A 55,037-nucleotide genomic window follows, 5' to 3' on the forward strand; every position below is an offset into this window, starting at 1 on the left:
CAGTACGCGGGCTTCCGCCCGGCGCACCGAGAGCACGCACCAGACGCCGCAGGGCCGCCCTCCGGGCGACGACGGGAGTTTGACGACAGGCCCTACCGGCACAGGGCGACGATCGCCGGGTCCACCCGGCCCCGGGCCGCCGCGCACAGGGGCGCCATGTCGAACGTGCGCTGCGGCGCGGGCCGGGGCGCGGGGCGCGCGGGCCGCCGCTTCGGCGCCTTCGGTGTGCGGGGTTTCGCCGCGGGGGCGGTGTCACGCGCACGGTGCGCGGGCCGCGCGGGTTTCGCGGGCCGGGCCGGCCGCGCGGGGGCGGCCCGGCGCGGCGGCCGGTCGTCGGCCCGGGGCGGTGCGGCCCGCTCGGGTGCGGCCCGCTCCGCGGCGGCGGCCACGGGCGCCGGGGGCCCGGGGGCCGGTGGCGTCGGCGTGGCGGCCTCGGGCAGGGGCGTCAACGGCCAGGCGGGGGAGGCGGGTTGCCGGGGGACGGTGCGGGACGCCGCCGGATCCAGCCGCGGCGACCCGGCGGGCCCGGTCGGCCGCACGGTCACACATCCGGTGGCCAGCATCAGCACGGCGAGGATCAGGGGCAGGGCCCGGCGTGACTGCATCCGCCCAGCCTGCCGTACCGCGGCGGCCCGGGACGCCCGCCGTCACACTGATGGGTGAGAAGAGAGGAACGGGCGGTTTCTCAGGAGCCGCAGGTGACGGTGTCGCGCGGGGTGTACCGGGTCTTCATCGTCTCGCGCTTCACCTCCTGACCGCCCTTCACGAAGATCCGGTCGACGGCCACGTCGAAGCCCTCCAGCGGGGACTGCGGCTCGCAGGCGGGGCTCGTACCGGTGCGGGTGGCGGGCGGTTTGACGTTGGTGCGGGGGCCCTTCTCCGCCTTGACCTCGTCGTACTTCTTCGTCCCGAGGAAGGTGACGGTGACGGAGGTGTCGGTGGCCTCGGCCTGGATGTAGAGGGCCCTGCCGGAGTCGTTGGCGAAGCGCAGGTCGAGGCTGCCCCAGGCGACCGTGGCCTCGCGGCCCTCCGGGTAGCGCTCGATGTAGAAGGAATGGGCCCCGTACTCCACGGGTTTGACGCCGGCGAAGAACATCGCGTTGAAGACGGTGGTCGCGACGGCCGAGACACCGCCGCCCGCGGCCTTCTCGTACCGGCCGTTGTTGATCATGATGCCGTCGACGAAGCCGTTCTCCTTCGTGCGTTCGCCGACCCGCTGGTTGAAGCTCCACGTCTCGTCGGGCATGACCACCGAGCCGTTGATCAGCTCGGCGGCCCGGCCTATGTTCGTCGTCCGGTACGGGGCCCGCTCGAACGGCACGGTGAACGAGGACACCTTCTCCTTGATGCCGAGCCGCGCGACGGCCTCGCGGGTGAGCCGGGGCTGGACCTCCTCGGTGGCGACCTCGCCCGTGCGGGCCGCCGCGCCGCTGCGGGTGAGCAGCGGCAGCACGGCCTTGCCCAGGGTCCCGGCGGTGACCTGGCGGCCCGCGCGGCCGTCCTCGGTGACCGAGACCTGGCCGGCGCCGTCGACCCGCAGCTTCGTCTCGACCGGCCCGGCGAGGCCTGCCGCAGCGGCCCGCCGACGGCGGGATCGGCCAGCAGGGCCTTCTCGTCCAGGACGGGCACCAGGCGGCCCTTGCCGTCGTCCTTCATCGACAGGTGCCGTCCCAGCACCGCCGGGGCGACCGGTACGCGCTTGCCCTCTACGGTGAGGGTCACGGGCGCCGATACCGCGGGTTCGCCGAACTCCTTCAGGGCCCGCTCCGTCTCCTGCTGTCCGACGCGGGGCTCCGTGCGCCGCACGGGCAGTTCCACCGGGTCCGCGGAGCCCGCCGGGCGGGGGTAGGCCGCGCGCAGCACGTCGAGCGAGCGGTCGGCGTCGAGGGCGATCCCCGCGGCCGGGGCCGTGGCCTTCGCCTTGCCCTTCTCGAAGGTCACCGAGCCCTCGCGGGCTCCCTGGCCGGTCTTCTTGCCGAGCCCGTCGAGGGCCGCCCGGGCCGCCTTCTCGTCGAAGCGGACCACCGGCCGCACGTCCGGGTCGCCCGCGGCGAAGAGCCGGCCGATCACGGTGAACGGACCCGAACCGGCGCGCGCGGCGCGGTCGACGGTGGCGGCGGTGTCCAGCGACAGGCCGAGGGTGGCCGGGGCCGCCCGCTCGGTGCGCTCGCCGATCCGCAGTCCGAGCGGGGCCGTCGCGGACGGTCCGAGGTCCCGGGCCAGGGCCCGGCGGGCCTCGGCGCGGGTCATCCCGCCTATGTCGACGCCGCGCACCTTCGTGCCCGGCGCGACCTCCTCCCCGGCGAGGAGCAGCCCGGCCGCGTACAGCCCGCCGAAGGCGAGCACCGCGGCGCCGCCCGTGACCCCGGCGGCCTTCGGCGCGGTCCACCGCTTTCCGGTGGCCTCGCGGGTCTCCGTACGGCGTGCGCGTCGCATGGCTGTGCTCTCTCCTCGGGCCGGTGACGTGGTCGGACCGGCGGTTTTCACACCGCCAGCCCGCATGGCGGACCGTATCAAGATCGACATAACCAGGTAATAAGGAGGTATAGGGAGGGTAAAGCGGATCTGGGTGTTCCGGCCCGGTGTCCGCCGTAACCCGCGCACCGCGCCCGCTGTTGCACAGCCGACGGGCCCACCCACGTCGAACGGAGTACCGATGCCGCAGCTGACCGACGACCCCGGACGGGCGGGCACCTGGATGACCCCGCAGGAGTACGGCGCCTCCCGCGCGACGCTCTGGACCGCAGCGGTCGTCCTCGTCACCGACACCGACGGGCGGGTCCTCGTCCAGAGCGTCGACTACCGCGCCGACCGGCTGCTGCCCGGCGGAGCCGTGGACGCGGGGGAGTCGCCCGCCACCGCGGCCGCCCGCGAGATGCGCGAGGAACTCGGCGTCGACGGCCACTACCCGCACGGCCTCGCCGTCGACTGGATCCCCGCGGACACCCCCGGCTTCCCGCCCGAGATGCGCTTCCCCGGCGAGATCCTCCACGTCTACGACGGCGGCACCTGGACCCCCGACCGGATCGAGTCCGTCCGGCTCCCCGCCCAGGAGGTCACCGGCATCGACTTCGCCGAACCCGCCGACCTGCCCGCCCTGATGGACCCCGGCGACGCCCGCCGCGCGCTGTCCGCCCTGCGCGCCCGCATCAACGGCTCCGGCCCCGCCCTGCTGGAGGCCGGCCGCCCCACCGCCCCCACCGCCCTCGACCGGCTCGGCGTCCTGCGCACCCGCCGCACCCCGCAGCACGGCCCCTGGATCCCCGGCCCCGTCCCCGCCCACCTGCCCGTACGGGAACGCTCCGGCTGGCTCTTCGCCCCCGACGGCCGGGTCCTGCTGCTCGTCGCCCGCGCCACCGGCGCCGCACACCTGCCGTCCCCGACGGCGGAACCGGCCGTATCCGCCCTCCCGCTGGGCTACCGGTACGCCGACCGGGGAGCCCTCGCCCGCACCGCGGCCCGCCTCACCGCCGTGTCCCCGGCCGCCGACCCCGCGTACGCCCGGCTGCTGGCCACCCCCGAACAGGTCCGCGAACTCAGCGACTGGGGACCGGCGGGCCACCACGAACTCGCGGCCGTGCACGCCGCCCGCGCCCGCCTCTCCCTGCCCGCGCCGCCCCGCACCCCGCCGACGGAACTCCCCGAACACGGCACCCGCTGGTGACGCCCCCGCCGCGACCGGACCAATCCGGCGCCGGGGGCGGCCGGTCCCGCAGCATGGGGCCATGACCGACAGTGACATCACCTACACCCTGTACGTCCAGGCCGACCCGGCCCGGGTCTGGCAGGCCCTCACCGAACCCGCCCTCACCCGCCGTTACTGGGGCCTGAGCTTCGAGACGGACTGGTCGGTGGGCTCACCGATGGCCTGGGTCGAGCGCGGCGCCCGCACCAGCGACCCCGAACAGGTGGTCCTGGACTGCGTACCGGACCGCAGGCTCTCCTACACCTGGCACACCTTCACCCCGCAGTGGGCCGCCGCCGTCGGGATCGACGAGGAACTGCGCGCCGAACTGGCGGGCCAGCCGCGCACCCGGGTGACCTACGAGATCGAGCCGGTCGGCGACACCCTCGCGCGGCTGACCGTCCACCACGAGGGATTCGTACCGGGCGGCACCCTCATCGGCATGTGCGGCCGGGCCTGGCCCCTGCTCGCCTCCAGCCTCAAGACGCTGCTGGAGACCGGCGCCCCGCTGCCGGAACAGGGACACGACGAGGCCCAGGGCTCCGGCGGATACGAGTCCCACGGCCTCTGAACCCCACCGGGCGGGGCCGCCCGCGCCCCGGCCCCGCCGCGGCGACGGCACGGCACACATGTGATCATGTGCAGCGACCACGAACCAGGGGGAACCACATGACACTCGCACACCACCGCGTCGTCATCACCGCCGCCGGCCGGGACTTCGGGCGGACCCTCGCCCTGCGGTGCGCCGCCGAGGGCGCCGAGATCTACCTCTCCGCCAGGACGCTCGAGGCCGCCGAACGCGTGCGCGGGGAGATCCGCGCGCAGGGCCTCGACGCGGACCGCGTCCACGCCTTCGCCTGCGACCTCACGGACCCCGCCTCCGTACGGGAGTTCGCGGCCGCCGTCGCCGCCCGCACCGACCACGTCGACGTCCTCCTCAACAACGCCTCCCGCTACCAGCACGGGGCGGACCTGCTGTCCGCCTCGGACGAGGACGTCGTCGAAACCCTCGCCTCCGGCGCCACCGGCACCGTCCTGGTGACCAAGGCCTTCCTGCCGCTGCTCCTCGCCTCCGCGAAGCCGGACATCGTGACCATGGTCTCGGGCTGCGGCGAGAAGGGGAACCACCGTTCCGACGCGCACGACTCCTTCTACGCCGCCAAGAGCGCCCAGGCCGGCTTCACCGAGGTCCTCTCCCGCCGCCTGCGGGGCCAGGGCGTCCGGGTGATCTCCCTCTACCCGCCCGACTTCGACAACCACGACCCGCTCTCCCCGGCCTGGGAGGGCGCCCCGCGCACCGCCAAGGACCCGCTCACCGCGCAGTCACTGGTGGACTGCGTCCTCTTCGCCGTTGGCCAGCCCCGGGACTGCTTCATCAAGTCCTTCTACTTCGAGCAGGTCTGACCGCCACACGCCCCAGGGGACCCCTGCGCGCCGCCCGCGCACCCCGGTCGTGTGGAATGGCCGCATGGGGATACGCGAGCACCAGACGATCCGGGAGCCGGGCGGCGACCAGGCGGACCCCGCCGGGCGGACCCTCCGCGAGCCGGCGACGCCGCTCCCGCAGCGGCCCGACGCCGGCCGCCCGGGCTACGCCGGACACCTCGACCGGCTCGCCGCCGCCTCGGGCGCCATCGCGGCCGAGGCCGAGGCGGTGGCCGCCGTCCTGCGCGACCCCGACCCGGTCATGGCCGAGAGCGCCGTCGTCACCCACCTGGACCGCCGGGCCGTACGGCTCCCGGCCGACGGGGAGTTCCCCGACTGGGCCCGCGCCCTGCGCCCCGCCGTCGACGGCCGGGCCTTCCCGGCCCGCCGGCTGCGCGAGTGGAGCCTGCTCAAGGCCCTGGCGGCGGGCCGCGCCTGGTCGGCCGCGGAACTCACCGCCGCCTCCGACTGGTGCCAGCACACGGCCGCCCTCTCCCCGGCCCCGTACGAGGCGCTGGCCCTCCTCGCCGCGTCCGCCCGGACCGGCCGCGTACGCGGCGCCGCCGCCCAGCGGCTGCGCCGGCTGGCCCTTCCCCGCGGGTAGCGGCGACCGAGGCCGCCCGGGGTGTTGCCGGACCCCGGGGGCGGCGCCACACTCACCCCCAGGCGCGTACACCGGGGGGTAGCCGTGTGGTTTCCGTACCTGTTCCTGCCGTCCGCCCTGTTGCTGGTGGCGGCGGATCTCCTGCGGCTGCGGGCCCACCGCCGCATGACCCGGCCCCCGGTGCGCACGCCGCGGCCGCCCCGGGAACCGCTGACGATGTACGAGGTGGCGTACCTGCGCAACGGCAACGCGGCGGTCGTCGAGACCGCGATGGCGGCGCTCCACCTCGCGGGGCGCCTGCCGGTCACCGCGGAGTACGGGCTCGACCTGACGGCCCGGAGCCCGCGCGACCCGGTGCAGGCCGCCGTCCTCGCCCGCAAGGGCGCCGGGGCCACCCGGCCGGCCGCCGCCGTGCGCGCCGAGGCGGCCGGTTCGGCCGCGGTGCTCCGGGTGGCCGCCCGGCTCGTCGAGCAGGGCCTGGCCATGGACGCGGCCCGCGAGAAGGCGGCCGACGACGCCACCGGCTTCGAGGCCGCGGCGGCGCTCCTCGCGGGCGTCCTCGGCGTCGCGGCGGTGATCTGGTCCGCCGTCGCCGACGGCCCCGGGCAGTGGCTCCGGCCGCTCGTGGCCTTCGCCCTGCTCCTGGCCGTCTGGGCGGTGGTGTACGGGCAGCGCGACCCCCGGCCCCGCGCCCGCGGGGCGAGCCCGGCCGGCCGGGCCCTGTACGAGCGGGCCCTGGCTGACGGGTCGTGGGAGCCGCGCCCCGACCGCGGCACCAGCCTGCCCGCCAAGAGCCGCAGGACCGTCGCGGAGGTCAGCCGGCGCGGACTGGACGCCGTCACGCTCCCCGTACTCGCGCTGGCCATGAGCGGCGGCCCCGCACCCGGGCGCCACGAGCCCGGGCGGGCCGGAGACGCTCCCGCGCGCTCCCGCTCTTCCTCCTCCTCCGCCTCCTCCTCCTCCTCTTCCTCGGACGGCGGCCGCATCTCGGAGCCCCCGTCCCTGGGCGCGGGGTGCGCGGGCTGCGGCGGCTGCGGGGGCGGTTTCTGAGCGCACGCGGGGGGCCCGCGGCGGTCCCCGCCGGGTTCCCGCCGCGGTCACCGCCGCCGAAGTGGAAGGAGTCCCTTCCGCGAAGTCTCGTCAGACGCGCGTTCGGGGGATTATGGTCTGCTTACCTGGCCAGGTACCAGAGTTGAACCGCTGCCACTCCGCTGGAGGATGACTCTCCGTGTCGCACGTTTCACAGGCTCCCGTCACCACCCCCGACGCCGAGCCTGCACCGCCCGTTCCCCGTACATTCGGCGAGGTCAAGGGCTGGTTCTCGGCGTATGACCAGGTGCTGTTCGACTGGTTCCTCACCCGTCAGAACGAGGAAGCCGACTCTTCGGGCGACATCCTCGAACTGGGCGCCTTCATGGGCAAGAGCGCGATCTTCCTGGCCGGATACCTGCGCGACGGCGAGGAGTTCACCGTCTGCGACCTCTTCGACTCGCCCGCGCCCGACGACTTCAACCTGGCGGAGATGAAGGACTCCTACCCGACGCTCACCCGGCGCGGGTTCGAGACGAACTACCTGGCGTTCCACGAGGAACTGCCCACGCTCATCCAGGCGCCGACCTCCGTCGTGGCCGACCGGGTGCGTCCCGGCAGCTGCCGCTTCGTCCACGTCGACGCCTCGCACCTGCACGAGCACGTCGTCCAGGACATCGCCTCCTCGCGCCGGGTCGCCACCGAGGACGCCGTCGTCGTCTTCGACGACTACCGGTCCGCGCACTGCCCGGGCGTCGCCGCGGCCGTCTGGGCCGCCGTGGCCACCGGCGGACTCCGGGTGATCGCCGTATCCGCCTCGAAGCTCTACGCGACCTGGGGCGACCCCGCACCCCACCAGGCGGCCCTGCTGGCCTGGCTGGAGGGCCGCAGCGACCTGTGGCACGGCGTGGACATCGTCGACGGCAAGCCGCTGGTGCGCATCGGCGACGAGGGGGTGACGGCGCCGCCCGGGCCGAAGCCGCTGAAGGAGTACGTCGAACCCGTCGTCCCCGCCCCGGTCGTCGCGCCGCCCGCACCCCGGCCGGGGGCCCGCTGGCGCCGGCTGGCCAAGGACCTGCTCCCGCCGCTCGTGACCCGCGCGATCGTGGCCCGGAAGCGGCGCCGCCGCGCCTGACCGCGTACGGCGCCGGTCCCCGCCCCGCGGAGCCCGGCGCCCGCGCCTCAGAGGCCCTTGCGGACCCGGGCGGCGCGGCGGGCCTCCGCGGCCTGCCGCGCCTCGATGGTCCTACGGGACTCCTTGCCCTTGCCCGGGCGGCCGGGGCGGGTGCCGATCCCGCGGAAGCCCAGGTCGGAGCCGCTCGGCCGGCCCTTCGCGTCGGTCGGCGCGGCACCGGCGAGCGGGACGCCCGACGGTGCCTTCGCGCCGGTGATCCGGCTCAGCGCCGCCTCGCCGGAGCGCACCTGGGTGATCGTCGGCCGGATCTTGGCGTCGGCCATCAGGCGGACGATGTCCCGCCGCTGGTTGGGAGTGACCAGGGTGACGACCTTGCCGGACTCGCCCGCGCGGGCGGTCCGGCCGCCCCGGTGCAGGTAGTCCTTGCTGTCGGCCGGCGGGTCCACGTTGACCACGAGGTCGAGGTCGTCGATGTGGATGCCCCGGGCGGCGACGTTCGTCGCGACCAGGACGGTGATCATGCTGTCCTTGAACTGCCCGAGGGTCCGGGTGCGCTGCGGCTGGGACTTGCCGCTGTGCAGGCCCTCGGCCCGGACGCCCATGGCCCGCAGGTGCTTCACGAACTGGTCGACGCCGTGCTTGGTGTCGAGGAACATCAGCACCCGGCCCTCGCGGGCCGCGATCTCGGTGGCCGCCGAGATCTTGTCGGCGGCGTGGATGTGCAGCACGTGGTGGTCCATCGTGCCGACCGACGCCGACTGCGGGTCCACGGAGTGCGAGACCGGGTCCTTCAGGTACCGGCGGACCAGCTGGTCGACGTTGCGGTCGAGGGTCGCCGAGAACAGCATCCGCTGACCGGCGTGGTGGACCTGGTCCAGGATCTCGGTGACCTGCGGCATGAACCCCAGGTCGCACATCTGGTCGGCCTCGTCCAGCACCGTGATCTTCACGCGTTCCAGGTGCACGTCCCGCCGCCCCACCAGGTCGCTGAGGCGCCCGGGCGTGGCCACGACGATCTCCGCGCCGGTGCGCAGCGCGCCCGACTGGCGGCCGATCGACAGCCCGCCGACGACGGTGGCCATCCGCAGCTTCAGGGCCTGCGCGTACGGCGCGAGCGCCTCGGTGACCTGCTGAGCGAGTTCGCGCGTCGGTACGAGGACCAGGGCCAGCGGCCGCTTGGGGTCGGCCTGCTGCCCGGCCGTGCGGGCCAGCAGGGACAGGCCGAACGCGAGGGTCTTGCCCGAGCCGGTGCGGCCGCGGCCGAGGATGTCACGGCCCGCGAGGGAGTTCGGCAGGGTCGCGGCCTGGATGGGGAACGGCTCCCGCACCTGCTGGTCGGCCAGGGTCTTCACCAGCTCAGGGGGCAGGCCGAGCTCCTCGAACGAGGTCACCGGGGGCAGTGCCGGGGTGCCGGTCCGGGGCATGGCGAACTCGCCCTGGGGGCCGAGGGTGCGGGGGGTCTTGCCGCCGCCCTTGGCTCCGGGCCGGGAGCCTGCCTTCGCTCCGGCCTTGATGCCGAAACGCCCATGAGCTGACGGGTTCTTCATGCAGAACCTTCCGTGAGGAGAACGAGCGCGGAGGGCGGCCGGGACGGGAACGGCGACGAGCCGGGGCCCGTACCCCTCGGTACGGGCCCCGGCTCGTCGTACGCGTCCGCGTCGGGTGGAAGCACCCCGCGCCTCAAGTTTCCCGGCCATTTTACCAGTCGGCCACTACGGCGCCGCGGGTCCGATCTCCCCGGACCGCACCTGGGCCAGGTGGGCCCGCATCTCGACCGCGGCCCGCCCGAACCAGTCGGCGATGACGGCGACCTCCTCCGGCGAGTACTCGGCGAACAGCGCCCCGAGCCGGGCGTAGAACGGCTCGTACACCGCGACGACCCGTGCGGCGGCGGCCGGGTCGGCCACCACCCGTACCCGGCGCCGGTCGGCGGGGTCCGGGCGGCGGTGCGCGTACCCGGCCCGCTCCAGCCGGTTGAGGACCCCGGTGACGGCCCCGGTCGTGAGGTGGGTGAGCCCGGCGAGGTCACCGGCGGAGAGGGGGGTGTCCCCGGCGCCCAGGACGTGACCGAGGCAGGTGAGGTCCGTGACGTTCAGCCCGAGCAGCTGCGCCACCTCCTGCTGGCCGATGAGGCCCAGGGCCACGTAGTGGTCCATGCGCGCGATGGCCTCCCCGGCCGTGGCCGGGGGGCGGGACTTGCCGTGCACCCACACACTCCTTAGTATCTAAGTTACTTAGCTCGTGAGATAAAAGATCCTGCTCCGAGCGTACTGGCGCCCGTCCTCACAGGGAGAATCATGAGCGCGCACGGCGATGTCGACCTCGGCCACACCGTGGCCGGATGGACCGGAACCACCCTGGCCCTGCTGGGCTGCACCGGAGCGGGCGCCGCGCTCTGCGCGGCCTGGACGCCGGGCATCTGGCTGGGCCTCGGCCTGGTCGCTGCGGCGGGGGTCGTCACCTGGCTCCTCCACCTGGCCGGGTGGGGCAAGCCGAGCGGTCCCCGGCCGCCCGCCGAACGGGACTGGCGTGTCCGGGACACCGCGGCCCGCGCCGGGCACGCCCACTGCCTCGGCTGCCGGGCCGGCGGCCCCCGGCGGGCCGCCGCCGCCCGCGGCCCCAGGTCCGCCGCACCGCTGCCCGTCGGCGAGGGCGCGGCCTGAACCGCGATGCGGCCATCCGTTCGAAACGCCACGGTTGGCCGCGTCCGAAGTGTGGTGCGAGTGGGGGGTGGGCACTATCGAGACGGCTGCACGTGCGGCCCGCGTGGAACGTTGAGAAGGATCAGTACTGATGGCAACTGGCACCGTGAAGTGGTTCAACTCGGAGAAGGGGTTCGGTTTCATCCAGCAGGACGACGGCGGCCCTGACGTGTTCGTGCACTTCTCCGCGATCCAGACGACCGGCTTCAAGGAGCTGGCCGAGGGCGCGAAGGTCGAGTACGACGTCACGCAGGGCCCCAAGGGACCCCAGGCCGAGCAAGTGGTGCCGATCTAGCGCCGCTTCGCGAGTCCAGCCCGTGACGAGGAGCCCCCGCCGGTCGTCCGGCGGGGGCTCCCGCGCGTCGCGGGCCCGGAGCCGCGGGAGCGTCGGCGCCGCTGCGGCTCAACCGCGCCGGGAGCGGTACAGGTCCCGCAGCAGCGCGATCTCCGCCCCGTGGTGCAGCACCTCCTGGTTGACCCACCACACGATGTCGACGAACGGCTCCTCGGAGTCGCTGCCGTGCGGGTAGGTGGAGTAGCCGACGGTGTCCAGCGCGGCCTCGTCGGCGCCGAGCAGGGCCTCGCGCCAGGCCGCCGCCCCCGCCCCGAAGGCCGCGACCGCCTCCGCGGCGCTCCCGCTGACCGGATGGTCCGCCCGGGTCAGGACGTGTCCGCCGGCCGTGTGCTCGGCGCGGAGCGCGAGCATCTCGCCGAGATGGCTCAGCCGCCAGGCGATGGTCGTGAAGGGCGGCGGCCACGGGTGCGGGTACGCGGCCGCGTCGCGGCCCCAGTCGCCGGCGCCGGCCAGCAGCGTCGCGCGCGGCCCCGGCCCGTCCGTGCGCCGGCGCACCGACCAGCAGTCGGGCACCGGCTCCCAGAAGTACTCCTCGTCCGTCATGGGCCCGACCGGGGTGTCCGACCCGTCGCCGCTGTCCATCAGGGGCCCCGTCAGGCGGCCGGTCAGGCGCTCGCACGCGAAGTCGAACTGATCCAGCAGCGGGGCCAGCCTGGGTGCGGTCACGGGATGCTCCTCGGTCGTGCGGTCGGGGTGAGGCGTGCGGTATCGGTGAGGCGTGCGGCCCCGGGTGAGGGGACGGCCCGTCGGCCTGGCGGACCCGTCAGCCTGGCAGACCCGCCCTCGCCCCGCACCTCCCTTTCCCGGGCGCTCCCGCGGGGTCCTCGCAGGTCACCCGGCAGGGGGCAGGGCCCGGTGCAGGGCCAGCAGCAGGGCCCAGAGCCGGTCGGCGAGCTCGGCCGGACCGGAGGCCGGGACCAGACCGTGCAGCCAGTCCGCGAGGACGCCGGTGAAGGCGGCCGCCACCGCAGAGGCGACGAGGTCCGGGTGCGGGGCGCCGACGGCCGCCCGCTCCGCCCGGGCCCGGGCCCGCAGCTCCCGGTGGAGGCGTTCGCCGAGCGGCCCGCCGCCGCCCGGGAGGAGCAGGGTGCGGTAGAGGGCCGTGTGGCGGGCGGCGTCGGTGAGGTACCCGGCCAGGGCGGCGGGCGGGCGGACCGGGGGGAGCGAGCCCGGACCGGTCTGCCAGGCGTGCAGGGCGTCGACCGCCGCGTGCACCACCTCCGCGCAGGCGTCCACGGCGAGCGCGGGGAGGTCCTCGTAGTGCAGGTAGAAGGTGGCGCGGCCGACGCCGGCCCGGCGCACCACCGCCGAGACGCTCACCTCGGCCAGCTCCCGGCCCGATCCGCACTCGGCGAGCAGGCTCTCGCGCAGCCGCGCCTTGGTCCGGGCGGTCCGGGGATCCTCGGCCCTGGCCCCGTCCGCCCGCGGGTCCGGCGGCGTCATGCGGCGAGCAGCGCCGCGCCCAGGGCGAGCGCGCCGGGCAGGGCCTGGGCGAGGAGGATCCGGCGGTTGGCGGTGGCCGCCCCGTACAGTCCGGCGACGATCACGCAGACCAGGAAGAAGACCTGCGTGGCGAGGGAGCCGGTGACCAGGCCCCAGACCAGCCCCGCCGCGAGGAAGCCGTTGTACAGGCCCTGGTTGGCGGCGAGCGGGGCGGTCAGGCGGGCGGTCTCCGCGTCGAACCCGGACAGAGCCCGGCCGGGCGGCCGCTGCCACAGGAACATCTCCAGGACCAGGAAGTACGCGTGCAGTGCGGCGACGATGCCGACGAGAACCTGAGCGACCGTGTGCACGGCCACCCCCCTTTCGTCCCGGACGGCCCGCCGGTGTCCCCGGCGGGCTCGATTTCCTGGACAACTGTACAGGAAGTCGTGGTCCGCTCCGACGGCTCGTCAGCCGGTGGTGGGCCGGGCGTTCCCGTCCCCGCACAGCGCCTGCCCGTACAGCGCCGCGAGCGCGCCGTCGATGGGGTGGGGCTGCGGCAGCCCCGAGGAGTCCGGCCGGTTCCACCGCTGGAGGTTGACCGCGACGGACATCTGGCGCTTGCCGTCGGCCCTGGTGAGGGAGATCGTCCCGGCTCCCCAGGCGGATCCGTCGTGGCCCCAGAAGGTGCCGCAGCCGGGGACGGTGACCTCGTGCAGACCGAGGCCGTAGTGGATCGTCGTCCCGTCCAGGGCGCGGACCGGGAGCGTGCGCTGCATCTGGGCCAGCGACGACCGGCTGACGATCCTGCCGTCGAGCAGCCCGGCGTAGAAGCGGTTGAGGTCGTCCGTCGTCGACACCAGGGCGGCCGCGGGCCCCACCCAGGACATGTCGTAGACGCTGTAGTCGCGCGGCGGATCGATCAGCCCGTAGAAGGCCTCGTACATGCGCGAGTGCGGACCCTCGATGCGCGGCCCGGCCGGGAACCCGGTGTGCCGCAGACCGGCCCGCTCGATCACGTTCCGGGTGATGTACCCCTCGGCCGTGCTGCCGGTGACCTGCTCCAGGAGGCGGCCGAGGAGCAGGTAGTTGGTGTTGGAGTACACCCCGGCCGGGCCGCCGGGCTCGCCGGCGGGAGGCGCGTCGAGCCCCATCCGGATCAGCTCGTCCGGACGGAACTGCCGGAACCGGTTGTCGTCGATGCTCCGGGCCGACACGTCCGGCCCTGACGGGAAGCCCGCCAGGGACGGGAACGCCCGGGGCAGGTAGTCGGGGATGCCGCTGGTGTGGTTGAGCAGCATCCGGACCGTGATCTTCTGGCCGCGTTCACCCGGCACCAGCCCCGGCAGGTAGCCGCCGATCGGAGCGTCGAGCCGGATCCGGCCCCGCTCGACCTGCTGCATGACCGCGGCGGCGGTGAAGGTCTTCGTGACGCTGCCGACGCGGTGCCGCAGGCCGGGGGTGACGGGGCGCCCGGTCGTCACGTCGGCGGTCCCGGAGGCGCCGCGCCACGTCCGGCCGCGGTCGCGGACCTCGGCGAACACCCCCGGCATTCCCGCGCGGTGGACCCCGCCGAGGGCGGACTCCAGCTCCGCGGGATCGAAGGGGGACGCGGCCCTCGCGCTGCCCGCCGGCGGGTGCCCCCGCCCGTCGGACGGGGGAGCCGCCGCCACCGTGCCCGCGCCCACGCTCAGCGCGGCCACGCTCGCGCACACCACCAGTCGGATCTTCAAGACGTCCGTCCCTTCACGATCGATGAGGTTGCTGAGGTTGCTGAGGTCGGTGAGCTCGATGGGGGCCGCGGGGGCTCTTCCCGCGCACCCGCGGCAGGGGACCGGCGGCTCATCCGGCGAGGGCGCGGCGCAGGGCGCCGCCGAGTTCGGCGATCTGCCGCTGCGAGACGTCGGCGGAGAGGATCGCCTGCGATCCGTGGAAGGTGCCGGGCCACTGGTGGAGTTCGACCGGCACACCGGACCGCATCAGGCGCAGCGCGTACTCGATGCCCTCGTCGCGGTTGGGGCAGAACTCGGCCGTGGCGATGTGGGCCGGTGGCAGGCCGGTCAGGTCGGTCGCCCGGGCGGGGGCGGTGTACGCGGTGGCGGGCCGGGAGCCCAGGCAGTGGCGCCACGCCGTGGTGATCCTGGCGCGGTCGAACCAGGGCGTGTCGGTGAAGTTGCGTGCCGACCAGGTCTCCTGCCGGTCGTCCAGGCCCGGCTGGTTGAGCAGCTGGAAGCGGATGGCCGGTCCCCGCTCGTCCCGGGCCCTCAGTGCGAGCGCGGCCGCGATCCCGGCGCCGGCGCTGTGCCCGCCGACCGCGATCCGCGCCGGGTCGATGCCGAGTCCGTCCGCGTGCGCGGCCGTCCAGGCCAGTACGGCGCGGGCGTCGTCCAAGGCGGCCGGGAACGGGTGCTCGGGTGCGAGGCGGTAGCCCACCGAGACCACCACCGCCCCGGAGAGGTCCGCGATCCGGGCGGCCCACGGGTGCTCGGTGTCCAGGTCGCCGAAGACACCGCCGCCGCCGTGCAGCCAGACGACGGCGCCTCGGGCCCCCAGCGGGCGGTAGATCCGGACCGGGACGTCCGGATCGGCGGGCACCGTACGGTCCTCGACCTCCATGGCCGAGGTGTCCGGGGCCGGCGCCGCGCCGGCCCGTGCGGCGAAGTCCGCGCGGGCGGCGACCGGGTCGTTCAGATCGATGTGCGGGAGGAACGGGATGAACGCTTCGAGTTCGGGATCCATGACGGCCATCCTCACGGCCCGCACCCGAGGGGGTCAGCCGCCGACCGTCGCGCATCCCGCCCCCGTCGCGCACCGATCGGAGCGCGTGCGGCCGGAGGGCCTACCCCTCGTCTACGGAGACCGCCGAGACCGGACAGGCCCGCGCGGCCTCCCGTACGAGCGGGCTGCCGTGGCCGTCCTCGCGCCCGGCCCGTACCTCGCCGAAGCCGTCGTCGTCCTGGGTGAAGACCTCGGGTGCCGTCAGCGCGCACTGCCCCGCGCCGACGCAGACGTCGTGATCGACGGAGATCCGCATGCCCCTCACCAGGCCACGGGGAGTTCGAGCATGCCCTGGATGGTGTCTCCGGGCTTGAAGGGGATCCGCTCCGGATCGGCCGCCAGCCGTAGCCCGGGCAGCCGTTCGAACAGCCTGCCGAGGGCGATCTCCATCTCGGCGCGGGCCAGGTTCTGGCCGAGGCACTGGTGGATGCCGAAGCCGAAGGCCAGGTGGTGCCGGGGCGGCCGGTGCCAGTCCAGGGTGTCGGGTTCCTCGAAGACCGCCCCGTCCCGGTTGATGACGGAGGTGGCGAAGACCACCCCCTCGTCGGGGAGGATGGTGACGCCGCCCACCTCGATCTCCGCGGTCGCGACCCGCAGCATGCCGTCGGCGATCGACAGGAACCGCATCAGCTCCTCGACCGCCTCCGACATCAGGGACGGATCGGCGCGCAGCTCGGCCAGTTGCTCCGGGTGCCGCAGCAGCGTGAACGTGCCGAGGGAGATCATGTTCGCGGTCGTCTCGTGCCCCGCGACCAGCAGGATCACCGCCAGGGCGACGAGTTCCTCGACGTCGGTCTCACCGGTCTCCAGCCGGGTGGCGATCAGTTCGTCCAGCAGGCCGTCGCCCGGATCGGCGCGCTTGCGCCGGATCAGGGCCTCCAGGTAGGAGTCCAGCTGCCGGCGGGCCTCCTCGACGTCGGCCGGGGCGGGGCCGCGCAGGAGCCGCCGCGACTGGCCCTCGAAGAACTCGTGGTCCTCGTACGGCACGCCCAGCAGGGTGCAGATCACCATGGACGGGACCGGCAGCGCGAACGCGCCGACCAGTTCGGCTCCCGGGCCCCGGGCCACCATCTCGTCGATCAGCCGGTCCACGGTCTCCCGGATCCGCGGGCGCAGGGCGGCGGTCCGCTTCACGCTGAAGCTGGGGATCAGCATCCGGCGCTGCGCGTTGTGCACGGGGTCGTCCACCCCGAGGAGGGCCGTACGGCGGTTCTGCAGCCCCTTGAAACGGGCGGTGGGGGCGGGGAAGGCGGCGTTGGTGCGGTCGGTGGACAGCCTGCCGTCGGAGAGCAGTGTGCGGGCCTCGGTGTGGCCGGTGACGACCCATACGGAGCGTCCGTCGAAGAGGGTCACCCGGGACAGCGGCCGCGCCTCGCGCAAGGGCTCGTAGGCGGTCGGCGGGTGGTAGGGGCAGGTCCGGTCCTGGGGGAAGGCGATGGCTTCGGAAACGGCTTCGGAAACGGCTTCGGACATGGGTACAACACCTCGCAAGCGATGGTTCCGTCGCGCCGGACTCCATTACATGCCTGAGGCACCTATCCCACCTATGCCACTTTCGGCCACACTGCCCGGGTTCACCCGTGGGGAGTCCCCAGGGGCCCGTGCGTGCCCCTGGGGGGAGGGGCTTACAGGTGGGCGTCCAGGAACGCGCGGAACTCCTCGCGGGTCAGCGGCCCGGCCTGCGAGGCCACCGCCTCGCCCGCCTCGACGAGGACGACCGTCGGGGCGCCGGTCACGCCGAAGCGGCGCGTCGGCCCGGGGCAGCGGGTGATGTCGGTCCGCACGGCGGTCAGCCGGGTCCCGTACTCCTCGGCCAGCTCGGCGACGAGGACGTCCATCGTCCGGCAGGCCTCGACGGCCTTGGGCCAGGTGCCGGTGAAGTAGGCGAGGACCGGGCCCTGCGTCATGCCGACGATGAAGTCGAATTCCTGGTCCTCCAGCGGCCGGTGTACCCGACGGGCCATGGGTGGTGCTCCTCAGTTCGCGTCTGCCGAGGCCGACAGCGTAGGCGGACAGCGTAGGCGCTCCCGCCCGCCACGCGTCCGCACGGGCCCCGGCACCGTTGTCAGTGGGGCCTGTGAAGCTGGGCCCATGGACGACAGGATGCTGCGGCGCCGGGTCTACGGCGCCGACCACGACGACCCCGATCCGGGCCCCCGCCCCGGTCACGCCTACGGCGAACTCGTGGGCGGCCCCCTCGACGGCCTCCTCCTCGACGTCACTGGCTGGAGCGCGCCCCAGCTCGCCGAGGAGGCCCGGCTGCCGACCGAGATAGGGCGCTACGGAGCGGGCGGCCGCGCCCACTACCGCCGTCGCCCGGACGATCCGTCCCACTGGGACTGGACCGGCGACAGCCCGTAGGACCGTGACGGCGCTCCCCAGGGGGCGCCGGGCCGCCACCCCGGCGCGCGGGGACGGCCGGGGCTCGTGGATCATGAAGGACCGTCTGGAGAAGGAGTGGCAGTGGGTCACCTCGTAATGAGCACCGGCAGCATGCGCGACGCGATGAGGCTCCTCACCGCCGTCGAGCGGACCCCGGACCAGGAGCGCAGGCTGGGCCTCATCCGGGAGCGGTGCGCGGCGCAGGACGCACGGCTGCTCGACCAGGGGATCGAACTCGACGTGCCGGTGGGCCGGGCGCTGGAGGAACTGCTCGAAGGCGACATCAGCGCGCAGCAGGGCCCCCAGTACCACTACGCCCTGAACGCGCTGATCTGCTCCTACTTCTCCGACACCCACGACCTCGGGGACTGGGCCCGCCAGTCGTGGTTCTCGACGGTCGACGAGGAACTGTCGCGGGCCGGCGTACCGGCCGGCCTCGGCATCTTCGACATCGTCACGTCGGGCCCGCCCGTGCGGCTGCCGTACGCCGGTGACACCACCCCCTGGATGGGCACCTTCCCGACCGAGCGGGCCGCCGAGTTCGTCGCGGCCCACGAGGCCGTCCTCCACCTGGTGGACCCGGAGGTCCGGGAGACGGCCGAGTACTTCGTCAAGGCCATGCGCTTCGAGGCCGAGGAGTGGGAGGCGGCCCCGGAGGGCGCGCGCACCGACGACACCCTGTTCTTCTGGTGCTCCTGACGGTACGTCGCCCCCGCGCGCCCCTCGCCGGGCGCGGCGGAGCCCCCGGTCCGCCGACGTGCGACCGGGGGCTCCGTGCGTTCCTTCCGCCGCGCCCGCGGAAACGGATGCGGCGGAACCGGATTCATCCGGACGCCGCCGAGCGGCTCACGCTGCGGGCCCACAGCACCAGCGGGACCTGGAGCGGCAGCCGCGCGAAGGCCGCGGCCCGGTAGGCCGGGGAGCGGCGGCGCGCGTCGGCGGCCATCTTCACGTTCGCGGGGAAGACGCCCACGAAGAACGCGGCCGCGGCCAGCGCCGCCATCCGGCGGCTGCGCGGATGGGCGACGCCCACGGCGAGCGCCAGCTCCGCCGCGCCGCTCGCGTACGTCCACCCGCGCGGGGTGCCCGGCAGCGAGGCGGGGACCGTCGCGTCGAACTGCTTCGGCGCGACCGCGTGCGCCACCGCGGCCCCGGCCAGGAGGCCTGCGAGGAGCAGCGGGGAAGAGGGGGTGCGGGGCATCGGGAGTCCTCTCGGAGTGACCTGGGGCCGCGATCGTACTCGCCAGTAGCAGCGGGGGGCGGCGACCGGGGGACGGGCCGCAGCGCGTCGGGTGGCCGCCCGGGATTTTTCTCCGAAGAATTTTCCCGGAGCTGTCGATCCGGGCTCCGCCCGTTCGACGCACAGGTGAGAGGCGGGGAAAGCCCCCGCCCTCCCGACCGAGGAGTCACCATGCCGCGCTTCCTGACGATGATCCGCATCAACGAGCAGAACCTGCCGCCCGAGGAGTTCCCAGCCGACTTCGAGGAGCGGATGGGCGCCCTGCTGGAGGAGATCACCAAGGCCGGCGTCATGCTCGACACCGCAGGCCTCCTCCCCACCTCCGAGGGCACCCGCCTCAGCTGGTCCGGCGGGAAGATCAGCTACACCGACGGCCCCTTCACCGAGACCAAGGAGGTCGTCGGCGGCTACTCCCTGTCCCAGTGCAAGGACAAGGCCGAGGCGATCGAGTGGACCAAGCGCTTCCTGGAGATCCACCCCGCCCACTGGGAGGTGAGCGCCGAGGTCCGCCAGATCGACGAGAGGTGATCCCGGGCGCTTCCCGCGCCGCGTTTGCCCTGCCGCGTCACGGCTGCTCTGATGGGTGGCCGTGACGGCAGTGAGTACGGCCCAGGCGGTCGAAGCGGTGATCAGGATCGAATCCGCGCGGATCATCGCCGGTGTCACCCGCATCGTGCGGGACGTCGGCATCGCCGAGGAACTGGCCCAGGACGCCCTCGTCGCCGCGCTCGAACAGTGGCCGGTCAGCGGCATCCCCGACCGGCCCGGGGCGTGGCTCACGGCCACCGCGAAACACCGCGTGATCGACCTGGTCCGCCGCAAGGAGACCTACGCGCGCAAGCTCGCCGAGGTCGGCCGCACCCTGGAGGACGTACCGCCCCCGGACGAGCCCGCCGACCCGGACGACATCGACGACGACCTGCTCAGGCTGGTCTTCACCGCCTGCCATCCGGTCCTGGCCACGGACGCCCGCATCGCCCTCACCCTGCGCCTCGTGGGCGGACTGACCACCCAGGAGATCGCCCGCGCCTACCTCTCCAACGAACCCGCCGTCGCCCAGCGCATCGTCCGGGCCAAGCGGACCCTCGCCAAGGCCGCCGTGCCCTTCGAAGTCCCCTACGGCGCCGACCGGGAACAGCGCCTCGCCGACGTCCTGGAGGTCATCTACCTGGTCTTCAACGAGGGCTACTCGGCCACGGCCGGGGACGACCTCGTCCGACCGGCCCTGTGCGAGGACGCCCTGCGCCTCGCCCGGGTGCTCGCCGCCCTGATGCCGCGGGAACCCGAAGTGCACGGCCTCTGCGCCCTCCTGGAGTTCCAGGCCTCCCGCACGGCCACCCGGACCGGCCCCGACGGGGAACCGGTCCTCCTCGCCGACCAGAACCGGTCCCGCTGGAACCGGCTCCTCATCCGGCGCGGCGTCGAGGCCCTCCACCGCGCCGGCAGCGGCCCGTACTCCCTCCAGGCCGCCATCGCCGGCTGTCACGCGGCGGCCCTCACCTACGAGGACACCGACTGGACGGCCATCGCCGCCCTCTACGGACGCCTCGTCGTACTGGTCCCGTCCCCGGTGATCGAGCTGAACCGGGCGGTCGCCGTCTCCATGGCCGAAGGCCCCGGGGCCGCCCTGCCCCTCGTCGACGCCCTCGCCGGGGAACCCGCGCTGCGCGCCTACCACCTGCTGCCGAGCGTACGGGGCGACCTGCTGGAGCGGCTCGGGCGCGGGCGGGAGGCCCGCGCCGAGTTCGAGAGGGCGGCCTCCCTCACCCGCAACGCACGCGAACGCGACCTGCTGCTGCGCCGCGCCGCCGCCCTCTGAGGAACGGCGTCAGACCCCGACCCGGCCCGGCTCCCCGCGCCGGGGCGCCGTGAGCGCCACCGGGCGGCCGAACCCGCCGGAGCGGGCGACCGACTGCACCGTCCGGCGCAGCGCCTCCTGGAAGTTCCCCATCGTGCCGCGGGCGGCCGGGGTGTCCACGTACAGGGAGTTCATGTGCAGCCCGTCCGCGTCGCGCTGGAACCACGAGCAGGCGCCGTTGGCCTGCGCCGACCAGACGTGCGTGGCGGGCCGCCACTCGTGGTGGCGTTCGGCCCCGCGGCACTTGCGCATGTCGATGTACGAGAAGAAGTTCACCGGGTACGGCCAGGAGCGGGCGGCGAACTCCTCCGGAGCCAGCAGCTCCCAGGCCCTGACGAACGGCACGTCGATGTGGCCGATCATCTCGCCGAACCCGGCCCGCACCGACTTCATGACCTGCGCGAAGTCCTGGCCGGGCGAGGCGTCGAACTCGATCGGCATCGTGTTCACGAACCAGCCCACCGAATCGTTCCACGCCCCGCGCCCGCGCTCGCTGACGGGCATGAACCCCCGGTACACGCCCGGACCGCCCGCCTCGCGCAGACACACCCCGACGGAGCCGAGCACACCCATGAACGGCTTCGCGCCGGCCTCCAGACAGGCCTTCTCGAAGACCTCGGCCTCGCCCGCGTCCAGCAGCGAGGAGGCCTCGTTGACGATCGGGTACATCAGGCCGGGCTCCACGCCCAGGTCCAGGGGGAACCGGGGGAAGAACTCCCCGTTGCGTCCGATGAAGGACTTCCAGTAGCCGAGCCGCTCGTCGTCCGCGTCGATGGACAGGTAGTGGCGGCGCTGCTCCTCGGCGAAGTCGAGGTAGCTGGGCGCGGGCGGGAGGACGGCCTCCTCGCCGCCGCGCAGGGCCTCGTACGCGGTCAGCACCTCGTTGACGACGATCGGCATCGACATGCCGTCGCACACGATGTGGTCGAAGGCGAGGTAGACCGTCGCGGAGTCCGGGCGCACCACGGCGCCCATCGTGAACAGCGGCCACGACAGGGTGTCGATGCTCCGCTTGAACCGCTCGACGAGGAAGTCGCGCACCAGGGCGGCGTCGTCGAAGGAGGCGACGCCCACCGGCTCCAGGGCGAGTTCGCCGGGCGCGATGGGCTCGCACGCCAGCTCGCCGGCCAGCCGCCGGAACTCGCACCGCAGCACCTCGTGCCGCTGGACGAAGCCCAGCAGGGCCCGGGTGAGGGCCGGTTCGTCGAGGGCGCCGTCGACCTCGAAGGTCACGGCGAGCCACGACGCGACCGGGTCGTCGGCCGCGCGGCTCTCCTCGGCGACGGTGAAGTGCTTGTCCTGGTTGAAGGAGGCCCTCCTGCCCGCCGCGTCGCCCCGGTCACCGTCCCGCTCCGCCGTGGACCGCAACCGCCACTCGACCACTCGCCCCGGCGCCACGTGGTGCATCTCCAGAGGAAACTGCCGCATTCCGTCATCCCTTCGCCCCCGAGTCAACCCCGTGCGCCTAACGACACCCGGGCCGCGGAAGTGACGCACGCCCCGTCGGCGCGGGCGGGCGGGGGCGGGCGGGGCTCACGCGCGGCCGGTTTCCTCCGGGTCCTCCGCGTCGTCGCGCCGGACCTCGATCCGGTCGGGCGCCAGGTCCACCGCCACCCGGTCCTCCATGCCCAGCGCCTCCAGGAACTTGGGCGGAAGCTGCACCCGGCCGCTGCGGTCCAGCATCACGTACTCGCGCTCGCTGACCGATTCCGCGCCGTGCTCGTCGGTGACCGTGCGGCGCAGGACCTCGCTGCTGGTGCGGCCGTCGCGGATGGCCACCGTACGGCGGACCTCGCCCGCCACCATCGGGTCGTGCGTCACGATCACCACCGTCGCGCCCAGGTCCCGGTTCACCGAGCGGAACGCCTCGAAGACGGTGGCGGCCGTCTCGGAGTCCAGCTCACCGGTCGGCTCGTCGGCGAGGAGCACCGCCGGGTCGTTGGCCATGGCCACGGCGATCGCGACGCGCTGCTGCTGCCCGCCGGAGAGCTCGGCCGGGCGGCGGTCCCCGAGACCGCCGATCTCCAGGGCCTCCAGCAGCGTGGCGACCCGGCGTGCCCGCGCGGCGCCGGCTTTCCGGCCGCCGCCCTTCAACTGCATCGGCAGGGCTATGTTCTGAGCAGCCGTCAGAAACGGCAGGAGGTTGCGGGACGTCTGCTGCCACACGAAGCCCACCGCCTCGCGGCGGTAGCGCAGCCGGTCGCGGGCGGACATCTCCAGCAGGTCGTAGCCGCCGACGGCCGCCTTGCCCGCCGTCGGGACGTCCAGGCCCGCCAGGATGTTCAGCAGCGTCGACTTGCCGCTGCCGGAGGCGCCGACGAGGGCCACCAGGTCACCCCGGGCCACCGTCAGCTCCAGCCCCTGCAGTGCCTGCACCTCCACCCCGTCCGTGGTGAAGACGCGCACGAGACGGTCGCAGACGATGGCGGTACCGGCGTCACGGGAGCGCGGTTCCGCGGCGGCCAGCGCCTGCCGGCGCAGCTCCTCGTAGGTGGGCGCTTCGCTGTTCAACGTTGGTCTCCCGCTCTCAACTCGGTGGTGATCTGTCGTCGGCCGGACACCGCGGCCTCGGCGAGCACGGCCAGCGCCGCCAGGGCGGCCATGCCCAGGGCCGGGACCAGTACCGGCGGGGCGGTCAGCCGCAGACCGGCCGGCACGTCCGCGCCCACCAGCGCCGACAGGTCGACGGAGGCGCCGAGCACGGCGACGGCGGCCGCCGCGGTCAGGAACCCGCCGAGCGCCGCCGCCAGCACCTGCGGTAGCGATTCCGTCAGGACCAGGGCGATGCCCTGCCGGGGCCGCAGGCCCATCGTGCGCAGCCGGGCCAGCAGCGCTCCCCGTTCGGGGGCGGCCCGGACCAGCCCGAGCAGGACCGCCAGCAGCGCGAACCCCGCGGCGCCGGCGAGTGAGGCCCGGAACAGGCGTCCCGCGGCGTGCTGGAGGGGGCCGGCGTCGAGACGGGCGGCGACCTCCGTACTCGTGTGGACGAGGAACCTGTCGGCCGAGGCGGGGGCGCTCTCCCGGATCAGCTCGCGCACCCGGTCCGGGTCGGCCCGCCCCACGGCGAACCAGTGGGTGGGATCGGCCGCCTGCGGTGCCCGGGCGGTCACCGGACCGGCGGGCAGCACGATGGTGGCCGCCGCCGACCCCGGCCGGGCGGGGGTGCCGTCGACCACGGCCGCCTGCCTCACCTGGAGCTCCGTGCCGTTCCTCAGCCGCACCCGGTACGCGCGGTCGGGAGCGCGTCCGGACAGGTCCTTGCTGAACAGCGCCGGGACCGGCGCACCGCCCGCCGTGCCGCCCAGGACCGCGGGGTCGAACCCGCCGCGGCCCGCCGTCCGGGCCAGTTCGGCGTAAGCCGCGGGCTCGGCGACGACCACCGTGGCCGCGACGGAGCCCCGGTCGGTGTCGAACACGTACGCCTCGGTGTCCACCCAGACGCCCAGGGAGGTCCGTACGCCGGGCAGCGCGCCGGCGGCCCGGGCGAACTCCCTCGGCACCGTCTCCCCGGGAGGCGCCACCACCTGGACGTCGCCGCCGGCCTCGGACCGCGCCACCTGGAGGCGGGACCCGTCCACGGAGGTCAGTACGGCGGCCCCGAAGCCGCCCGTGGTGACGGCCAGCAGCAGGGCGATCAGCGGCAGTACGGAAGGACGCGCCGTCCGGCCTCCGGAGCCGCGGGCGGCCCGGGCCAGTCCGAGGAAGCCGACCACCCCGGCCCGCCGCGCCCCGGCCCATGCCAGCGCCCGTACGGCCAGGGGCTGGACCCGGGCCAGCACGAGCCCCCCGGACAGCGCGATGAGCAGCGGCGCGGCCACCAGGAGCGGGTCGAGCCCGGCTCCGGCCGGGGCGACCCCGCGCCGCCGGACCTCCGCCACGGCGGCCGCGGTCGCTGCCACGACGAGGAGCTCGGCCACCAGCCGGCGCCGGGGCGCGGGCCCGCGCGGGGCCGACAGCAGCACGAAGGCCCGTACGGGGAAGGCCAGCAGGGCCACGAGCGTGACGGCGCCGGCGGCCAGCAGGGCGGGTGCCAGGCGCGGGGTCGGCAACAGCACCAGTGCCAGGGCGGCCGCGAGGACGGCGGCCGGCAGGACGGTCACGGCGCCCTCGGCGAGGAGCCGGCGCAGGATCCCGGCGCGCGATCCGCCCCGGGCCCGCAGCAGGAGCAGTTCGCCCCGACGCCGGTCACCGGTGAGCCCGGCCGCCAGGCAGAACACCACCAGGGCCACCCCGCCCAGCCCGGCCGGTCCGATCGCCGCGAGCGGACCGGCGGCCTGCTGCTGGACCCGTACCTCGCCGAACAGGCGCGGGAGTTCGGAGCCGATCCGCAGATCGGGCCGGCCCGTCTCGTGCGCCAGCTCGGAGGCGGTGGGCCCGGCGACGAGCGCGGAGATCTCGTCCGTCACCCGGGGCAGCGTGTCGGCGCGCAGCCGGTCCGTGTCCACGGGCAGCCGCCAGAAGTCCCTGGAGCCGTGCCCCCACGGGGCGAGCTTGTCCAGGGCCTCGGGACCGACCAGGGCGGAGACGAGCCAGCCGCCGCTCGGGGGCACGCAGGGTTTGGTGGAGCAGGCCTTCGCGGGCATGCAGGCCTGGGTGGCGCAGGCCAGGTCGGTCCAGTAGGCGTCGGCGGGGTCCTCCACGGCGTAGAGGCCGACGACCTCGGCGGTGATCGGCACGGAGACCCCGTCGAGGGGCTTCAGCACGGTGCCGACCTTGGCCTTCAGGGTGTCGGCCGCGCTCTTGGACAGGGCGACGGGAACCGGACCGCCGGGGGCGCCGCCCCCGGGCCAGCGGCCCTCCACGAGCCGCGCGTGCTCGGCGGCCCGGGGCAGGAACAGCAGGTTGGCCTGGGGCGGCTGCTCGTCGAGGACCGCGAGTTCGGGGTTGGCCAGCGTGCGGGGCTTGTCGCCGCTCGCCCCGTGCACCGGCCCGGAGGCGGCCAGCCGGAAGGAGGGGCCGGTACGGGCGACCAGAGTGGCCAGCTGTTCGTCCAGGTCCTTCGGGGACGGGGCGCCCGGCAGGGACTTCGCGCTCGCGTACAGGCTGGTCCGGGCCGGGCCGCCGGCCTGCAGGGAGTCGCGCAGCGCCTGGTCGGCGCCCCGGTCGAGGGCGCGCGGCAGGGCGGTGGCCAGCAGCACGGCGACGAACGCGAGTACCGCCGCCAGCAGCGTGGCGGACGGGGTGGCCCGCAGCCGGATCCACACCCACGGCGTCTGCCGCCCGGCGGTCCCGCGCCCCTCGGCGGCGGCCGGCTCGGGGGCGGGCGGTACGTCCCGGCGGCCGGGGAACGGGCTGGTCACATCTCCTCCACGTGGCGCAGCCGGGCGGCCACTCCTCGGTCGCGGCGGCCGCCGAGCACGGCCGACAGCAGCGGCACGGCCGCGATGACGGCGGCCAGCAGCAGCATCTGAAGCCCCGGCAGGTCCACCAGGACCTCCGGGACGGGCCGGCGCGCCCCGGTGGTCAGGATCATCAGCGGCACCGTGGTGTGCACGATGAGCGCGCCCAGGCCCAGGCCCACGGCCGTACCGAGCCCGACCAGGACGCAGCCCTCGGCGGCGGCGGCCCGGGCCAGGCCCCGCCGGGGTGCGCCGAGGGCCAGCAGGATCGCGGACTCCCGGGCCCTGCGGCGCGCGGCGGCGGCCGCCGAGGCGGCGAATCCGATGGCCGCCAGTACCGCACAGGCCACGGCCAGGGCGGCGAGCGCGGTCTGCGGGCCGGCGCTGAGCGGGTCGTCGAGGAGTTCGGCGGCCACGTCCTCGCGCAGCAGCACCTGCTGCGACCCCGTGGCCGCCCGCAGTTCGGCGGCGGCCCGGCCCGGCGCGGAGTCGTCGCCGGAGGCGGCGGGCAGCCACCACTCGTCGGGTGCGGGCAGGGCGTGCCCGTCGGCGGCGCCGAGCAGCCGGCCGGCGGCGCCGAGGTCGACGGCCACGGCGCGGGCTCCGGCCACGGGCAGGGAGTCCACGGCGCTCGTGATCCGGACCGGGACGACGTCCATGCCCAGCCAGACCCGGATCACGTCGCCCACCTGGGCCCCCACCGCGTCGAGGTAGGCGCGGGTGGCGAGGCCGGGCAGCTCCGGGGGAGCGCTGCCCGCCGGGGTCGCGGTGAGCACCAGGCTGCCGGTCGCGCCGCCCTGGTAGCGCAGCCGCAGCAGGTCCGGGGAGCCGCCGTCGAGGGGCAGCAGCCGGCCCGCGGGCATGCCTTCGCCCAGTGCGGGCGTGGTCAGGTCCCAGGCGGGCGCGGGCACCCGGACGGGTACCGCCGGGCCGCCGGGCGCGCCGGCGACCGAGACCCGGCGCACCGTCAGTTCCCCGGTGACCGGTTCGAGCGCGTCCGGGGGAGCGAAGAAGCCGGGCTCGGCGCCGTAGGCCAGCGCGAACCCGGTGAGGGTCAGGGGCGGGGCGGCGGCTCCGAGCGGGGCGCCGGCCAGGGCCGCGACGTCCACGGAGACGGTGCCGTCACCGCCCTCCGGCAGCGCCGACACCGGCGTCCGGTAGGTCAGGCCGAACCGGTCGCGCAGCAGTACGGCCAGCCGGGGGCCGCCGCTCGCCCGCTCCGCCCGCAGTGTCACGTCGACGTCGATCCGCTGGGGCGTGCCGGGCAGTTCGATCCCGGTGCCGCCCGGGGGTTTCACGGAGAGGGGGCCGAACAGGGCGTTCATGGGCCGTCCGTCGCGCAGGTCGGCCCGCAGCGGCACCGACAGGGCGACGGCGGCGGAGTCCAGCGCGAGCAGTTCACCGGTGCTGGTGTCCGGCAGCGCGTGCCGTACGCGGAGCACCGGGGTGGCCCGGTCGCCGCCGGGCAGGGCCGCGTACCGGCCGCCCTGGCCCAGGGGAGCCAGGTCGCTGCCGGTGATCCGCAGCCCGCCGGCCGTGGTGAAGGAGGCCTGGTCGCGCTGCGAGTCGGACCAGGCGGAGTGCTGGCCGAGCGCCAGTACGCCGCTGGACACCGCGAGGACCAGCAGCAGGACGGGCCCGGTGGCCGCCGCGGGACGGCGCGCGAGCTGCCAGCCCACGAGCGCCTGTCCCAGGCCCCGGCCCCGGGCGGCGAGCCACCCGCCCAGCCGGGCCGCGAACGGCAGCACCCGCAGGACCAGGAGGGTGCCGGCGCACAGGGCGAGGGTGGGGGCGGCGACCAGGACCGGATCCACGCCGAGCCCCCCGGTGTTCCCGTCCGACGCGGCCGGCTCGGCGCCGCTGTAGCGGTCGAGCTGCCGGTGGGCGAGGTAGGCGAACGCGGCCACCGCCAGGTCGAGTCCGGACCGGGCGGCGGCCGACACGCGGGCGCCGCGCCGACCGGCGCGGGCCAGGACCCCGGCCGCCGCCCCGCGCAGGACGGACGGCAGCACGGCCAGCAGGACGCACAGCAGCGCACAGCCGGCCGCGACGGGCCACAGCACCCAGGTGCCCGTCGTGTCCAGGGGGATCCGGGACATCGGGCCGTGGCCGGCCGCGACGCGCAGCAGGAGCGGGGTGAGCAGCGGGGCGAGGACGGCGGCGGGCAGGGCGAGCACCAGCGACTCGGTGGCCGTGAGCAGTCCGAGGCGGCGGCGGGAGGCGCCGCGCGCGGTGAGCAGGACCCGCTCCGGCTCCTGGCGTTCCGTCAGCAGCCGGGCGACGAGGAGCAGGGTGGCCGCGGCCAGTACGGCCAGCTGGAGGGCACCGACGGCCAGGGTGGAGCGGGCGACGCGCTGTGCGGTGTCGAGGCCCCGCAGGTAGTCCGGGAGTTCGGTGGCGAGCGTCAGCCCGGACGGCTTCGCGCCGGGGTCCGGGGCACGTTCGCGGACCCCCTCGACCTGCGCGGCCGTCGCGTTCGAGAAGTCGGGGGTCAGCAGCGTGGCACGGCTGTTCTGCACCAGGCCGCCGACGGTGAAGACGGAGTCGTGGACGAGCATCGGGCCGTAGGTGGCGAAGCTGCCGACCTGGAGTTCCCGCCCGCCGACCGGGTCGAGCCGCCAGTACGGGGCGTCCCGGTCGGCGGCCCGGTAGACCCCGGTGACGAGCACGCTCAGCTGCGGGCCGCCGTACCGGTCGTCGAGGCGCACCTCGGCGGGCAGGGCCGCCGCGTCCAGCCCGAGCCGGGTCAGCGCGGCCTGCGGCACGGCCACCGGTACGCGGGCCGGGACCGGCGCCACCGCCTCGGGCCAGCGGCCGGCGAGGAGCCGTACGCGGTTCTGGTCGAGGGTGGCGAGCACCGTCAGGTCGGCGTCCTTGCCCGCGGTGGTGCCGGCGCCGGGCAGCCCGTACGAGCGGCTGCGGGCCACGCTCTCGACGCCGAAGGGCAGGGGGCCGAACAGTCCGGCGCCGAAGCGGCGGGCGCTCTCGTCGTCGGCGGCGCGGGTGCCGGTGCCGTGTTCGGCGGAGAGGAGGACGGAGGTGTGCGCGCGTCCCGGTCCGGTCAGTGCCTGCCGCATCGACGCGTCGCCCACGTTCCGGGTGAAGGCGAGCAGCGCCGTCAGCGCGGTCGTGGTGATGAGCGCGGTGAGCAGTGCGGCGGCGGCGAGCGGCAGCCGCCCGCGCATCCGGCGCACGACAAAGCCGACCATGTGCCTTTCCTTCCCCCCGATCCGGACCATGGGCACCGGATAGCGGACGATGCTGTCAGATCCGGTCCAGCGGCGGAAGGGACTTGCGCGTTTGATGTGACAGATGAACATATTCGGAACCGAAGGACGGAAGAGCGCCGGTCCGAGGGGGAGCCCACCATGACGCAGCAACAGGACAGCACCGCCGAAGACGCGGCCGCCGCCACGTCGATGATGGTCGTGCGCGACCTCCGCAAGAGCTTCGGTACGGGAGACCGGGCCGTACACGCCCTGCGCGGCGTCACGTTCGAGGCCCGGCGCGGTGAGCTCACCGCGCTCAAGGGGCGGTCCGGCTCCGGCAAGACCACGCTGCTGAACCTGGTCGGGGGACTCGACGCCCCGACGGGCGGAACCATCGAACTGGACGGCACCGACCTGGCCGCACTGGACGAGAACGGGCTCCTCGCCCTGCGCCGCGACCGGATCGGCTTCGTCTTCCAGTCCTTCGGGCTGATCCCCGTACTGACCGCCGCCGAGAACGTCGGCGTGCCGATGCGGATGCGCAAGGTACCGGCGAAGCAGCGCGAGGAACGGGTCCGCACGCTGCTCGCGCTCGTCGGCCTCGCCGACCACGCGGAGCAGCGCCCGGGTGAACTCTCGGGCGGTCAGCAGCAGCGCGTCGCCGTGGCCCGTGCGCTGGCCAACGAGCCCGCCCTGATCATCGCGGACGAGCCCACCGGCCAGCTGGACTCCGAGACGGGCCGCTCCATCATGCGGCTGCTGCGCGCCGTGGTGCGCAGCGAGGGGGTCACCGCACTGGTCGCCACCCATGATCCGACGATGATCGAACTCGCCGACCGGGTGCTGGAGTTGAGCGACGGGCGGATCGTGGAGGCGCGGCCGCCGGAGACGGACTGAGGGGCGGCCGCCGGCCTCCCGGGGGCGGTGGCAGATGCCGGGCCAGTACGAGGGCCAGGAGCAGCGGGATCAGGGTGAGCGCGGTGAAGGTCACGGGCCCACCGGCTTGCGGAGGGCGAGCGGCGGCCGGATCCGGGACTCCAGGGACAGCAGGAGCCGGACGGAGCGGGAGGCCGCGGCCACTTCCCAGGAGCGGCCGCCGAGGACCCACCGGTCCAGCGCGTTCAGCAGGGCCGAGTCGCAGAAGGAGACCAGGGCCGCGTCGAGGACGAGGCGGCGTGCGCCGCGGGCGGCTCCTTCGTCGAGGAGCCCGCGCAAGGGGGCGCAGGTGAAGTGGTCGAACTCGCCGGCCAGGCTGACGGCGAGGACCCCGTCGTGGAGCGTGGACCGTATGCGGGGGAGCGGGTCCGGGCCGGCGTCCGGTCCCGTGCCGGCGGCCCGGGCCGGGCCGGGCGGATCCTGAGGGGCGGGCGGACCGGGCGGTGGCGCCGGAGCGGTCGGGGCGGTCGGAGCGGTCAGAGCGCGGGCCGCGGGCAGTATCGGGGCGTTTATGGGAGCGTTCATACCCCCTCCAACGGGCCCCGCCCCGGGCGGGGAAGCGGCCGGGGCGCTCACTTCACCCGCGCGGGGCCGCCCGCTGACCCGTTCCGGCGATCTTCCTCACCCACCCGGGGCACCCGTACGTCCGCCCGGGCGGCGCGGTACGGACGCGGTCCGCCGCGGGTGGCCGCTGATGGCCGACAGTGGAGCGCGTGGACGTGGACGAGGTCATTGACGCGCTGTACGCGGCGCACCCATCGGGCTTCACGGCGGCGCGGGCCGCGGCCGCCGCCCGGGCGAAGACGGCCGGGGATGCGGAGGCGGCGCGCCGGATCGCCGCCCTGCGGCGGCCCACGCTGGCCGCCTGGACGTCGAACCTGCTCGTACGGACCCAGCCGGAGGAGGCCGAGCAGTTCCTCCAGCTCGGGCAGGCCCTGCGGTCGGCACACCACGCGCTGGACGGCGAGCGGCTGCGGGCCCTGTCCCACCAGCAGCACGTGGTGATCGGGGCGCTCGCCCGCGAGGCCGGGCGGCTGGCCGTGGAGGCGGGGTCGCCGGTGTCGGAGGCGGTGGTGCGCGAGGTGGAGCGGATCCTGTACGCCGTCCTCGCCGGACCGGAGGCGGCCGAGCGGTGGGCCTCGGGCAGGCTCGTACGGACCCCCGAGCCGGAGCTGGACTTCCCCGCCGTCGATCCGGACGCCGTACGGGCCGGGCCGGGGCGGGCGCACGGATCCGGGCCCGCCGGGGACGGCCCGGACGGTGACGTCGGCACCGGCACGGGCGGCACCGACGGGGGCGGCGCCGGCGAGGAGGACGCCGGCGCGGACGAAGGCCGGCTGGAGGCCGCGCGGGCCGCCGTCGACGACGCCGAACGGGCCGTCTCCGTCCGCGAGGAGGAGGAGCGGGAGGCCGACGCGGCCCGTCGGCGCGCGGTGGCCTCGGCGGCGGAAGCCGACGCCGTGGCGGCCCGGCTGGAACGGGAGGCCGGGCACGCGCGGGACGAACGGGACCGGGCCTACGCGGCGGTCACCGAAGCCGAGGCCCTCCACCGCGAGGCCGGCCGCGCCGCCCGGGAGGCCCGCGACGCCGTCACCGCCGCGCGGGAGCACCTCCGCGCCCTCGGGGCGCCCTGAGGGCACGCAGGCGGCCGGGTCCCCGCCGCTTACTCGGTGTGCAGCGCGGAGGCGATCGTGGTCCGCGCGGCCGCCCGGGCCGGTACCAGGGCGCCGAGGACGGCGATGGCGACCCCCGCCAGCAGCAGCCCCGCCAGCTGCGGCGCGTGCCAGACGTCCTTCATCGGCCCGGTGAACGACACGATCCCCACGTTGTCGACGACCAGCCGGTGCGCCGCCACCCCCAGCGGGATCCCCAGCAGGCCCCCGACCGCCCCCACACCCGTCACCGAGGTCACGGTCATCACCACCACCTGACGGGGGGTCATGCCGATCGACTTCAGCATCCCGAGGTCGCGGCGGCGCTCCCTGGTGTTCAGCAGCACCGTGTTGAAGACGCCGAGGGCCGTCACGACCGACAGCAGCACGGTGAACACCGAGGAGAAGCCGACGACGGTGGTGGTCGCGGCGCTGCCCGTCCCCGCGACCTCGGCGCGCAGGCCGGGGTCGAGCGCGTTGACGGCGTCGGCGTACGCGCCGGCGTCCGAACCGGGCGCGAGCTCCACCCGGTACTGCCTGGCCCGGAGCTCCGGCGCGAGCGCTTCCAGCGTCTCCCACGACGTGGCGAACGCCTGCGCGTCACCGTCGACGAGCTCGCCGACGACCCTTCCCGGCACCCGCCCGCCGTTCAGCTCCAGGGTGACCTCGTCGCCGACCGCGAGCCCCCGCTCGGTCAGGAACGCGGGCCCGGCGACGACCTCCCCGGCCGCCCGGGGGACGCGGCCGTCCGCGAGCGTCGCGGCGTACGAGGTGAGGTCGCCCCGGTAGAAGTCCGCGAACGCGGGCTGCGCGTACCCGACCAGGCTCACCTGGGACAGGGCCCGGGCCCGTACCCCGCGGGCACCCGGCAGGGAGCGGAGCCGCTCCTCGGTCTCCGCGTCGCCCAGCCGCAGGGGCGGGATCCCGTTGAGCGGGGCGCCCGTCATGACGGTGACGGCGGGGACGTCGCCCCGGCCGGTCTTCGCGTACGCGAGCATCGTCGAGGTCAGGCCCGTGGACAGCGTGACCGTGGTGACGCCGAGGACGATGGCGGCCATCGTCAGCAGGGTCCGGGCCGGGCGGGCGAACGGCTGGCCGAGACCCAGGCTGACGGAGCGCGGCAGCGCGGTGGCGCCCAGCAGGCGCTGGACGCGCAGCCCGCGCCCGGTGCGCGAGGAGCCCCCCGCGCTGATGGCCCGCGCCGCCGGCAGCCGGTGCGCCCGGAGCGCGGGAACCAGCGCGGTGAGCAGGACCAGGGCGGGAACGCCCAGCAGGCAGACCACGAAGACCCAGGGGTCGACGGTGGTCACGACGGCGTTGCCGGTCTCGGTACCGGAGAAGGCGACCTTCAGGATGGGTCCGGCGAGCGCGCCGCCGGCCAGGGTGCCGAGCAGGCACCCGGCGGCCGCGGGCACACCGGTCATGGCGAGGTAGACGGCCACCACCTGGCGGGGGGTGAAGCCCATCGCCTTCAGCACACCGATGTGCCGGTAGCCGGAGACGACGGCTCCGCTCACCACGTTCCCGACGATCAGGGCGGAGACGAGCAGGCCGAGCACGCCGAAGAGCCCCATGAACGGCAGGTAGGCGCCGGCCCGGGAGGAGAAGGCCTTCTTGAGGGTGAGGTAGGACTGGGAGGCGGTCAGGGACTCCTCCGGCAGGCCGGCGGTGGCCCCGGCCAGCCCGTCGCGGACGGCCGCGGGGGAGGAGGCGTCGGCGAACCGGTAGAGCATCTGGGCCGAGGCGGGGCGCAGTTCCGCCACCTGGTCCGGGGTGACCCACGCTCCGGCGGACTGGCTCATGCTGGTCGCGAAGCCCACCACGGTGAGCGTCGGCACCCCCGGGGACTCCAGCTTCGAGCCGAGGAGGTCGTCGTAGGGCGAGCCGCCGATGTCCCAGTTGACGACGATCTCCCCGGACGCGGCGGGCCAACGGCCGCTCAGCAGGTCGATCCGGTCCACCGGTCCGCCCGGATCGGCCCGGCCGACCACGGTGAGCGGGCCGCGCGGCATCCAGAGCCAGTCCCCGGGCACCTCGACGACGGCCTGGCGGAACGGTCCCGCGGCGGCCTCCACCCCGGGCCGCCGGGCGGTCTGCGCCAGCTGTGCGTCGGACACCCGGGCCAGCTCGTACGTCGCCGTCGCGTGCGCCCCGCGCTGGGCGGCGTAGGCCTTGTCGAAGGGGGCCGAGGCGGCCGCGAGCAGGGCCAGGGCGAGCAGCACCGTCGTGGTCGAGCACAGCACGACGAGGCCGATCACGACCGTCTGCACCCTGCGTCGCCGGACGGCGGCGCGCGCGGCCCTCCACACGGCGCTCACGCGCCCGCCTCCGCCGCGCCCGCGGCCGGGGCGCCCGCGGCCGGGGTGCCCGGGTCCGGGCCGCTCGGGTCCGGGGTGCCCGGGTCCACGGCGCTCTCGCGGGCCACCCGGCCGTCGGCGACCTCGACCAGGCGGCCGGCGCAGCGGGTCGCCAGGTGCGGGTCGTGCGTGACGATGAGGAGGGTCTGGCCGATCTGGTTGAGGTCGATCAGCAGGTCCATCACCTGCTCGCCCGAGCGGCTGTCGAGGGCGCCCGTCGGCTCGTCCGCCAGCAGCAGGGCCGGACGGTTCATCAAGGCCCGTGCCACGGCGACCCGTTGGCGCTCGCCGCCGCTGAGGGTCGCCGGGTAGTGGTCGCGGCGGCCGGCGATGCCCAGCTCGTCGAGGAGCTCCAGGGCCCGCCGACGGGCCTGACGGGCGGACACGCCGGTCAGCTGGGCGGCCAGGGCGACGTTGTCGAGGGCCGGCAGGTCGTCGATCAGGTTGAAGAACTGGAAGATCATCCCGACGTGGCGGCGGCGGAACAGGGCCAGGCCCGTCTCCGTCAGGCTCCCCAGGTCCTGGCCGTGCACCTGGACCGTGCCGGCGGTCGGCCGGTCCAGGCCGGCCACCATGTTCAGGAGCGTGGACTTGCCGCAGCCCGACGGGCCCATCACGGCGACCGCGTCGCCCCGCCGGATCTCCAGCGAGAGGCCGTCCAGGGCCTTCGCGTCGCCGTACTCCTTGTGCACGCCGTCCAGCCGGACGACCACCGGCCGCGCACTGTCGTGATCAGTTGTCATGCCCCGAACTTAGAAGGGGGACCGTGGCGCGGGCGTCACCCCCCGGATGCAGAAGGACGGGCAGGTCATACCGGGGATGTACGGAGGTGGGCCCGCCGGAGGGATGCGGACTACGGCCCGGACTGCGACGATGGAGAGCGTAACGATCTTCAGCGCGGGGCCGGGGGGACGGGCTCGCGGGGAGCGGGCGGGCGGACGGGGTGGACGGGGTGGGGTGGCAGACGGGCGGCGCGCTGGGCGCCGCGTGCCTGGCGCTGGCGACGGCGTTGGGTCTGGGGATCGCGCTGGCGCGGGAGCGGCGCGCGCACCGGGCGGCCCTCGGTGAGCGCGGCTGGTTCCTGGAGCGAGAGCGGGAGAGCGCGGCCCGCAGCGCGGTCGACGCGGAACGGGCGAGGATCGCGGCCGAACTGCACGACATCGTCAGCCACAACGTGAGCCTGATGATCGTGCAGGCTGGGGCCGCCCGCGAGGTGCTGACGGCCCTGCCGCAGGACGCGGCGGACGCGATGAGCGCCGTCGAGAGCGCCGGACGGACCACGATGACCGAACTGCGCACCCTGCTCGGTCTGCTGGCCCCCGCCCAGGACGGCCGGGACGAACCGTACGCGGTCGCCGCGGAACTGACCCCGCAGCCCAGCCTGAGCCGGCTGGGCCCGCTCATCGACAAGATCGCCTTCGCCGGTCTCCCGGTGGAGGTGCGGATATCCGGCCAACCGCGCCCGCTGCCGGCCGGGATCGACGTGACCGCCTACCGCATCATCCAGGAGGCCCTCACCAATGCGCTCAAACACGGGAACGCCGAGAGGGCCGAGGTGACGGTGCGGTACGCCGACCACGCGCTGCGGGTCGAGGTGCTCAACTCCGGCCCGAGCGTGCTGTCGGACCGCGACGGCGGGCCTGACGGCGTCCGTGACGGGGCGGAGCGGCACCCGGCACCGGCCGGAACCCCGAAGGGCGACGGCACGGGCCGTGGCCTGATCGGTCTGCGCGAGCGGGTGGCCGTCTACGGAGGCGACCTGGACGCCCGCCGCCGCCTCGGCGGCGGTTACCGGGTCCGCGCCCGCCTGCCCCTGGACCGGCCGTGACGGCGCCCGAGCCGGCGCCCGAGCCGGCGTTCGGAACGGTTCCGGGAGCGGAGCCCCGTGCGGAGTCCCCTGCGGAGACCCGGCCGGGTACCGGGGAGGCGGCTCCCGCACCCCGGGTGGTGATCGCCGACGACCAGGAACTCGTGCGCACGGGCTTCCGGATGATCCTGACGGCCCGGGGCATCGACGTGGTGGGCGTCGCGGCCGACGGGGCCGAAGCGGTGGCCATGGCCCGCCGGCTGCGGCCCGACGTCGTGCTGCTCGACATCCGCATGCCGAACATGGACGGTCTCGAAGCCGCCCGGCGGATCCTCGCGGAGCTCCCCGCCTGCCGGGTGATCATGCTGACCACCTTCGACCTCGACCATTACGTGTACGCCGCCCTCGCCGCCGGCGCCAGCGGGTTCCTGCTCAAGGACGTCACGCCCGCACACCTGGCGGCCGCCGTACGGCTGGTGGGCACGGGCGACGCGCTGCTCTCGCCGTCGATCACCCGCCGCCTGGTGGAGAGGTGCGCCCCGGCCGCCGCACCACGGGCGGACGCGGCCCCGCACCGGGACCTCGCCGCGCTCACCCCGCGCGAGCGCGAGGTGCTGACGCTCCTGGGCCACGGTCTGTCCAACGCCGAACTGGCCCGGGAACTGACGCTCAGCGAAGCCACCGTGAAGACCCACGTGGCGCGGATCTTCGCCAAGCTGGCCCTGCGGGACCGGGCGCAGGCGGTGGTCCTGGCCTACGAGACCGGGCTGGTCACCCCCGGCGCCGTCAACCCGCCGTCACGCTCGGCTCCGGGGGAAGGAGGAACTCCTCCGGACGCCCTGGGGTGACGGGACCGTCGGCGGGCTCGAAGGTGTGCGCCGCGCGGATCCGGGACGCGGCGGCACCGGCCCTGAAGCACCGCCCCGGCCGGTCGCCGGTCAGGGCATCAGCTTCCGCATCGCGGCCGTCGGCAGCGCCGGGTTGGCGGCGGCCACCTCCGCCACGTACCGGTCGGGGCCGTCGAGCAGCGCGAGCAGTGCGGCCGTCGGCAGGGCGGGGTGGGCCGCCGCGTAGCGCCGGGCCTTCTCGTGGGCCAGACACGTCAGCAGCGCCGGGCCCGTCGCGTGGGGATGCTCCGCGACCGTCCGCAACGCCCGGCGCACGGGCGGGTCGTGGCGTGCGATGTCCTCCAACAGGGCGCCCGGGGCGTCCGGGTTGGCCGCGACCTGCGCGAGGACCTGTACGCCGAACCGCGCGACCGCGGCGCGCAGCCGGTCCTCGCCCAGGCCCGGGTGGGCGGCCACGGCCTTGACCACCTTCGCGTCGGGATCGGCTGCCAGGGCGTCGCGCACGTCCGGCGGCAGGTCGCGCCGCAGCGCCACGAGGACCCGCAGGCCCGCATCGGCCGATGCGGCGAGTTCCCGGACCTCGGCGGGGGAGGCGGCGGCGATCCGCGGCAGCGGCTCCCGGCCGAAGCCCGTTCCCCGGGCCAGGCGGGCCAGTACGTCCAGCGGTACGCGCGGATTCCGCAGCAGGGCCTGCCTGGTGTCGGGGTCCGGGCCGGCGGCCAGCTCCCGGATCAGGGCCTCGCCGGCATCCGGGTTCCCGGCCACGTCCCAGCGCACCCCGGGCACCGGGTCCCGGGCGAGCCGCGCGTACACCTCGGGGGGCAGCCCGGCGCGCCCGGCGACGGCCAGTCGCAGCAGCGCCGAGGGGTGGCCGGCGAAGCGGAGGACGGCGTCGGTGGGGGTGGCCGGGTTGGTCAGGGCCGCCTGCCACGTCTCGTGGACGGTCGACTGGTGGGAGCCGTCGCAGGCGGCGCCCGCCCGCAGCAGACAGTCGGGCCGGGGGCATTCCGGGTCGTGCGTGAAAGGCGTCGCCTCGTCGTCGCAGACCAGGCAGGAGGAGGCCGGGCGCAGCCCCTCTCCGGTGAGCAGGGCGGCCAGCAGGGCGGGGGGCACGGCCTCGTTGGCGGCCACCGCGCGCCGGACCTCGGCGTGCGGGTGGGCGACGAGCAGCGCCGCGGCCTCCGCGTCCGGGGTTCCCCATGCGGCCAGTTCGACGGCCACGTCCAGCTCGGGGTCGGCGGCCAGCGTCGCGCCCACGCCGGCCGGCAGGCCGGGGCAGCCGGCCAGTTTCACCCGGCGCTCGGGGTTCGGGTGCGCGGCGAGCAGGGCCGCCCACCACGGCGCGCCGGCGCCCTCGTCGAGCAGGGCGAGGGCGGCAGCCGGCCAGACGGCGGGATCGACGTCGGCGGCGTCCAGGTTGCCGCCGTAGGCCAGATGCACGCCGAGGGGCTCGTCGTGCGCGGCCAGGAGCAGCGCCTGGTCGCGGCGGAGACCCTCACGGCCGGCCAGTCGCGACGCGAGCCACTCCCGGTCCTCCGGGTCCTCCCGGTCCTCCGGGTCTTCTCGATCGTCCCGGTCAGGTACGTCGCTCCCGGCGGGCCCCGTCCCGTCGGGGCCGCCCGCACCGGGGGCGACGTCATGTGCGGTGCCTTCGGTCGCGGTGGGTGCGGAGCCGAGGGCGTGGGCGATCAGGCGGTCCACGAGCTCCGGAGGCAGGGCCGGATTGGTGGCCAGGCCGGGCAGCAGGTCCCTCACCGGACCACCGCCGGACCGCCCGCGCCCGCCCGGTCGGCCGCGCCCGCCGCCCCGGCCAGGGCCCCGGCCAGGGCGGCCGCGTACGGCTCGGGGTCGGGGCGGCGCGGGGTGACCACGCCGATGAGCCGGGCGGGGCGCGGGGGTGCGAGGGGGACGGCCGTCGTCCCCCCGGCCGGGGCCAGCGCGATGTGTGGGATCAGGGCGACGCCGACACCTGCCCCGACCAGCGTCTGGGCGAAGAAGTAGTCGGTGGTGGAGGCGGCGATCCGCGGCTCGAACCCGGCCTGTTCGGCGTACCGGCGCAGGTAGGCCTCCGTCTTGAGGCAGCCGAGCACCCAGCGGTCGGCGGCGAGTTCGGCCGGCTCCAGCGCCTCCCGGCCGGCGAACCGGTGGCCGGGCGGCAGGACCGCGTACAGCGGATCCTCCGTCAGCGGGAGCCAGTTCACCCCTGCCGCGCCCGACGTGCCGGACGGGCCGGAGGGCAGCGGTCCGTCGAAGCGGTAGGTCAGCGCGAGGTCCGCCGCACCGCCGCGCACCATCGGAAGTGCGTCTTCCGGTTCGGCCTCCAGAACGGTCAGCTCCACTTCGGGGTGCGCGGACACGAACGCGGTGAGGGCCTTCGGCAGCAGGTGGCGGCCCCCGCTGGTGAAGGTGGCCACCGTCAGCTTCGGCCGCCGGGCGGCGAGGCGGTCGATGCGGTGGCGCACCTGGTCGAGTTCGGCCTCGATCGTCCGGGCCGTCTCGGTGAGCAGCGCTCCCGCGGCGGTGAGTGTGACCCCGCGCGTACTGCGCACCGCGACCGGCCGGCCCAGCCCGCGTTCCAGGGAGGCGATGTGCTGGGAGACGGCCGAGGGCGTCAGACCCAGAGCGGAGGCGGCCCGGTTGAAGCTGCCGTGCTCGGCGACGGCCCGCAGTACGCGCAGCCGGTGCACATCGATCAACAGTTTTCCTTACGACGTGTTCAGCGACCGGTCCGTTCCGCTGCGGACGATATCCCGGCAGGGTCGACGGCATGGAACGCATTTTGGTCGTCGGCGGAAGCCGCTACTTCGGCAAGCACCTGGTCACGCTCCTGCGCGACGCCGGGAAAGAGGTCACGGTCCTCAACCGGGGCTCCGCCGCCCTCCCGCCCCCGGGGGTCGGCCGCCTCGTGGCCGACCGCGACGACGAGCGGCAGCTCCGGGAGGCGCTCGGTCCCCGTACCTTCGACGCCGTCGTCGACCAGGTCTGCTACACCCCGCAGCAGGCCGCCGTCGCCCGCCGCGTCTTCGCCGGGGGCCGTACCGGCCGCTACGTGATGACCTCGACGATGGAGGTGTACGACCCCGCCACCTTCCCGGCGGCCCCGGCCGGCCCCGCCCTCCTCCCCGCAGCGCCCGGCGGCGAGGGCGCCGTCCGGCCGCGGCCGCCCCGGGTCCCGGTCGCGGAGGACACCCTCGACCTGACGCGCCTCGCGGCGGGGGCCGGCGCGGGCCTGCCCTCCGGTCCCGCGGCCGCCTACGCCGAGGGCAAGAGGCGGGCGGAGGCCGTGTTCCTGCGCGATCCGGCCTTCCCGTACGTCAGCGTCCGCTCCGCGCACGTCCTGGGCGGCGGCCGGGCGGAGTTCACCGGGCGGCTCGCGCACTACGTCGAGCGGATCGGGGCCGGGCTGCCGGTCGACGTGCACGAACGGCCGTACCCGACCTCCTTCGTCCACCACCGGGAGATCGCGGAGTTCCTGGCCTGGGCCGCGGCCGGGACCTTCACCGGTCCGGTCAACGCGAGTTCCCACGGGGCGCTGACCGTCACCCGGCTCTGCGAGCTGGTCGCCGTCCGGGCCGGGCGTCCGCCGCGCTACCGCACCGTGCCGCAGGGGCAGCAGGCGTCCCCGTTCTCCTTCGACCGGCCGTACGCCCTGGACAACGGCCGCGCCGTGCGGCTCGGCTTCCCCTTCACCCGCACCGAGGACTGGCTGCCGGAGGCGATCGACGAAGCCGCGGCGGCCACGGACCCGGCCGCGCCCGCCCCCTGACGGCGCGCCAGGCCGGACCAGACCGGGCCAGGCCGGGCCGGTCCGGCCCCGGCCCCGGCCACGGCTCGGCGTCCCTCGCTCAGCGTTCGGTGCCGGGGTGTGCGCCGGGGTGCCGCTCCAGTGGGGTTGCTACTGCCGAGTTGCTCACACTGAAGGTGACGCTCCCGGCCCGGTAGCGGTCGTCGGACCACTCGATCGGGCGTCCGGTGCGGGTGGCCGACACGTGCCGCTGGCGCAGCAGCGGGCTGCCCCGCCGGATCGCGAGCAGCCGGGCGTCCTCGCTGCCCGCCGGGAGGGCGTCGATGAGGTGCTCCCCGTAGTGGGCCTCGACCCCGGCGTCCGCCGCCAGACTGTCCATCACCGAACGGCAGTCCTCCGGCAGGGCCTCCACGGCCGCCGCGACCCAGTCGGCGTACGCGGTCCGCTCGACCATCGTGGGCTCGCCGTCGAGCAGGCGCAGCCGCAGCACGGCCAGGACCTCCGTACCCGGTGCGAGGGCGAGGCGGTCCGCCTCCTCGGCGGTGGCGGCCCGGCGGGTCCGGGACAGGAACCGGCTGCGGACCTCCTGGCCGATCCCCTCGGCCCACTGCGCGAAGCTGGTCAGCTCGCCGAAGCTGTGCCGCCGTTCCTGGCGCAGGACGATCCTGCGGGCGCCCTGGCTGGAGCCGACGAGCCCGTCGGCGGCGAGCGTGGCGACGGCCTGGCGGACCGTGCCCCGCGAGGCGGACCAGTGTGCGGCCAGGTCGCTCTCCGACGGCAGCCGGGCGCCGACCGGGTAGGCGCCGGAGAGGATCTGGCGCCGCAGCGCCTCCGCGATCTCCAGGTAGCGGGCCGTCGCCGGACCGGTCCCGGATCCGGGCCCCGTACCGCTTCCCGTCGTGCTGTTCCCCATGCCGTTCCCCTGCCGCCGACGCGTCCGGCCCCCTGGGCCGCGATCATCATCGATGATCATCCGGGCCCGGTCTGTCACGACCCCTTTCGGTCATTCTCTTGTCTTCGTCGAAGCGTGCTCCGACGGACCGCCGCCGTTCACCGTCCGTACAGCGCGCCCGGGCGAACTGGAGCCAACTTGTTCAGACAAGTGATGCCTGGCAAGTGAAACCCCCTTCGTCTCCGGGAGAGACCGTGCTCAGTTCCTCCGCCCGTCGCGGCGCGGCCGTACTGCTCAGTGCCGCCGTGCTCACCACGCTCAGCGCGTGCGGCGCAGCGCCCGATCCGCAGCAGCCCGCCGGTGCCGCCGGCGAGGCCAAGGGCAGCGCCCGGCCGGGCACCGCGACCTCGCTCGCCGATCTGGGCGGCCTGGAGGCCCTCGTCGCGGCCGCCGAGAAGGAAGGGCAGCTGAACGTCATCGCGCTGCCGCCGGACTGGGCGAACTACGGCGAGATGATCAAGGCCTTCCAGGCCAAGTACCCCAAGATCAAGATCAACAGCGAGAACCCCGACGCCTCCAGCGCCGACGAGATCGCGGCCGTGAAGTCCCGCAAGGGCCAGGACCGCGCCCCCGACGTCCTCGACCTGGGCATCGCCTTCGCCCGCAGCGGAGCCGCCGAGAACCTCTTCGCCCCGTACAAGGTCGCCGCCTGGGACAAGATCCCCGCCTCCCAGAAGGACGCGGACGGCCGCTGGTACAACGACTACGGCGGCTACGTCTCCATCGGCTGCGACGCCGCCCGCGTCCCCACCTGCCCGCAGACCTTCGCGGACCTCCTCAAGCCCGAGTACAAGGGCAAGGTCGCCCTCAACGGCAACCCCACCAAGTCGGGCTCCGCCTTCGGCGGCGTGTACGCGGCCGCGCTGGCCAACAAGGGCTCCTTCGCGGACATCCAGCCCGGCATCGACTTCTTCGGGCAGCTGCGCAAGAGCGGCAACTTCATCCCCGTCGAGTCCACCCCGGCCACCGTCGAGAAGGGCGAGACGCCCATCTCCATCGACTGGGACTACCTCAACGCCGGCTACGCCGAGCAGTTCAAGGGCAAGGGCGTCGACTGGAAGGTCGCCGTCCCCACCGACGGCGTCTTCGCCCAGTACTACTCCCAGGCCATCAACAAGGACGCCCCCCACCCGGCGGCCTCCCGCCTGTGGATGGAGTTCCTGTACGGCACCGAGGGCCAGAACATCTGGCTCAAGGGCCACGCCCGCCCCGTCCTGCTCCCCGGCATGACCCAGGACGGCACCGCCGACAAGGCCGCCGTCGCCGCGCTCCCGCAGGTCCAGGGCACCCCGTCCTTCCCCGCCTCGGCCGAGCTCGACCAGGCCAAGGCCACCCTCGCCGAGAAGTGGGACAAGGCCCTCAGCTGATGTCCGCCCCCACCACCTCCCCCCTCCCGACGGGGACCGCCGGCGGCACCACCACCCCCCGCCGGCGGCGCGGCCCGCGCACCTGGCTCGCCGTCCTCCCCCTCCTCGCCTTCACCGGGCTCTGCTTCGGCATCCCGCTCGGCGCCATCGCCTTCGGCGCGGTCACCAGCACCGACCCGGCCACCGGCGCCACCCGGGCCACCGGAGAGCACCTCGCGCGTTCCCTCCAGGGCCCCTACCTCGGCTCGCTCGTCGGCAGCGTCCAGCTCTCCGCCCTGACCGCACTCCTCGGCGCGGTGCTCGGCGTGCTCATCGCCCAGGCCCTGGTCACCTCGCGCTCCACCGCCCTGCGCTCCGCCGCCCTGACGGCCTCGGGAGTCCTCGCCAACTTCGGCGGCGTACCGCTCGCCTTCGCGTTCATCGCCACCGCCGGCATCTCCGGAGTCGTCACCCAGCTCGCCGACCTCACCGGCCTCGGCTGGAACCTGTACTCCTTCACCGGTCTCACCGTGGTCTACCTGTACTTCCTGACCCCGCTGATGGTCCTCGTGACCGTCCCCGCACTGGACGGACTGCGCCCCCAGTGGCGCGAGGCCGCCCAGAACAGCGGGGCCACCGCCGGCCAGTTCTGGCGCCACGTGGGCATCCCGGTGCTGGCGCCCTCCCTGCTCGGCGGGTTCGTCCTCCTCTTCGGCACCGCCTTCGCCGCCCACGCCACGGCGGCGGCCCTCGTCGGCGGCTCGGTCCCGCTGGTCACCCTGAAGATCGCGGACGCGCTCTCCGGCAACGTCCTCACCGGACAGGAGAACGTGGCGCTCGCGCTCGGCCTCGACATGATCCTGATCGCCGGCCTGGTCATGGCGGTCTACCTGCCCCTCCAGCGACGGAGCGCCCGATGGCTGCGATGACCCCGACCGTGCCCCGGACGGACGAAGGCGCCGTGACCGCCCCCGAGCCCCGCGCGAAGGCGCGCCGCCCCCGGCCACGGGTCTGGCGCGGAGCCGTACTCGGCCTCGCCGCCGCCTACTTCCTGCTCCCGCTCGTCGCCTCCTTCGTCTTCACCGTGCACGTCCCCGGCCAGGGCGTCACCTTCGAGGCCTACACCGAACTGCTCGCCGCCGAGGGGTTCACCGAGAGCCTGCTGCTCTCCCTCGGCCTGGCGGCCGCCACCATCGCCCTGTCCCTGCTGCTGGCGGTGCCCGCGCTGGTCGCCGTGCGCATCGGCTCGCCCCGGCTGCGCCCGGTCGTCGAGGTGATGTGCATGCTGCCCCTCGTCGTGCCGCCCATCGCGCTGGTCACCGGGATCACCACCGTGCTGCGCTGGGGGCCCGAGCACCTCTCGCGGACCCCGCTGTACCAGACCTTCATCGCCGTCCAGAACGAGAAGTTCCCCTTCGTCCTGGTCCTCGCCTACACGGTGCTGGCGCTGCCCTTCGTCTACCGCTCCCTCGACGCGGGCCTGCGCGCCGTCGACGTCCCGACCCTGACCGAGGCCGCCCGCAGCTGCGGCGCGAGCTGGCCGTACGTCGTCGTGCGCGTCCTGCTGCCCAACCTGCGGGCCTCCCTCGCCGGAGCGGCCTTCCTCACCCTGGCACTCGTCCTCGGCGAGTTCACCATCGCCTCGCTCCTCGGCTTCCGGCCCTTCGCCGTGTGGATCGTGACGATCTCCGGAGCCCAGGCCCGGATGTCGGTGGCCGTCTCCGTCCTCAGCCTCCTCATCACCTGGCTGCTGCTGCTCCTCCTCTCGCGGGCCGGAACGAACGCCCCCAGCGCGTCCCCCGCCCCCGCCCCCTCCCGCAAGGAGTCCTGACCCCCCATGTCCACCACCCCTGCCGAGGCCGGGACGCCGGCGGACCGCGGCGCCCCCGCGGGCGCCCTCGTCGAATTCCGCAACCTGCGCCGGGCGTTCGGCTCCACCGTCGCCCTCGACGGCCTCGACCTGACCGCCCGCCCCGGCGAACTCCTCGCCCTCCTCGGCCCCTCCGGCTGCGGCAAGACCACCGCGCTGCGCGTCCTCGCGGGCTTCGAGCAGCCCGACTCCGGCGAGGTCCTCGTCGACGGGGAGGACATCACCCGGGTCCCGGCCAACCGCCGCGACGCCGGCATGGTCTTCCAGTCGTACAGCCTCTTCCCGAACCTCACCGCCCGCGAGAACGTCGCCTTCGGCCTGCGGGTGCGCAAGGTCCCCGCCGTCCGGCGCCGCGAGCGCGCGGCCGAACTCCTCGACCTGGTAGGCCTCCCCGCCCACGGCGACCGCTACCCCCACCAGATGTCCGGCGGCCAGCAACAGCGCGTCGCCCTCGCCCGCGCCCTCGCCCTGCGCCCCCGCGTCCTGCTCCTCGACGAACCGCTGTCCGCCCTGGACGCCAAGGTCCGGGCCAATCTGCGCGACGAGATCCGCCGCCTCCAGCTCTCCCTCGGCATCACCACCGTGTTCGTCACCCACGACCAGGAGGAGGCCCTCTCCATGGCCGACCGGGTCGCCGTGCTGAACGCCGGAAGGCTGGAGCAGTGCGCCGCCCCCGCCGAGCTGTACGACCGGCCCGCGACGCCGTTCGTCGCCGAGTTCGTCGGCACCATGAACCGGCTCCCGGGCCGCCTCGGCGACGGCGGCCTCGTCGAGGTCGCCGGCACCCGGCTGCCGGTCGACGGCCCCGTACCCGCCACCCCGGACGTCGAGGTCCTCGTCCGCCCCGAGAACGTCACCGTGGCCGCCGACGCCGACGGCACCGCCGCCGTGGTGTCGGCCTCCTTCTTCGGCTCCGTCACCCGGCTCCACCTCGACCTGCCCGGCGGCAGCCGCGTCAAGGCCGACCTGCCCTCCCGGGACGCCGGGGCGCTCGGACCCGGAGCCCGGGCCACCGTCGGCCTGACCGAGCGGCCCGTCCTCGTCGTGGCGAGGACCGCGTGAGCGCGCCCGCCGCCGTGCTCTTCGACATGGACGGCACCCTCGTCGACACCGAAGTGCTGTGGTGGCGGACGACCGAGGAGGTCGCCGGCCAGCTCGGCCACCGGCTCGGTCCCGCGGACGCCCCCGAGGTCGTCGGCCGGGCCGTCCAGGACACGGCAGGACACCTCGTACGGCTCACCGGCGGCGCGGCGGACCCGGGCGCGGTCGCCGCTTCCCTCACCGACGGCTTCTTCCGCCGGGTCGCGGCCGGCGCCCCGCTGCGCCCCGGCGCCCGCCGGCTGCTCGCCGAACTCGCAGCCCGGGCCGTGCCCTTCGCCCTGGTCAGCGCCTCACCGCGGGTGGTGGTCGACGAGGTGGTCGGGGGCGCGCTGGCCCACGTCCCCTTCGCCTTCACCCTCTCCGCCGACGACACCGAACGGACCAAACCGCACCCCGACCCGTACCGGGAGGCCGCCGCACGGCTCGGCCTGACCCCCGGCGAGTGCGTCGCCGTGGAGGACTCCCCGGACGGCGCGGCCTCCGCGGAAGCGGCCGGCTGCGCGGTCCTGGTGGTGCCCTCGCTGCTCGACGTACCGCACTCGCCGGCCCGGACCTTCGCCGGCTCCCTGGAGGACGTCACCCCGGACCTGCTGCACGCCTGCCTGCGACCCGCCCCCGGGGATCAGGCGCACAGGTCGAGCAGTGCCAGGATCCCGTCGGCGTAGGCGGCGGCCACCGAACCCGGGGCCGCCGCCCGTTCGCGGCGCAGCCCCGGCAGGCCCGTACGGACGAAGGCGGCGCACTGCCCGTACAGCCCCGCCTCGTGCGAGGAGCCGTCGTCCTCGGTGTTCAGGAACGACAGCAGCGTCCACAGCAGCGCCTCGCGGGTCGCCAGCCGGGGCGGCCCGGCCGCCCACACGGCCATCAGCACCCCGCACGCGGCGGGGGCCGGCGGCCACAGCTTCGGCCCGGAGAACACGTGGCCCTGCAGGGCGTGGAAGGCCGCCGGATGCCCTTCGGCGGCATCCCACAGCATGTCCTCCAGATGCCCCGCCGGGCGGCCGCAGCCGCACTCGATGGAACCCCAGTCGTGCCGGTCGATCTCGGCGCTCACGGCGTCGGGGACCAGGGGGCTGCTGCGCGGCTTGTCCTTCCCTCTCATGAGCCCTAAGTATGGGATCAGCCGGGGCCCGGGCGGTCCGGCCGCGGCCACTCCACGGGCACGGATCGGCCGCAGTTTGATGACGACGCCCCTGATGGCGGGCTCACGGCGGGGTGCCGGGCGGCGGGAACCGGGCGGCGCGCGGTGTCGTCCCCTCACCCGTGTGGACCAAACGAAGGATCCCGGCCCTGCTGTTCGCCCTGTTCCTGACCCAGGCGGGCGCCCTGATCAGCCCCGCCTACGCCTGCGGCTGCGGGGCGATGGTGCCCGGCGACGCGGCCCGGATCGGGGTCGACCGCGAGGCCTCCGTCGTGCGCTGGGACGGCCGTACCGAAGAGATCGTCATGCGGTTCACCGTCGGCGGCGACGCCCGCGAGGCGGCCTGGATCATGCCCGTTCCCGGACGGGCGACCGTACGGCTCGGGGACGCCGGCCTCTTCCCCGAACTGGCCGACCTGACCCGCCCGGAGCACCGGACCCGCGGCTACTTCTGGCCGCGCGACAAGGACTGGCCCTTCTCCTCCGGAGGCCGTGACACCGTCGGCGGCGCCGCCCCCGGCGCCGGAAACCCCTCGGTCGGCGTCGTCGGCCGGGAACGGCTCGGCGACTTCGACGTGGCCCGGCTCACCGCCACCGACCCCGACGCCCTGCGCTCCTGGCTGGAGTCCAACGGCTTCGAACTGCCCGACCGGCTCGCCACCGAGGTCAAACCGTACGTCGACCAGCGGTGGGAGTACGTCGCCGTCCGCCTCGCCCCGAAGGAGCCGGGCCGCACCCTGCGCGGCGACCTCGACCCGCTGCGGATCAGCTTCGACAGCGACCGGCTCGTCTACCCGATGCGGCTCTCCCGGATGGCCCGCACCCCCCAGTCGCTCGGCCTGTACGTCCTCGCCGCCCACCGCATGGAACCGCGCTCCCCGATCGGCGGCGCGACACCCGAGGTGACCTTCGCCGGAACCGTCACCCCGGAGGGGCCGCTGGCCGAACTCGCCGGGACCGCGCCCCTCTTCCTCACCGCGATCGAGCAGCGGTTCCCGCGGCCCGAACGCATCGACGGGGACCACGAACTGCGCGCCACCGCCGAGGACACCCCCTACCGGAGGATCGTCCACCACGACGAGCTCCTCACCGCGGGCGGCGTCCCCGTCTGGCTGCTCACCGTCGCCGGCGCCCTGACCGCGGCCGTCGCCGCCACCGCGGCCCTCCTCCGCCGGCGCCGCACCCGCGCGGGGACGGCGGTTCCGCAGGGATAATGCCCTGGCACGAGGGGCCCGCCCCCGGGGACACTGGTCCGATGCGCATACGAGCAGCGGTCCTCGCGGACCTACCGGTCTGCCAGGACATCGAACGGGCCGCCGGGGCGTGCTTCCGGGACATCGGAATGGCCGCCGTCGCCGACGACGAACCGCTCCCCCTGGAAGAGCTCGCCCGCTACGGCGACGCCGGACTGGCCTGGGTGGCCACCGGCCCGGACGGCCGTCCGGTGGCCTACCTCCTCGCCGAACCGGTCGACGGCGCCCTCCACGTCGAGCAGGTGTCGGTGCACCCCGGCAGCTCCCGCCGGGGCGTGGGCCGGGCCCTGCTGGAGCACGCCGGACTGCGGGCGGCCGCCCGCGGGGACCGCGCGCTCACCCTGACCACCTTCGAGGCCGTGCCCTGGAACGCCCCCTACTACCTCCGCTGCGGGTTCCGGATCCTGGCCGAGGACGAACTCACCCCGGGCCTGGTGGAGATCCGGCGCCAGGAGGCCGCCCACGGCCTGGACCGCTGGCCGCGCGTCTGCATGGTCCGGCCCCTGTGAAGGGCCGCAGCCGGGTTCAGGCCGAGGCGCGCCGCACCAGCGTCGTCGGCGTGATCACCGAGCGGGGGACCGGGCCGGCGGCCCGCCGGTCCTCCAGGGACCGCAGCAGCAGCCGGGCCATCAGCCGGCCCATGCCCTCGATGTCCTGACGCACCGTCGTCAGGGGCGGATCGGTGGTCTCCGCCACCGACTCGGCGTCGTCGAAGCCGACCAGTGCCACGTCCTCGGGGACCCGGCGGCCCCGGGCGCGCAGCACCTCCAGCGCGCCCGTCGCCATGAGGTCGTTCGCGGCGAACACGGCGTCCAGGCCGGGCCTGCGGTCCAGGAGTCCGGCCATCGCCAGGGCCCCGCCCGCGGCGGTGAAGTCCCCGTCGGCCAGCAGCCCGGGATCCGCCCCGGGCAGCACGTCCAGGTACCCGTCCAGCCGGTCGGTCGCCGAGGTCTGGTCACGCGGCCCGGCGATGTGCGCGATCCGCCGCCGGCCCAGGTCCAGCAGGTGCCGTACGGCCTCGCGCGCGCCCCCGCGGTTGTCCGCGTCCACGTACGCGACGCCGCCGTGGGTGCCTGTGGCGTCCGGGCCGTCGGTCCAGCCCGGCCGGCCGCCGTAGACGGTCGGCAGGCCGATGCGCCGGGTGATCGAGGGCAGGGGGTCGTCGGTGTGCAGGGAGAAGGCCAGGGCGCCGTCGACGTGCCCGCCGGCCAGGTAGCGTTCGATCCGCTCGTAGTCCCGCTGGTCCTCCACCAGCAGGAGTACCAACTGGGCGTCGTGCGCGGTGAGTTCCCTGCTGATGCCGCGGACCTGGCGGGAGAAGAACGGATCGGAGAAGATCCGGATCTCCGGCTCCGCGATGATCACCGCGATGGCTCCGGTGCGCCGCGTGACCAGGGTGCGGGCGGCCGGATTGGGTACGTAGCCCAGTTCGCGGACGGCCTCCTCGACCTTCTCCACCAGGTGCGGACGGACCCCTTCGCCTCCGTTGACGACGCGGGACGCGGTGGCCCGGGAGACGCCTGCGTGCGCGGCGACGGCTTCCAGAGTGGGGCGGCCGCCGGGGGCCGGCCGGGGGGCCGCGGAAAGCTGATCGGGCACGGATGGTCCTCCTGCCTCTGCGGGGGCGCTCGCCTCGCCGGGCAGCAGGGTAACCCTTGCCGCCGGGGCCCGAGCGGGCCCCGGCGGCAAGGGGGCCGATACCGGCCGGTGCCGGCGGCGGACCGCCGGGAGCACTGCGGCAGGCTTACCGCCGCCCCCGGATCCGGCCCCGGCCGCCGTGCCAGGCGCTGCGGTACAGCCCGGCCGCCTCGACGCGCACCACGACCCCGCCCGTGGCCGGGACCGGATCGGGCACCTCCCGTACCTCGGTCCGCTCCCCTTACCGTTCGGACGCCACCGCGCGCACGGCACCGTCCTCCGGTCGACTGCCGGGCACGCTGCCGGCCTTGCCGCGGCCGGGGCCCGGTGAGAGGCTTCGAGGACCGCGGCCCGCCGTCGGCCGCGGAATCGGTGATCACCCGGGGGGAACCGTGAACCGCAAGCGCAAGGCCACCGTCGCCGTCGTCCTCTTCGCCGTGTGCGCCGTACTGGGCTTCGGCTCGCAGGCCGTCGCCGCAGCCGGGGACAAGAAGGTCGAAGTCATCAAGTAGGCCGAGGTCATCCAGTGGGCCGAGGCCGTGCAGGGGGCTGAGGCCGTCAAGCAGGCGGCGCGGCGCGCAGCACGAGGTCCGCGAGGGCGCGCGGCGCGCCCGCCTGGCCCCGGATGCCGGGGAAGGCGTTGACGTCCACGATCAGGGGTGCGCCGCCCCCGGTGTCGATGACGTCCACGCCGTAGACCTCCAGCCCGAAGACCTCGCCGACCCGCAGCGCCGACTCCTCCCACGCGGCGGGGAGCCGTCGCACGGCCGCGGCCGGTTCGCCGGCCGCGGTGGCCAGCTCGGAACGCCGCAGGCCCGCGAAGACCCGGCCCCCGACGACCCACAGTTTGTGGTCCCAGCCGGAGTTGGGGGCGAAGTCCTGGACCACGACCGGTTCCCGGCCCCACACGGCCGTCAGCTCCCGCAGGTCCTGAGCGCCGTCGACCCGGGCGACCAGGTCGTTCTTGCGGCTGTGCCGGCTCTTGACCACCAGGGGCCCCTCCGGCCGCCGCTGCGCCGCGGCCGCCAGTTCGCGGAGCGTGGCGTGGGCGCGGGTGCCGGCGAAGGGGAGTCCCGCCCCGAGGGCCAGCTCCGCCATGGTGATCCGGTCCTGGCACCGCTCGGTGGCCGCGGCGGAGTTCAGCACCACCGTCCCCCGCTCCTCCAGGGCCCGCGCCAGCTCCAGCGCCGCCGGCGTCCGCGCCTTCAGCAGGCAGACGTCGGGCCGCGCGCCCGGGGCCCCCGTGGCTCCCGCGGCGGGGTCCAGTACCTCCACCGTGTGCTCGGCGGAGAGCAGTGCGGCGGTGGCCGCGAGCAGCGGATGCCCCGGGTCCGGGGTGATCAGGCCGATCCTCACGCGCCGTCACCCGCCCGGGCCGCCACCTGGGCGGGGATCGTCACCGGCAGGGTGGAGTACGCCGTCACGGGCAGGCGGGGCACCGACTGCCGCGTGCCACCGGTGCGGGCCAGGCCGAGGACGGCCCGCGCCACCCGGGCCGCGGCGTCGGGGACCTGACGGAAGCTCGGGAAGTCGTTCACGTCGACCACCACCGGCCCGTCGGGACCCAGCAGCACGTCCACCCCGTACAGGTCCAGCCCGTACACGGCTCCCACCCTGGCGGCGATCTCCGCCACCTCGGCGGGCAGCGGCACCCGGCGCTCGCGCACGGCGGGGTCGGGGTGCAGGGGCGAGCAGCGCTCGGTGGCGAACAGCTCCCCGTCGACGCAGTACACCTTGATGTCGGTGCCGGGATTGGGCACGTACGGCTGGGCGATCAGCATGCCCTCGCCCGCGAGTCCGGGGAGCAGCCCGGCGAGCCGGTCCGGGGAGGGCACCAGGTGCACGGCGCGGCCGGAACTGCCGTCGGCGGGCTTGACGACGAGGGGGTACTCCGCCTCCGGTATCTGCGCCAGCAGTTCGGGCCGGGCGACCGCGTAGGTCGCCGGCATCGGCAGGCCGTGGGCGCTGCCGACGGCGGCGGCGAGGGCCTTGTCCCGTACGCCGCGGATCGACCGGGCGTCGTTGACCGTGGTCGCGCCGGTGGCCGCCGCGGCCTCCAGGAGGGTGAGACCCGGGCCTCCGGACACGGTCTTGAGGACCCACGCGTCGTGGGCGCCGGACCGTACGACCTCGGCCATGCGCAGCAGCGAGCCGCCCGGCCGTACGACGTCGACCTGGTGCCCCCAGGCGGTCAGTTGCCGGATCACCTCGTTCGGCATGCCGTCGTGGCGGTAGTGCTCCTCCACCAGGAAGCAGAGCCTCATGGACCTTCCCCATATCCCCGGACGTCCGCCGCCGATCCCGTCCGGCGAGTTGTGACGTCACAGGATGCCATGCCATAGCCCCGAAACCGCTCCAGACCTGTCCTTAGTGGGCGTTACTCAACGTGACATTGGCCAAGACCTTTCCTAAACGATCAGCAATCCTCTTATAGTTGTGCCTCGTTGCCACAGGAACCCTCTCTTCCATTTACGCCCGGTTTGAGGCTTTGATTGATGACGGCGTCGCCTTCCCCCCTTCGCCCTTCCGCGCTCGCCCTGCTGATCACAGCGGTGGCCACCGGCGCGCTCTCCATGGCGGCGGTGGCCGCGGCCCCGTCGTCCGTCCGCGAACCCCTCGCCTGGTTCTCCGCGTCCGGCTCCCTGGTGCTCGCGGTCGCCGCCTGCGCCCTCACCTGGACGGCGCGCAGCGCCCGGCTGCTGCGCGTCCGGCTCTCCCTCCTCACCCGTGAACTCGCCGACCGCGACGCGCACCTCGCCCGGCTCACCGCCGAGGCGACCCGCGAGACGGCCGCCCGCACCGCCGAGCGCGGCCGCCTGGTGGCCGAACACGCCGCCGAACTGGAGCGGCTGACCTCGGAACGGACCGCGGAACGCGAGCACCTGACGGCCTCCCACGCCGCCGAGCTCGACCGGATGACCGCCGCCCAGCTGGCCTCCCGCGAACGCCTCGGCGAGGAACTGCGCCGCGCCGAGTCCGGCCGCGCCGCCGCCATGGCCGCCGCGGCCAACGCCGCCGGCCGCATGCAGGCGCTCGCCACCGGCATGCTCGCCGACCTGCGGGACATGGAGCACCGGCACGCCGACGAGGACGTCCTCGGCGACCTGCTCCACCTCGACCACCGCACGGCCCAGGCGGGCCGGCTCGCCGACTCCATCGCCGTCCTCACCGGAGCCCGCTCGGGCCGCCGCTGGGCGAGGCCGATCGTCATGGAGTCGATCCTGCGCGGAGCCATGGGCCGCATCGGCGGCTACCAGCGGGTGCGACTGCACTCCACCAGCGAGGCCGCCGTCGCCGGGCACGCCGCCGAGGGCGTCATGCACGCCCTCGCCGAACTCCTCGACAACGCCGCGAACTTCTCCCCGCCGAACGCCGAGGTCCACGTCTACGTGGAAGAGGTGCCCGCCGGGATCATCATCACCGTCGAGGACAGCGGACTCGTCATGAGCGAGGTCCAGCTGCGCCGCGCCGAGCAGGCCGTGAGCGCCGAGTCGCTGGACCTCGCCGGGCTCTCCGGCACCCGGCTCGGCCTCGCCGTCGTCGGCCGCCTCGCGCGCAAGCACGGCCTGACGGTCTCCTTCCGCCCCTCCGCGCGCGGCGGTACCGGCGCCCTGATGATGCTGCCGCAGGACCTGATCAGCCGCACCGCCGCCGAAGCCGTGCCCGCCCCGGCACTCGTGGCCGCTCCCGAGCCCGTGGCCGCTCCCGCGCCCGCCGCCCCGGAGACCGAGCCCGCCCACGGCCCCGCCGAGCCCGCGGGCCCCGCGCCCGTGCGCGAGCGCGGCCCCCGGCCCGAGGCCGCCGACGGCTCCGCTCCCGGCGCCGGCACAGAGGATTCCGAATCCACCGGCCGGAACCCGGTGATCGGCGAGAGCGGACTGCCCCAGCGGAGGCGCGGCAAGACCCTGGCCGCCGCCCACCCCGAGGGACCCGACGCCGCGGGAGCGACGGCCCGCACCCCGGCCGCCCCCGGCGGCGCCTCCCAGTCCGCAGCCCGCTTCGGCAGCTTCCGCCAGGCCGTGCGCGGCACTTCGGCGCAGCAGCCCTCGAACCCCCCGCACCCGGAAGGCAACACGCGATGACCGGCACCACCACCGACGAGACGCTCAGCTGGCTCCTGGAAGGACTCCTGGAGCGCACCCCCGGCGCCCGGCACGCCCTCGTGCTGTCCCGCGACGGCCTCAAGCTGTGCCGCACCCCCGAGCTCTCCGTCGACCAGGCCGACCAGCTCGCCGCCATCGCCGCCGGCATCCAGAGCCTGTCCCACGGCGCGTCCATCGAGTTCGGCGACGGCACCGGCGGAGTCCGCTCCGCGATGGCCGAGTTCTACGGCGGCATCCTCTTCATCGTCGAGGCCGGCGAGGGCGCGCACCTCGCGCTGGTCGCCGACGAGGAGGCCGACGCCGGCTTCGTCGGCCACAACATGTCCGAACTGGTCGAGCAGCTGAGCGAGCATCTGATCGCCAGGCCCCGGGGTTGAGCCGCGGCAGGCCGGGCCGGGACGACTCCCCGGACCGGCTCTACACCCTCACCGGCGGCCGCAGCCGTTCCGGCTCGGACGCCTTCGACCTCGTGACCCTGATCGTCACGGAATGCGATCCCGTACCGGGCATGCAGTCCGAGCACGCGGCGATCCTGCGGATGTGCCGGTACCCGACGGCCGTCGTGGAGATCGCCGCCGAGCTCGGCCTGCCCGTGTCCATCGTCCGGATCCTCCTCGCCGACCTCCTCGGGACCGGGCGCATCAGCGCCCGGCACCCGCGTTCGACGTACCTCCTTCCCGACCCCGACATCCTGGAGCAGGTGCTCGTTGGACTCCGCAACCTCTGACCGGGGCACGACCCGGCAGGCCCTCAGCAGCACCGCCGACAACGGCCTGAAGATCGTCATCGTGGGCGGTTTCGGGGTCGGCAAGACCACCATGGTCCGCTCGGTCAGCGAGATCCGCCCGCTGAACACCGAGGAGACGATGACCAAGGCCGGCGAGGCAGTCGACGACACCGCCGGCATCGGTACGAAGACCGCCACCACCGTGGCCTTCGACTTCGGCCGCATCACCCTCGACGCCCACAACGTGCTCTACCTGTTCGGCGCCCCCGGCCAGGAACGGTTCTGGTTCCTCTGGGACCGGCTGTTCTCCGGCACCCTCGGCGCCGTCGTCCTCGTCGACACCCGCCGGCTCGCGGACTCCTGGTACGCCATCGACCGCCTCGAACACCACGGCACCC

General features: G+C 75.2%; 56 protein-coding genes and 1 pseudogene (1 of these 57 running past the window's edge). 28 read left to right on the forward strand and 29 right to left on the reverse strand.

What is annotated here, in order from left to right; genetic code table 11:
• Window positions 1-92 precede the first annotated feature (92 nt).
• The 3 genes from ABZZ17_RS24245 to ABZZ17_RS24255 form a co-directional block, all read right to left on the reverse strand.
• Window positions 93-605 (reverse strand): hypothetical protein, encoded by a 513-nt coding sequence (locus ABZZ17_RS24245; protein WP_356878414.1) that lies wholly within the window; start codon window positions 603-605, stop codon window positions 93-95.
• An 80-nt stretch (window positions 606-685) separates the two neighbouring features.
• Entirely contained in the window at window positions 686-1,336 is a 651-nt protein-coding gene (locus ABZZ17_RS24250) for a VanW family protein (protein WP_356878416.1), read from the reverse strand.
• A complete protein-coding gene (locus tag ABZZ17_RS24255; RefSeq protein ID WP_356878418.1) occupies window positions 1,282-2,436 on the reverse strand; it encodes a peptidoglycan binding domain-containing protein in 1,155 nt (384 codons plus the stop codon). Before ABZZ17_RS24255 ends, ABZZ17_RS24250 begins: the two co-directional genes overlap by 55 nt.
• A gap of 220 nt (window positions 2,437-2,656) precedes the next feature.
• Here ABZZ17_RS24255 and ABZZ17_RS24260 point away from each other — a divergent pair, with 220 nt between their 5' ends.
• The 6 genes from ABZZ17_RS24260 to ABZZ17_RS24285 all read left to right on the forward strand — a co-directional run bounded on the left by ABZZ17_RS24260 (window position 2,657) and on the right by ABZZ17_RS24285 (window position 7,878).
• The gene (locus ABZZ17_RS24260; RefSeq protein ID WP_356878420.1) at window positions 2,657-3,664 is read left to right on the forward strand and encodes an NUDIX hydrolase; all 1,008 of its coding nucleotides are present in this window, start codon (window positions 2,657-2,659) and stop codon (window positions 3,662-3,664) included.
• Between the two features lie 61 nt (window positions 3,665-3,725).
• Window positions 3,726-4,256 carry an SRPBCC domain-containing protein gene (locus ABZZ17_RS24265; protein WP_356878422.1) on the forward strand — a complete coding sequence of 177 codons (531 nt, stop codon included), beginning with the start codon at window positions 3,726-3,728 and terminating at the stop codon, window positions 4,254-4,256.
• A gap of 98 nt (window positions 4,257-4,354) precedes the next feature.
• A complete protein-coding gene (locus ABZZ17_RS24270; RefSeq protein WP_356878424.1) occupies window positions 4,355-5,089 on the forward strand; it encodes an SDR family oxidoreductase in 735 nt (244 codons plus the stop codon).
• Between the two features lie 64 nt (window positions 5,090-5,153).
• Entirely contained in the window at window positions 5,154-5,714 is a 561-nt protein-coding gene (locus ABZZ17_RS24275) for a hypothetical protein (protein ID WP_356878426.1), read from the forward strand.
• A gap of 84 nt (window positions 5,715-5,798) precedes the next feature.
• Window positions 5,799-6,764 (forward strand): TIGR04222 domain-containing membrane protein, encoded by a 966-nt coding sequence (locus tag ABZZ17_RS24280; protein ID WP_356878428.1) that lies wholly within the window; start codon window positions 5,799-5,801, stop codon window positions 6,762-6,764.
• A 178-nt stretch (window positions 6,765-6,942) separates the two neighbouring features.
• Entirely contained in the window at window positions 6,943-7,878 is a 936-nt protein-coding gene (locus ABZZ17_RS24285) for a class I SAM-dependent methyltransferase (RefSeq protein ID WP_356878430.1), read from the forward strand.
• A 47-nt stretch (window positions 7,879-7,925) separates the two neighbouring features.
• Here ABZZ17_RS24285 and ABZZ17_RS24290 read toward each other — a convergent pair whose 3' ends face one another.
• Together ABZZ17_RS24290 and ABZZ17_RS24295 are read right to left on the reverse strand one after the other, a co-directional pair.
• Entirely contained in the window at window positions 7,926-9,302 is a 1,377-nt protein-coding gene (locus ABZZ17_RS24290) for a DEAD/DEAH box helicase (protein ID WP_356878555.1), read from the reverse strand.
• A gap of 288 nt (window positions 9,303-9,590) precedes the next feature.
• A complete protein-coding gene (locus ABZZ17_RS24295; protein WP_356878432.1) occupies window positions 9,591-10,085 on the reverse strand; it encodes a helix-turn-helix domain-containing protein in 495 nt (164 codons plus the stop codon).
• A gap of 90 nt (window positions 10,086-10,175) precedes the next feature.
• Between ABZZ17_RS24295 and ABZZ17_RS24300 the strand changes: the two genes are divergently transcribed.
• Together ABZZ17_RS24300 and ABZZ17_RS24305 are read left to right on the forward strand one after the other, a co-directional pair.
• Entirely contained in the window at window positions 10,176-10,541 is a 366-nt protein-coding gene (locus ABZZ17_RS24300; protein ID WP_356878434.1) for an HGxxPAAW family protein, read from the forward strand.
• 130 nt (window positions 10,542-10,671) lie between these two features.
• Complete coding sequence (locus tag ABZZ17_RS24305) at window positions 10,672-10,875, forward strand: cold-shock protein (protein ID WP_351828433.1); 204 nt, start codon at window positions 10,672-10,674, stop codon at window positions 10,873-10,875.
• Between the two features lie 108 nt (window positions 10,876-10,983).
• On the opposite strand, the gene ABZZ17_RS24310 is transcribed toward ABZZ17_RS24305, so the two are convergent.
• The 8 genes from ABZZ17_RS24310 to ABZZ17_RS24345 form a co-directional block, all read right to left on the reverse strand.
• Window positions 10,984-11,601, reverse strand: coding sequence for a DinB family protein (locus ABZZ17_RS24310; RefSeq protein WP_356878436.1), 618 nt, complete (start codon window positions 11,599-11,601; stop codon window positions 10,984-10,986).
• A gap of 165 nt (window positions 11,602-11,766) precedes the next feature.
• Complete coding sequence (locus ABZZ17_RS24315) at window positions 11,767-12,378, reverse strand: TetR/AcrR family transcriptional regulator (protein WP_356878438.1); 612 nt, start codon at window positions 12,376-12,378, stop codon at window positions 11,767-11,769.
• The gene (locus ABZZ17_RS24320; RefSeq protein ID WP_356878440.1) at window positions 12,375-12,728 is read right to left on the reverse strand and encodes a DUF1304 domain-containing protein; all 354 of its coding nucleotides are present in this window, start codon (window positions 12,726-12,728) and stop codon (window positions 12,375-12,377) included. Before ABZZ17_RS24320 ends, ABZZ17_RS24315 begins: the two co-directional genes overlap by 4 nt.
• 99 nt (window positions 12,729-12,827) lie before the next feature.
• Window positions 12,828-13,910 (reverse strand): serine hydrolase domain-containing protein, encoded by a 1,083-nt coding sequence (locus ABZZ17_RS24325; protein ID WP_356878556.1) that lies wholly within the window; start codon window positions 13,908-13,910, stop codon window positions 12,828-12,830.
• 289 nt (window positions 13,911-14,199) lie between these two features.
• A complete protein-coding gene (locus ABZZ17_RS24330) occupies window positions 14,200-15,096 on the reverse strand; it encodes an alpha/beta hydrolase (RefSeq protein ID WP_356878442.1) in 897 nt (298 codons plus the stop codon).
• Between the two features lie 100 nt (window positions 15,097-15,196).
• Complete coding sequence (locus ABZZ17_RS24335; RefSeq protein ID WP_356878444.1) at window positions 15,197-15,391, reverse strand: ferredoxin; 195 nt, start codon at window positions 15,389-15,391, stop codon at window positions 15,197-15,199.
• Between the two features lie 5 nt (window positions 15,392-15,396).
• Window positions 15,397-16,608 carry a cytochrome P450 gene (locus ABZZ17_RS24340; RefSeq protein ID WP_356878446.1) on the reverse strand — a complete coding sequence of 404 codons (1,212 nt, stop codon included), beginning with the start codon at window positions 16,606-16,608 and terminating at the stop codon, window positions 15,397-15,399.
• Between the two features lie 152 nt (window positions 16,609-16,760).
• On the reverse strand, window positions 16,761-17,099 hold the full coding sequence (locus ABZZ17_RS24345; protein ID WP_356878448.1) for a thioredoxin domain-containing protein: 339 nt from the start codon (window positions 17,097-17,099) through the stop codon (window positions 16,761-16,763).
• Between the two features lie 127 nt (window positions 17,100-17,226).
• Here ABZZ17_RS24345 and ABZZ17_RS24350 point away from each other — a divergent pair, with 127 nt between their 5' ends.
• Entirely contained in the window at window positions 17,227-17,496 is a 270-nt protein-coding gene (locus ABZZ17_RS24350) for a hypothetical protein (protein ID WP_356878450.1), read from the forward strand.
• Between the two features lie 102 nt (window positions 17,497-17,598).
• Entirely contained in the window at window positions 17,599-18,216 is a 618-nt protein-coding gene (locus tag ABZZ17_RS24355; protein ID WP_356878452.1) for a hypothetical protein, read from the forward strand.
• A 124-nt stretch (window positions 18,217-18,340) separates the two neighbouring features.
• On the opposite strand, the gene ABZZ17_RS24360 is transcribed toward ABZZ17_RS24355, so the two are convergent.
• Complete coding sequence (locus ABZZ17_RS24360; RefSeq protein ID WP_356878454.1) at window positions 18,341-18,718, reverse strand: hypothetical protein; 378 nt, start codon at window positions 18,716-18,718, stop codon at window positions 18,341-18,343.
• A gap of 210 nt (window positions 18,719-18,928) precedes the next feature.
• Between ABZZ17_RS24360 and ABZZ17_RS24365 the strand changes: the two genes are divergently transcribed.
• Window positions 18,929-19,285 carry a YciI family protein gene (locus ABZZ17_RS24365; RefSeq protein ID WP_356878456.1) on the forward strand — a complete coding sequence of 119 codons (357 nt, stop codon included), beginning with the start codon at window positions 18,929-18,931 and terminating at the stop codon, window positions 19,283-19,285.
• Between the two features lie 70 nt (window positions 19,286-19,355).
• Window positions 19,356-20,576 (forward strand): RNA polymerase sigma factor, encoded by a 1,221-nt coding sequence (locus ABZZ17_RS24370; protein ID WP_356878558.1) that lies wholly within the window; start codon window positions 19,356-19,358, stop codon window positions 20,574-20,576.
• A 9-nt stretch (window positions 20,577-20,585) separates the two neighbouring features.
• On the opposite strand, the gene ABZZ17_RS24375 is transcribed toward ABZZ17_RS24370, so the two are convergent.
• From ABZZ17_RS24375 to ABZZ17_RS24390, 4 genes are all read right to left on the reverse strand, one after another.
• Window positions 20,586-22,043 (reverse strand): condensation domain-containing protein, encoded by a 1,458-nt coding sequence (locus ABZZ17_RS24375; protein WP_356878458.1) that lies wholly within the window; start codon window positions 22,041-22,043, stop codon window positions 20,586-20,588.
• 105 nt (window positions 22,044-22,148) lie between these two features.
• The gene (locus tag ABZZ17_RS24380) at window positions 22,149-23,081 is read right to left on the reverse strand and encodes an ABC transporter ATP-binding protein (RefSeq protein ID WP_356878560.1); all 933 of its coding nucleotides are present in this window, start codon (window positions 23,079-23,081) and stop codon (window positions 22,149-22,151) included.
• Window positions 23,082-23,122: 41 nt separating this feature from the next.
• Window positions 23,123-25,915 carry a hypothetical protein gene (locus ABZZ17_RS24385; protein WP_356878460.1) on the reverse strand — a complete coding sequence of 931 codons (2,793 nt, stop codon included), beginning with the start codon at window positions 25,913-25,915 and terminating at the stop codon, window positions 23,123-23,125.
• Window positions 25,912-29,163, reverse strand: coding sequence for an FtsX-like permease family protein (locus ABZZ17_RS24390; protein ID WP_356878462.1), 3,252 nt, complete (start codon window positions 29,161-29,163; stop codon window positions 25,912-25,914). Before ABZZ17_RS24390 ends, ABZZ17_RS24385 begins: the two co-directional genes overlap by 4 nt.
• Before the next feature lie 159 nt (window positions 29,164-29,322).
• Here ABZZ17_RS24390 and ABZZ17_RS24395 point away from each other — a divergent pair, with 159 nt between their 5' ends.
• On the forward strand, window positions 29,323-30,060 hold the full coding sequence (locus tag ABZZ17_RS24395) for an ABC transporter ATP-binding protein (protein WP_356878464.1): 738 nt from the start codon (window positions 29,323-29,325) through the stop codon (window positions 30,058-30,060).
• A 90-nt stretch (window positions 30,061-30,150) separates the two neighbouring features.
• On the opposite strand, the gene ABZZ17_RS24400 is transcribed toward ABZZ17_RS24395, so the two are convergent.
• The gene (locus tag ABZZ17_RS24400; protein ID WP_356878466.1) at window positions 30,151-30,624 is read right to left on the reverse strand and encodes an STAS domain-containing protein; all 474 of its coding nucleotides are present in this window, start codon (window positions 30,622-30,624) and stop codon (window positions 30,151-30,153) included.
• Window positions 30,625-30,818: 194 nt separating this feature from the next.
• On the opposite strand from ABZZ17_RS24400, the gene ABZZ17_RS24405 reads away from it, so the two are divergent.
• Window positions 30,819-31,733, forward strand: coding sequence for a hypothetical protein (locus tag ABZZ17_RS24405; RefSeq protein WP_356878468.1), 915 nt, complete (start codon window positions 30,819-30,821; stop codon window positions 31,731-31,733).
• A 29-nt stretch (window positions 31,734-31,762) separates the two neighbouring features.
• On the opposite strand, the gene ABZZ17_RS24410 is transcribed toward ABZZ17_RS24405, so the two are convergent.
• Together ABZZ17_RS24410 and ABZZ17_RS24415 are read right to left on the reverse strand one after the other, a co-directional pair.
• Window positions 31,763-34,069 carry an FtsX-like permease family protein gene (locus tag ABZZ17_RS24410; RefSeq protein WP_356878470.1) on the reverse strand — a complete coding sequence of 769 codons (2,307 nt, stop codon included), beginning with the start codon at window positions 34,067-34,069 and terminating at the stop codon, window positions 31,763-31,765.
• Entirely contained in the window at window positions 34,066-34,851 is a 786-nt protein-coding gene (locus ABZZ17_RS24415) for an ABC transporter ATP-binding protein (RefSeq protein ID WP_356878472.1), read from the reverse strand. Before ABZZ17_RS24415 ends, ABZZ17_RS24410 begins: the two co-directional genes overlap by 4 nt.
• A 209-nt stretch (window positions 34,852-35,060) precedes the next feature.
• On the opposite strand from ABZZ17_RS24415, the gene ABZZ17_RS24420 reads away from it, so the two are divergent.
• Together ABZZ17_RS24420 and ABZZ17_RS24425 are read left to right on the forward strand one after the other, a co-directional pair.
• Window positions 35,061-35,936 (forward strand): histidine kinase, encoded by an 876-nt coding sequence (locus ABZZ17_RS24420; RefSeq protein ID WP_356878474.1) that lies wholly within the window; start codon window positions 35,061-35,063, stop codon window positions 35,934-35,936.
• A gap of 116 nt (window positions 35,937-36,052) precedes the next feature.
• Window positions 36,053-36,763, forward strand: a complete 711-nt coding sequence (locus ABZZ17_RS24425; RefSeq protein ID WP_356878562.1) for a response regulator transcription factor — start codon at window positions 36,053-36,055, stop codon at window positions 36,761-36,763.
• Window positions 36,764-36,853: 90 nt separating this feature from the next.
• Here the strand turns inward: ABZZ17_RS24425 and ABZZ17_RS24430 are convergent, their stop codons facing one another.
• A complete protein-coding gene (locus tag ABZZ17_RS24430) occupies window positions 36,854-38,518 on the reverse strand; it encodes a hypothetical protein (RefSeq protein WP_356878476.1) in 1,665 nt (554 codons plus the stop codon).
• Window positions 38,515-39,459: a LysR family transcriptional regulator gene (locus tag ABZZ17_RS24435; protein ID WP_356878478.1), complete on the reverse strand. Its 945-nt coding sequence runs from the start codon at window positions 39,457-39,459 to the stop codon at window positions 38,515-38,517. Before ABZZ17_RS24435 ends, ABZZ17_RS24430 begins: the two co-directional genes overlap by 4 nt.
• A gap of 71 nt (window positions 39,460-39,530) precedes the next feature.
• Here ABZZ17_RS24435 and ABZZ17_RS24440 point away from each other — a divergent pair, with 71 nt between their 5' ends.
• Window positions 39,531-40,529 (forward strand): NAD-dependent epimerase/dehydratase family protein, encoded by a 999-nt coding sequence (locus tag ABZZ17_RS24440; RefSeq protein WP_356878480.1) that lies wholly within the window; start codon window positions 39,531-39,533, stop codon window positions 40,527-40,529.
• Between the two features lie 79 nt (window positions 40,530-40,608).
• On the opposite strand, the gene ABZZ17_RS24445 is transcribed toward ABZZ17_RS24440, so the two are convergent.
• Window positions 40,609-41,421 (reverse strand): GntR family transcriptional regulator, encoded by an 813-nt coding sequence (locus tag ABZZ17_RS24445; RefSeq protein WP_356878482.1) that lies wholly within the window; start codon window positions 41,419-41,421, stop codon window positions 40,609-40,611.
• Window positions 41,422-41,690: 269 nt separating this feature from the next.
• Between ABZZ17_RS24445 and ABZZ17_RS24450 the strand changes: the two genes are divergently transcribed.
• From ABZZ17_RS24450 to ABZZ17_RS24470, 5 genes are read left to right on the forward strand one after another with little or no spacing between them, the layout of a single operon-like run.
• On the forward strand, window positions 41,691-42,827 hold the full coding sequence (locus ABZZ17_RS24450; RefSeq protein WP_356878564.1) for an extracellular solute-binding protein: 1,137 nt from the start codon (window positions 41,691-41,693) through the stop codon (window positions 42,825-42,827).
• Window positions 42,827-43,735, forward strand: coding sequence for an ABC transporter permease subunit (locus ABZZ17_RS24455; protein ID WP_356878484.1), 909 nt, complete (start codon window positions 42,827-42,829; stop codon window positions 43,733-43,735). Before ABZZ17_RS24450 ends, ABZZ17_RS24455 begins: the two co-directional genes overlap by 1 nt.
• Window positions 43,723-44,637, forward strand: a complete 915-nt coding sequence (locus ABZZ17_RS24460) for an ABC transporter permease subunit (RefSeq protein ID WP_356878486.1) — start codon at window positions 43,723-43,725, stop codon at window positions 44,635-44,637. The genes ABZZ17_RS24455 and ABZZ17_RS24460 overlap by 13 nt, the downstream gene beginning before the upstream one ends.
• 6 nt (window positions 44,638-44,643) lie before the next feature.
• A complete protein-coding gene (locus ABZZ17_RS24465) occupies window positions 44,644-45,738 on the forward strand; it encodes an ABC transporter ATP-binding protein (RefSeq protein ID WP_356878488.1) in 1,095 nt (364 codons plus the stop codon).
• Window positions 45,735-46,442: an HAD family phosphatase gene (locus tag ABZZ17_RS24470; RefSeq protein WP_356878490.1), complete on the forward strand. Its 708-nt coding sequence runs from the start codon at window positions 45,735-45,737 to the stop codon at window positions 46,440-46,442. The genes ABZZ17_RS24465 and ABZZ17_RS24470 overlap by 4 nt, the downstream gene beginning before the upstream one ends.
• Here the strand turns inward: ABZZ17_RS24470 and ABZZ17_RS24475 are convergent.
• Window positions 46,400-46,879 (reverse strand): hypothetical protein, encoded by a 480-nt coding sequence (locus tag ABZZ17_RS24475; protein WP_356878492.1) that lies wholly within the window; start codon window positions 46,877-46,879, stop codon window positions 46,400-46,402. The two genes, ABZZ17_RS24470 and ABZZ17_RS24475, sit on opposite strands and share 43 nt — an antisense overlap.
• 161 nt (window positions 46,880-47,040) lie before the next feature.
• On the opposite strand from ABZZ17_RS24475, the gene ABZZ17_RS24480 reads away from it, so the two are divergent.
• Window positions 47,041-48,132, forward strand: coding sequence for a DUF2330 domain-containing protein (locus ABZZ17_RS24480; protein WP_356878494.1), 1,092 nt, complete (start codon window positions 47,041-47,043; stop codon window positions 48,130-48,132).
• A gap of 41 nt (window positions 48,133-48,173) precedes the next feature.
• Window positions 48,174-48,680 (forward strand): GNAT family N-acetyltransferase, encoded by a 507-nt coding sequence (locus ABZZ17_RS24485; protein WP_356878496.1) that lies wholly within the window; start codon window positions 48,174-48,176, stop codon window positions 48,678-48,680.
• Window positions 48,681-48,696: 16 nt separating this feature from the next.
• On the opposite strand, the gene ABZZ17_RS24490 is transcribed toward ABZZ17_RS24485, so the two are convergent.
• The 4 genes and pseudogenes from ABZZ17_RS24490 to ABZZ17_RS24505 form a co-directional block, all read right to left on the reverse strand.
• The gene (locus tag ABZZ17_RS24490; protein ID WP_356878498.1) at window positions 48,697-49,770 is read right to left on the reverse strand and encodes a LacI family DNA-binding transcriptional regulator; all 1,074 of its coding nucleotides are present in this window, start codon (window positions 49,768-49,770) and stop codon (window positions 48,697-48,699) included.
• 166 nt (window positions 49,771-49,936) lie between these two features.
• Window positions 49,937-50,077, reverse strand: a pseudogene (locus ABZZ17_RS24495) (alcohol dehydrogenase); the annotation flags it as partial.
• A 290-nt stretch (window positions 50,078-50,367) separates the two neighbouring features.
• Window positions 50,368-51,165 (reverse strand): alpha-L-glutamate ligase, encoded by a 798-nt coding sequence (locus ABZZ17_RS24500; RefSeq protein ID WP_356878500.1) that lies wholly within the window; start codon window positions 51,163-51,165, stop codon window positions 50,368-50,370.
• Window positions 51,162-52,073, reverse strand: coding sequence for a hypothetical protein (locus tag ABZZ17_RS24505; RefSeq protein WP_356878502.1), 912 nt, complete (start codon window positions 52,071-52,073; stop codon window positions 51,162-51,164). The genes ABZZ17_RS24500 and ABZZ17_RS24505 overlap by 4 nt, the downstream gene beginning before the upstream one ends.
• A 231-nt stretch (window positions 52,074-52,304) precedes the next feature.
• Here ABZZ17_RS24505 and ABZZ17_RS24510 point away from each other — a divergent pair, with 231 nt between their 5' ends.
• The 4 genes in view from ABZZ17_RS24510 to ABZZ17_RS24525 are tightly spaced (each overlapping or abutting the next) and all read left to right on the forward strand, a layout consistent with a single transcriptional unit that may run on beyond the window.
• The gene (locus ABZZ17_RS24510) at window positions 52,305-53,891 is read left to right on the forward strand and encodes an ATP-binding protein (protein WP_356878504.1); all 1,587 of its coding nucleotides are present in this window, start codon (window positions 52,305-52,307) and stop codon (window positions 53,889-53,891) included.
• Window positions 53,888-54,289 carry a roadblock/LC7 domain-containing protein gene (locus tag ABZZ17_RS24515; RefSeq protein ID WP_281210250.1) on the forward strand — a complete coding sequence of 134 codons (402 nt, stop codon included), beginning with the start codon at window positions 53,888-53,890 and terminating at the stop codon, window positions 54,287-54,289. The genes ABZZ17_RS24510 and ABZZ17_RS24515 overlap by 4 nt, the downstream gene beginning before the upstream one ends.
• Window positions 54,286-54,639: a DUF742 domain-containing protein gene (locus tag ABZZ17_RS24520; RefSeq protein WP_356878506.1), complete on the forward strand. Its 354-nt coding sequence runs from the start codon at window positions 54,286-54,288 to the stop codon at window positions 54,637-54,639. Before ABZZ17_RS24515 ends, ABZZ17_RS24520 begins: the two co-directional genes overlap by 4 nt.
• Window positions 54,620-55,037, forward strand: the 5' portion of a protein-coding gene (locus ABZZ17_RS24525) for an ATP/GTP-binding protein (protein ID WP_356878508.1). It continues 218 nt past the right edge of the window; only the first 418 of its 636 coding nucleotides appear in the window; it begins with the start codon at window positions 54,620-54,622; the stop codon falls past the right edge of the window. Before ABZZ17_RS24520 ends, ABZZ17_RS24525 begins: the two co-directional genes overlap by 20 nt.

This window comes from Streptomyces sp. NPDC006512 (assembly GCF_040611935.1).
Taxonomy (GTDB): domain Bacteria; phylum Actinomycetota; class Actinomycetes; order Streptomycetales; family Streptomycetaceae; genus Streptomyces.

Excerpts from the sequence above, each read along its gene's own strand:
- ABZZ17_RS24265 (WP_356878422.1), top strand. The coding sequence starts at position 3,726 with ATGACCGACAGTGACATCACCTACACCCTGTACGTCCAGGCCGACCCG.
- ABZZ17_RS24400 (WP_356878466.1), bottom strand. The coding sequence starts at position 30,624 with ATGAACGCTCCCATAAACGCCCCGATACTGCCCGCGGCCCGCGCTCTG.
- ABZZ17_RS24365 (WP_356878456.1), top strand. The coding sequence starts at position 18,929 with ATGCCGCGCTTCCTGACGATGATCCGCATCAACGAGCAGAACCTGCCG.
- ABZZ17_RS24290 (WP_356878555.1), bottom strand. The coding sequence starts at position 9,302 with ATGCCCCGGACCGGCACCCCGGCACTGCCCCCGGTGACCTCGTTCGAG.
- ABZZ17_RS24325 (WP_356878556.1), bottom strand. The coding sequence starts at position 13,910 with ATGCCGGGGGTGTTCGCCGAGGTCCGCGACCGCGGCCGGACGTGGCGC.
- ABZZ17_RS24270 (WP_356878424.1), top strand. The coding sequence starts at position 4,355 with ATGACACTCGCACACCACCGCGTCGTCATCACCGCCGCCGGCCGGGAC.
- ABZZ17_RS24375 (WP_356878458.1), bottom strand. The coding sequence starts at position 22,043 with ATGCGGCAGTTTCCTCTGGAGATGCACCACGTGGCGCCGGGGCGAGTG.
- ABZZ17_RS24330 (WP_356878442.1), bottom strand. The coding sequence starts at position 15,096 with ATGGATCCCGAACTCGAAGCGTTCATCCCGTTCCTCCCGCACATCGAT.
- ABZZ17_RS24395 (WP_356878464.1), top strand. The coding sequence starts at position 29,323 with ATGACGCAGCAACAGGACAGCACCGCCGAAGACGCGGCCGCCGCCACG.
- ABZZ17_RS24445 (WP_356878482.1), bottom strand. The coding sequence starts at position 41,421 with ATGGGGAACAGCACGACGGGAAGCGGTACGGGGCCCGGATCCGGGACC.
- ABZZ17_RS24510 (WP_356878504.1), top strand. The coding sequence starts at position 52,305 with ATGACGGCGTCGCCTTCCCCCCTTCGCCCTTCCGCGCTCGCCCTGCTG.
- ABZZ17_RS24345 (WP_356878448.1), bottom strand. The coding sequence starts at position 17,099 with ATGGCCCGTCGGGTACACCGGCCGCTGGAGGACCAGGAATTCGACTTC.
- ABZZ17_RS24485 (WP_356878496.1), top strand. The coding sequence starts at position 48,174 with ATGCGCATACGAGCAGCGGTCCTCGCGGACCTACCGGTCTGCCAGGAC.
- ABZZ17_RS24440 (WP_356878480.1), top strand. The coding sequence starts at position 39,531 with ATGGAACGCATTTTGGTCGTCGGCGGAAGCCGCTACTTCGGCAAGCAC.
- ABZZ17_RS24465 (WP_356878488.1), top strand. The coding sequence starts at position 44,644 with ATGTCCACCACCCCTGCCGAGGCCGGGACGCCGGCGGACCGCGGCGCC.
- ABZZ17_RS24255 (WP_356878418.1), bottom strand. The coding sequence starts at position 2,436 with ATGCGACGCGCACGCCGTACGGAGACCCGCGAGGCCACCGGAAAGCGG.
- ABZZ17_RS24415 (WP_356878472.1), bottom strand. The coding sequence starts at position 34,851 with ATGACAACTGATCACGACAGTGCGCGGCCGGTGGTCGTCCGGCTGGAC.
- ABZZ17_RS24515 (WP_281210250.1), top strand. The coding sequence starts at position 53,888 with ATGACCGGCACCACCACCGACGAGACGCTCAGCTGGCTCCTGGAAGGA.
- ABZZ17_RS24475 (WP_356878492.1), bottom strand. The coding sequence starts at position 46,879 with ATGAGAGGGAAGGACAAGCCGCGCAGCAGCCCCCTGGTCCCCGACGCC.
- ABZZ17_RS24340 (WP_356878446.1), bottom strand. The coding sequence starts at position 16,608 with ATGTCCGAAGCCGTTTCCGAAGCCGTTTCCGAAGCCATCGCCTTCCCC.
- ABZZ17_RS24245 (WP_356878414.1), bottom strand. The coding sequence starts at position 605 with ATGCAGTCACGCCGGGCCCTGCCCCTGATCCTCGCCGTGCTGATGCTG.
- ABZZ17_RS24305 (WP_351828433.1), top strand. The coding sequence starts at position 10,672 with ATGGCAACTGGCACCGTGAAGTGGTTCAACTCGGAGAAGGGGTTCGGT.
- ABZZ17_RS24390 (WP_356878462.1), bottom strand. The coding sequence starts at position 29,163 with ATGGTCGGCTTTGTCGTGCGCCGGATGCGCGGGCGGCTGCCGCTCGCC.
- ABZZ17_RS24260 (WP_356878420.1), top strand. The coding sequence starts at position 2,657 with ATGCCGCAGCTGACCGACGACCCCGGACGGGCGGGCACCTGGATGACC.
- ABZZ17_RS24315 (WP_356878438.1), bottom strand. The coding sequence starts at position 12,378 with ATGACGCCGCCGGACCCGCGGGCGGACGGGGCCAGGGCCGAGGATCCC.
- ABZZ17_RS24300 (WP_356878434.1), top strand. The coding sequence starts at position 10,176 with ATGAGCGCGCACGGCGATGTCGACCTCGGCCACACCGTGGCCGGATGG.
- ABZZ17_RS24275 (WP_356878426.1), top strand. The coding sequence starts at position 5,154 with ATGGGGATACGCGAGCACCAGACGATCCGGGAGCCGGGCGGCGACCAG.
- ABZZ17_RS24460 (WP_356878486.1), top strand. The coding sequence starts at position 43,723 with ATGGCTGCGATGACCCCGACCGTGCCCCGGACGGACGAAGGCGCCGTG.
- ABZZ17_RS24455 (WP_356878484.1), top strand. The coding sequence starts at position 42,827 with ATGTCCGCCCCCACCACCTCCCCCCTCCCGACGGGGACCGCCGGCGGC.
- ABZZ17_RS24505 (WP_356878502.1), bottom strand. The coding sequence starts at position 52,073 with ATGAGGCTCTGCTTCCTGGTGGAGGAGCACTACCGCCACGACGGCATG.
- ABZZ17_RS24350 (WP_356878450.1), top strand. The coding sequence starts at position 17,227 with ATGGACGACAGGATGCTGCGGCGCCGGGTCTACGGCGCCGACCACGAC.
- ABZZ17_RS24360 (WP_356878454.1), bottom strand. The coding sequence starts at position 18,718 with ATGCCCCGCACCCCCTCTTCCCCGCTGCTCCTCGCAGGCCTCCTGGCC.
- ABZZ17_RS24335 (WP_356878444.1), bottom strand. The coding sequence starts at position 15,391 with ATGCGGATCTCCGTCGATCACGACGTCTGCGTCGGCGCGGGGCAGTGC.